General features: G+C 73.3%; 55 protein-coding genes (2 of these 55 running past the window's edge). 29 read left to right on the forward strand and 26 right to left on the reverse strand.

Going from position 1 to position 56,621, the window contains the following annotated elements; all coding sequences use genetic code 11:
• The 8 genes from WIS52_RS21415 to WIS52_RS21450 all read right to left on the reverse strand — a co-directional run.
• Window positions 1-165 carry the beginning of a phosphoribosylanthranilate isomerase gene (locus WIS52_RS21415; protein ID WP_349300104.1) on the reverse strand. 444 nt of this gene lie to the left of the window's left edge, so 165 of the gene's 609 nt are visible here — the first part of the coding sequence; it begins with the start codon at window positions 163-165; the stop codon falls past the left edge of the window.
• Window positions 166-194: 29 nt separating this feature from the next.
• Window positions 195-2,480 carry a heavy metal translocating P-type ATPase gene (locus WIS52_RS21420; protein WP_349300105.1) on the reverse strand — a complete coding sequence of 762 codons (2,286 nt, stop codon included), beginning with the start codon at window positions 2,478-2,480 and terminating at the stop codon, window positions 195-197.
• A complete protein-coding gene (locus tag WIS52_RS21425; RefSeq protein WP_349300106.1) occupies window positions 2,477-2,668 on the reverse strand; it encodes a hypothetical protein in 192 nt (63 codons plus the stop codon). Before WIS52_RS21425 ends, WIS52_RS21420 begins: the two co-directional genes overlap by 4 nt.
• Window positions 2,669-2,715: 47 nt before the next feature.
• Entirely contained in the window at window positions 2,716-2,925 is a 210-nt protein-coding gene (locus WIS52_RS21430; RefSeq protein WP_349300107.1) for a heavy-metal-associated domain-containing protein, read from the reverse strand.
• A 28-nt stretch (window positions 2,926-2,953) separates the two neighbouring features.
• On the reverse strand, window positions 2,954-3,253 hold the full coding sequence (locus WIS52_RS21435) for a metal-sensitive transcriptional regulator (RefSeq protein ID WP_349300108.1): 300 nt from the start codon (window positions 3,251-3,253) through the stop codon (window positions 2,954-2,956).
• A gap of 85 nt (window positions 3,254-3,338) precedes the next feature.
• Complete coding sequence (gene paaE / locus WIS52_RS21440) at window positions 3,339-4,523, reverse strand: 1,2-phenylacetyl-CoA epoxidase subunit PaaE (protein ID WP_349300109.1); 1,185 nt, start codon at window positions 4,521-4,523, stop codon at window positions 3,339-3,341.
• On the reverse strand, window positions 4,520-5,143 hold the full coding sequence (locus WIS52_RS21445; RefSeq protein ID WP_349300110.1) for a TetR/AcrR family transcriptional regulator: 624 nt from the start codon (window positions 5,141-5,143) through the stop codon (window positions 4,520-4,522). Before WIS52_RS21445 ends, paaE begins: the two co-directional genes overlap by 4 nt.
• A 7-nt stretch (window positions 5,144-5,150) precedes the next feature.
• Complete coding sequence (locus WIS52_RS21450) at window positions 5,151-5,972, reverse strand: enoyl-CoA hydratase/isomerase family protein (protein WP_349300111.1); 822 nt, start codon at window positions 5,970-5,972, stop codon at window positions 5,151-5,153.
• Between the two features lie 214 nt (window positions 5,973-6,186).
• On the opposite strand from WIS52_RS21450, the gene paaK reads away from it, so the two are divergent.
• Together paaK and WIS52_RS21460 are read left to right on the forward strand one after the other, a co-directional pair.
• Entirely contained in the window at window positions 6,187-7,509 is a 1,323-nt protein-coding gene (gene paaK, locus WIS52_RS21455; protein WP_349300112.1) for a phenylacetate--CoA ligase PaaK, read from the forward strand.
• A 138-nt stretch (window positions 7,510-7,647) separates the two neighbouring features.
• On the forward strand, window positions 7,648-7,932 hold the full coding sequence (locus WIS52_RS21460) for an ACT domain-containing protein (RefSeq protein ID WP_349300113.1): 285 nt from the start codon (window positions 7,648-7,650) through the stop codon (window positions 7,930-7,932).
• A gap of 16 nt (window positions 7,933-7,948) precedes the next feature.
• Here WIS52_RS21460 and WIS52_RS21465 read toward each other — a convergent pair whose 3' ends face one another.
• Window positions 7,949-8,920: a pirin family protein gene (locus WIS52_RS21465; protein WP_349300114.1), complete on the reverse strand. Its 972-nt coding sequence runs from the start codon at window positions 8,918-8,920 to the stop codon at window positions 7,949-7,951.
• A gap of 48 nt (window positions 8,921-8,968) precedes the next feature.
• The gene (locus tag WIS52_RS21470) at window positions 8,969-9,577 is read right to left on the reverse strand and encodes a TIGR03086 family metal-binding protein (RefSeq protein ID WP_349300115.1); all 609 of its coding nucleotides are present in this window, start codon (window positions 9,575-9,577) and stop codon (window positions 8,969-8,971) included.
• A 60-nt stretch (window positions 9,578-9,637) separates the two neighbouring features.
• On the opposite strand from WIS52_RS21470, the gene WIS52_RS21475 reads away from it, so the two are divergent.
• Entirely contained in the window at window positions 9,638-10,420 is a 783-nt protein-coding gene (locus WIS52_RS21475; RefSeq protein ID WP_349300116.1) for a helix-turn-helix domain-containing protein, read from the forward strand.
• Here WIS52_RS21475 and WIS52_RS21480 read toward each other — a convergent pair.
• Window positions 10,414-11,784, reverse strand: a complete 1,371-nt coding sequence (locus WIS52_RS21480; RefSeq protein ID WP_349300117.1) for a mycothione reductase — start codon at window positions 11,782-11,784, stop codon at window positions 10,414-10,416. The two genes, WIS52_RS21475 and WIS52_RS21480, sit on opposite strands and share 7 nt — an antisense overlap.
• A 168-nt stretch (window positions 11,785-11,952) precedes the next feature.
• Between WIS52_RS21480 and WIS52_RS21485 the strand changes: the two genes are divergently transcribed.
• Window positions 11,953-12,408, forward strand: coding sequence for an STAS domain-containing protein (locus tag WIS52_RS21485; RefSeq protein ID WP_349300118.1), 456 nt, complete (start codon window positions 11,953-11,955; stop codon window positions 12,406-12,408).
• Window positions 12,409-12,592: 184 nt separating this feature from the next.
• On the opposite strand, the gene WIS52_RS21490 is transcribed toward WIS52_RS21485, so the two are convergent.
• Both WIS52_RS21490 and WIS52_RS21495 read right to left on the reverse strand, forming a co-directional pair.
• A complete protein-coding gene (locus tag WIS52_RS21490; RefSeq protein ID WP_349300119.1) occupies window positions 12,593-13,732 on the reverse strand; it encodes an alpha/beta hydrolase in 1,140 nt (379 codons plus the stop codon).
• Between the two features lie 66 nt (window positions 13,733-13,798).
• Complete coding sequence (locus WIS52_RS21495) at window positions 13,799-14,374, reverse strand: maleylpyruvate isomerase N-terminal domain-containing protein (RefSeq protein WP_349300120.1); 576 nt, start codon at window positions 14,372-14,374, stop codon at window positions 13,799-13,801.
• Window positions 14,375-14,428: 54 nt separating this feature from the next.
• Between WIS52_RS21495 and WIS52_RS21500 the strand changes: the two genes are divergently transcribed.
• Window positions 14,429-15,574: an NYN domain-containing protein gene (locus tag WIS52_RS21500; protein WP_349300121.1), complete on the forward strand. Its 1,146-nt coding sequence runs from the start codon at window positions 14,429-14,431 to the stop codon at window positions 15,572-15,574.
• 44 nt (window positions 15,575-15,618) lie between these two features.
• Here the strand turns inward: WIS52_RS21500 and WIS52_RS21505 are convergent, their stop codons facing one another.
• Together WIS52_RS21505 and WIS52_RS21510 are read right to left on the reverse strand one after the other, a co-directional pair.
• Entirely contained in the window at window positions 15,619-16,518 is a 900-nt protein-coding gene (locus tag WIS52_RS21505; protein ID WP_349300122.1) for a DUF2188 domain-containing protein, read from the reverse strand.
• Between the two features lie 98 nt (window positions 16,519-16,616).
• Complete coding sequence (locus tag WIS52_RS21510; RefSeq protein WP_349300123.1) at window positions 16,617-17,021, reverse strand: DoxX family protein; 405 nt, start codon at window positions 17,019-17,021, stop codon at window positions 16,617-16,619.
• Window positions 17,022-17,189: 168 nt separating this feature from the next.
• On the opposite strand from WIS52_RS21510, the gene WIS52_RS21515 reads away from it, so the two are divergent.
• Together WIS52_RS21515 and WIS52_RS21520 are read left to right on the forward strand one after the other, a co-directional pair.
• Window positions 17,190-17,816, forward strand: coding sequence for a DedA family protein (locus WIS52_RS21515; RefSeq protein ID WP_349300124.1), 627 nt, complete (start codon window positions 17,190-17,192; stop codon window positions 17,814-17,816).
• Between the two features lie 283 nt (window positions 17,817-18,099).
• Entirely contained in the window at window positions 18,100-18,354 is a 255-nt protein-coding gene (locus tag WIS52_RS21520) for a hypothetical protein (protein ID WP_349300125.1), read from the forward strand.
• A 50-nt stretch (window positions 18,355-18,404) separates the two neighbouring features.
• Here WIS52_RS21520 and WIS52_RS21525 read toward each other — a convergent pair whose 3' ends face one another.
• Together WIS52_RS21525 and gltB are read right to left on the reverse strand one after the other, a co-directional pair.
• Window positions 18,405-19,856, reverse strand: coding sequence for a glutamate synthase subunit beta (locus tag WIS52_RS21525; protein ID WP_349300126.1), 1,452 nt, complete (start codon window positions 19,854-19,856; stop codon window positions 18,405-18,407).
• Window positions 19,849-24,333, reverse strand: a complete 4,485-nt coding sequence (gene gltB / locus WIS52_RS21530) for a glutamate synthase large subunit (RefSeq protein WP_379611370.1) — start codon at window positions 24,331-24,333, stop codon at window positions 19,849-19,851. Before gltB ends, WIS52_RS21525 begins: the two co-directional genes overlap by 8 nt.
• 936 nt (window positions 24,334-25,269) lie before the next feature.
• Here gltB and WIS52_RS21535 point away from each other — a divergent pair.
• A complete protein-coding gene (locus tag WIS52_RS21535) occupies window positions 25,270-26,274 on the forward strand; it encodes a (2Fe-2S)-binding protein (protein WP_349300128.1) in 1,005 nt (334 codons plus the stop codon).
• 185 nt (window positions 26,275-26,459) lie between these two features.
• Here the strand turns inward: WIS52_RS21535 and WIS52_RS21540 are convergent, their stop codons facing one another.
• From WIS52_RS21540 to WIS52_RS21550, 3 genes are read right to left on the reverse strand one after another with little or no spacing between them, the layout of a single operon-like run.
• Window positions 26,460-26,837 (reverse strand): Asp23/Gls24 family envelope stress response protein, encoded by a 378-nt coding sequence (locus WIS52_RS21540; RefSeq protein WP_349300129.1) that lies wholly within the window; start codon window positions 26,835-26,837, stop codon window positions 26,460-26,462.
• Window positions 26,834-27,394, reverse strand: a complete 561-nt coding sequence (locus WIS52_RS21545; protein ID WP_349300130.1) for an Asp23/Gls24 family envelope stress response protein — start codon at window positions 27,392-27,394, stop codon at window positions 26,834-26,836. The genes WIS52_RS21540 and WIS52_RS21545 overlap by 4 nt, the downstream gene beginning before the upstream one ends.
• Window positions 27,385-28,086, reverse strand: coding sequence for an RNA polymerase sigma factor (locus tag WIS52_RS21550; RefSeq protein WP_349300131.1), 702 nt, complete (start codon window positions 28,084-28,086; stop codon window positions 27,385-27,387). Before WIS52_RS21550 ends, WIS52_RS21545 begins: the two co-directional genes overlap by 10 nt.
• A 165-nt stretch (window positions 28,087-28,251) precedes the next feature.
• On the opposite strand from WIS52_RS21550, the gene WIS52_RS21555 reads away from it, so the two are divergent.
• The 8 genes from WIS52_RS21555 to WIS52_RS21590 all read left to right on the forward strand — a co-directional run bounded on the left by WIS52_RS21555 (window position 28,252) and on the right by WIS52_RS21590 (window position 35,371).
• Complete coding sequence (locus WIS52_RS21555; RefSeq protein WP_432422479.1) at window positions 28,252-28,419, forward strand: CsbD family protein; 168 nt, start codon at window positions 28,252-28,254, stop codon at window positions 28,417-28,419.
• Window positions 28,420-28,538: 119 nt separating this feature from the next.
• Entirely contained in the window at window positions 28,539-28,850 is a 312-nt protein-coding gene (locus WIS52_RS21560; RefSeq protein ID WP_349300133.1) for a hypothetical protein, read from the forward strand.
• Window positions 28,851-29,071: 221 nt separating this feature from the next.
• The gene (tig, locus tag WIS52_RS21565) at window positions 29,072-30,517 is read left to right on the forward strand and encodes a trigger factor (RefSeq protein WP_349300134.1); all 1,446 of its coding nucleotides are present in this window, start codon (window positions 29,072-29,074) and stop codon (window positions 30,515-30,517) included.
• 301 nt (window positions 30,518-30,818) lie between these two features.
• A complete protein-coding gene (locus WIS52_RS21570; protein WP_349300272.1) occupies window positions 30,819-31,415 on the forward strand; it encodes a ClpP family protease in 597 nt (198 codons plus the stop codon).
• Entirely contained in the window at window positions 31,415-32,110 is a 696-nt protein-coding gene (locus WIS52_RS21575) for an ATP-dependent Clp protease proteolytic subunit (RefSeq protein ID WP_379611373.1), read from the forward strand. The genes WIS52_RS21570 and WIS52_RS21575 overlap by 1 nt, the downstream gene beginning before the upstream one ends.
• Window positions 32,111-32,380: 270 nt before the next feature.
• Window positions 32,381-33,670, forward strand: coding sequence for an ATP-dependent Clp protease ATP-binding subunit ClpX (gene clpX / locus WIS52_RS21580; RefSeq protein WP_349300135.1), 1,290 nt, complete (start codon window positions 32,381-32,383; stop codon window positions 33,668-33,670).
• 157 nt (window positions 33,671-33,827) lie between these two features.
• A complete protein-coding gene (locus tag WIS52_RS21585) occupies window positions 33,828-35,228 on the forward strand; it encodes an OFA family MFS transporter (RefSeq protein WP_349300136.1) in 1,401 nt (466 codons plus the stop codon).
• Window positions 35,225-35,371, forward strand: a complete 147-nt coding sequence (locus tag WIS52_RS21590; RefSeq protein ID WP_349300137.1) for an MFS transporter small subunit — start codon at window positions 35,225-35,227, stop codon at window positions 35,369-35,371. The genes WIS52_RS21585 and WIS52_RS21590 overlap by 4 nt, the downstream gene beginning before the upstream one ends.
• Before the next feature lie 75 nt (window positions 35,372-35,446).
• Here the strand turns inward: WIS52_RS21590 and WIS52_RS21595 are convergent, their stop codons facing one another.
• From WIS52_RS21595 to WIS52_RS21605, 3 genes are read right to left on the reverse strand one after another with little or no spacing between them, the layout of a single operon-like run.
• Window positions 35,447-36,079, reverse strand: coding sequence for a class II aldolase/adducin family protein (locus tag WIS52_RS21595; protein ID WP_349300138.1), 633 nt, complete (start codon window positions 36,077-36,079; stop codon window positions 35,447-35,449).
• Window positions 36,080-36,083: 4 nt separating this feature from the next.
• Window positions 36,084-37,040: a sugar-binding transcriptional regulator gene (locus WIS52_RS21600; protein WP_349300139.1), complete on the reverse strand. Its 957-nt coding sequence runs from the start codon at window positions 37,038-37,040 to the stop codon at window positions 36,084-36,086.
• 19 nt (window positions 37,041-37,059) lie between these two features.
• Window positions 37,060-38,352 (reverse strand): MFS transporter, encoded by a 1,293-nt coding sequence (locus tag WIS52_RS21605; RefSeq protein ID WP_349300140.1) that lies wholly within the window; start codon window positions 38,350-38,352, stop codon window positions 37,060-37,062.
• Between the two features lie 181 nt (window positions 38,353-38,533).
• Between WIS52_RS21605 and WIS52_RS21610 the strand changes: the two genes are divergently transcribed.
• From WIS52_RS21610 to WIS52_RS21620, 3 genes are all read left to right on the forward strand, one after another.
• Complete coding sequence (locus tag WIS52_RS21610; RefSeq protein WP_349300141.1) at window positions 38,534-40,060, forward strand: FGGY family carbohydrate kinase; 1,527 nt, start codon at window positions 38,534-38,536, stop codon at window positions 40,058-40,060.
• 14 nt (window positions 40,061-40,074) lie between these two features.
• A complete protein-coding gene (locus WIS52_RS21615; protein WP_349300142.1) occupies window positions 40,075-41,073 on the forward strand; it encodes an NAD(P)-dependent oxidoreductase in 999 nt (332 codons plus the stop codon).
• 80 nt (window positions 41,074-41,153) lie between these two features.
• Window positions 41,154-42,716, forward strand: a complete 1,563-nt coding sequence (locus WIS52_RS21620) for an alkaline phosphatase D family protein (RefSeq protein WP_349300143.1) — start codon at window positions 41,154-41,156, stop codon at window positions 42,714-42,716.
• Between the two features lie 90 nt (window positions 42,717-42,806).
• Here the strand turns inward: WIS52_RS21620 and WIS52_RS21625 are convergent, their stop codons facing one another.
• The 3 genes from WIS52_RS21625 to WIS52_RS21635 form a co-directional block, all read right to left on the reverse strand.
• A complete protein-coding gene (locus WIS52_RS21625) occupies window positions 42,807-43,817 on the reverse strand; it encodes a family 43 glycosylhydrolase (RefSeq protein WP_349300144.1) in 1,011 nt (336 codons plus the stop codon).
• Window positions 43,818-43,961: 144 nt separating this feature from the next.
• Window positions 43,962-45,365: an MFS transporter gene (locus tag WIS52_RS21630; RefSeq protein WP_349300145.1), complete on the reverse strand. Its 1,404-nt coding sequence runs from the start codon at window positions 45,363-45,365 to the stop codon at window positions 43,962-43,964.
• A 115-nt stretch (window positions 45,366-45,480) separates the two neighbouring features.
• The gene (locus WIS52_RS21635) at window positions 45,481-45,909 is read right to left on the reverse strand and encodes a PPOX class F420-dependent oxidoreductase (RefSeq protein ID WP_349300146.1); all 429 of its coding nucleotides are present in this window, start codon (window positions 45,907-45,909) and stop codon (window positions 45,481-45,483) included.
• 100 nt (window positions 45,910-46,009) lie between these two features.
• Between WIS52_RS21635 and WIS52_RS21640 the strand changes: the two genes are divergently transcribed.
• The 10 genes from WIS52_RS21640 to dapA form a co-directional block, all read left to right on the forward strand.
• Window positions 46,010-47,215: an MFS transporter gene (locus WIS52_RS21640; RefSeq protein ID WP_349300147.1), complete on the forward strand. Its 1,206-nt coding sequence runs from the start codon at window positions 46,010-46,012 to the stop codon at window positions 47,213-47,215.
• Complete coding sequence (locus WIS52_RS21645; protein WP_349300148.1) at window positions 47,212-47,880, forward strand: hypothetical protein; 669 nt, start codon at window positions 47,212-47,214, stop codon at window positions 47,878-47,880. Before WIS52_RS21640 ends, WIS52_RS21645 begins: the two co-directional genes overlap by 4 nt.
• Window positions 47,881-48,056: 176 nt before the next feature.
• The gene (locus WIS52_RS21650; RefSeq protein ID WP_349300149.1) at window positions 48,057-49,415 is read left to right on the forward strand and encodes an acetamidase/formamidase family protein; all 1,359 of its coding nucleotides are present in this window, start codon (window positions 48,057-48,059) and stop codon (window positions 49,413-49,415) included.
• Between the two features lie 42 nt (window positions 49,416-49,457).
• Window positions 49,458-52,127, forward strand: a complete 2,670-nt coding sequence (locus tag WIS52_RS21655; protein ID WP_349300150.1) for a valine--tRNA ligase — start codon at window positions 49,458-49,460, stop codon at window positions 52,125-52,127.
• 7 nt (window positions 52,128-52,134) lie between these two features.
• Window positions 52,135-53,883 (forward strand): bifunctional folylpolyglutamate synthase/dihydrofolate synthase, encoded by a 1,749-nt coding sequence (locus tag WIS52_RS21660; protein ID WP_349300151.1) that lies wholly within the window; start codon window positions 52,135-52,137, stop codon window positions 53,881-53,883.
• Window positions 53,880-54,296 (forward strand): DUF4233 domain-containing protein, encoded by a 417-nt coding sequence (locus WIS52_RS21665; protein ID WP_379611381.1) that lies wholly within the window; start codon window positions 53,880-53,882, stop codon window positions 54,294-54,296. Before WIS52_RS21660 ends, WIS52_RS21665 begins: the two co-directional genes overlap by 4 nt.
• Before the next feature lie 49 nt (window positions 54,297-54,345).
• Window positions 54,346-54,756 carry a nucleoside-diphosphate kinase gene (gene ndk / locus WIS52_RS21670; protein WP_349300152.1) on the forward strand — a complete coding sequence of 137 codons (411 nt, stop codon included), beginning with the start codon at window positions 54,346-54,348 and terminating at the stop codon, window positions 54,754-54,756.
• Complete coding sequence (locus tag WIS52_RS21675) at window positions 54,753-55,316, forward strand: GNAT family N-acetyltransferase (RefSeq protein ID WP_349300153.1); 564 nt, start codon at window positions 54,753-54,755, stop codon at window positions 55,314-55,316. Before ndk ends, WIS52_RS21675 begins: the two co-directional genes overlap by 4 nt.
• 58 nt (window positions 55,317-55,374) lie before the next feature.
• On the forward strand, window positions 55,375-56,151 hold the full coding sequence (locus tag WIS52_RS21680) for a hypothetical protein (protein ID WP_349300154.1): 777 nt from the start codon (window positions 55,375-55,377) through the stop codon (window positions 56,149-56,151).
• 71 nt (window positions 56,152-56,222) lie between these two features.
• Window positions 56,223-56,621 carry the beginning of a 4-hydroxy-tetrahydrodipicolinate synthase gene (gene dapA, locus WIS52_RS21685; protein ID WP_349300155.1) on the forward strand. 480 nt of this gene lie beyond the right edge of the window, so the window shows 399 of its 879 coding nt (coding positions 1-399); the start codon lies at window positions 56,223-56,225; its stop codon lies off the right edge, out of view.

The raw sequence follows: 56,621 nt of genomic DNA on the forward strand, positions 1-56,621 counted from the left end.
GGTCGTCATCGCCCCGCCGGCGGCCGCGACGAGCTCGGCGGCGTGCGACGGCTCGACGTGCCGGACGCTGCTCGGGCTGATCACGAACCCGACCGCGTCGGCACCGGCCTCCTCCGCGGCCCGCACGTCGTCGGGGGTGCGCAGGCCGCAGACCTTCACGAACATGGGCGTGACGGTACGCCGATGATGATCGCTCAGCCGCCGTGCCCGCGGAACCGGCGCAGCCGCAGGCTGTTGCCGACCACGCACACCGAGCTGAACGCCATCGCCGCCCCCGCGATCATCGGGTTGAGCAGTCCCGCCGCGGCCAGCGGGATCGCGGCGGTGTTGTAGGCGAACGCCCAGAACAGGTTGCCCTGGATCGTGCCGAGCGTCTGCCGGGACAGCCGTACCGCGTCCGCGGCCGCCCGCAGATCACCCCGGACCAGCGTGATGTCGGAGGCCTCGATCGCGACGTCGGTGCCGGTGCCCATGGCCAGGCCCAGGTCGGCGCGGGCGAGCGCGGCGGCGTCGTTCACGCCGTCGCCGACCATCGCCACCACCCGGCCGTGCTGCTGCAGCCGCTCGATGACGGCGAGCTTGTCGGCGGGCATGACCTCGGCGGCCAGGGTGTCCGGGCCGGTCCCGATGCCGACCTCGGTCGCGACCGCCTCGGCGACGGCCTGGTTGTCCCCGGTGAGCAGCACCGGCACCAGTCCGAGCCGCCGGAACTCGGCGACCGCCTCGGCGGAGGTCGGCTTCACCGTGTCGGCGACGACGAGCACCGCGCGGGCCTCGCCGTCCCAGGCCACCGCGATGGTCGTCCGGCCGAGGGCGGCCTCGGACTCGGCGGTCCCGGCCAGCGCGTCGGTCAGCGGCATCCCGCGCTCGGCGACCAGTCGCGGCCGCCCCACGACGACGGTGTGCCCGTCGACCACGCCGGAGACGCCGAGGCCCTCGTGGTTGGTGAAGTCGGTGACGGCGGGCAGGTCGCCTGCCTTCTCCGCGGCGGCGTCGGCGATCGCGGTGGCGATCGGGTGCTCGGACGCCTTCTCGAGGGCACCGGCCAGCCGCAGCGCGGTGTCGTCCTCGACGTCGTCGGCGGTGTGCACCCCGACCAGGCTCATCTTCCCGGTGGTGACGGTGCCGGTCTTGTCGAGCACGACGGTGTCGACGAGCCGGGTCGACTCGAGCACCTCCGGGCCCTTGATCAGGATGCCCAGCTGCGCGCCGCGCCCGGTCCCGACCAGCAGCGCGGTCGGCGTCGCGAGGCCCAGCGCGCACGGGCAGGCGATGATCAGCACGGCCACCGCGGCGGTGAAGGCGGCGGACACCCCGGCACTCGCGCCGAGCCAGAACATCAGGGTCACGATCGCGACGACGATCACGATCGGCACGAACACGCCGGAGATCCGGTCGGCGAGCCGCTGGACCGCGGCCTTGCCGTTCTGGGCCTCCTCGACGAGCGTCGCCATCTGGGCGAGCTGGGTGTCGTTGCCGATCCGGGTGGCCTCGACGACCAGCCGGCCGCCGGCGTTGACCGTCGCGCCGACGACGGTGTCGCCGGTCTCGACCTCGACCGGCACGGACTCGCCGGTGAGCATCGAGGCGTCGACCGCGGACCGCCCCTCGACGACGACGCCGTCGGTGGCGATCTTCTCGCCCGGCCGGACGACGAACCGGTCCCCGACGCCGAGCTCGGCGACCGGCACGCGCACCTCGGCGCCGTCGCGCAGCACCGTGACGTCCTTGGCCCCGAGCTCCAGCAGCGCGCGCAGCGCGGCCCCGGCCCGGCGCTTGGCCCGGACCTCGAAGTAGCGCCCGGCCAGCACGAACGTGGTGACGCCGGCGACGACCTCGAGGTAGATGTGGCTCGCGCCGTCGGTGGGGGAGACGGTCAGCGTGAACGGGTGCGTCATGCCGGGGATGCCGGCGGTGCCCCAGAACAGCGCGTAGACCGACCAGGCCATCGCGGCCGTGGTGCCCATCGAGATGAGCGTGTCCATCGTGGCCGCGCCGTGGCGCAGGTTCGTCCAGGCGGCCCGGTGGAACGGTGCGCCGCCCCACACCCAGACCGGGGCGGCGAGCACCAGCGAGAGCCACTGCCAGTTGACGAACTGCAGCGCGGGAGCCATCGCCATCGCGACGACGGGCAGCGACAGCAGCGCCGAGACGAGCAACCGGTGCCGGTGGTCGCGCAGCGTCGCGTCCTCGGGGGCGTCCTCCTCCGTGGAGGGGGCGTCCCCCGATCCGGCGGGCGGCGCGGGGAGGGTCGCGGTGTAGCCGGCGGACTCGACCACCGCCACCAGCCGGTCGGCGTCGACCCCGCCGGTGGCGGTGACCTTCGCCTTCTCGGTGGCGTAGTTGACCGTCGCGGTGACGCCGTCGACCTTGTTGAGCTTGCGCTCGATCCGGTTCGCGCACGACGCGCAGGTCATCCCGCCGATGGCGAGCTCGACCTCGAGCACGTCGCCGCCGTCGGCTCGGACCGTGCTGGTCATCCGTGGTCCTCCTCGATGGATCCGTGGACCGGGGCGGGGGCCGTCCCGCCGGGCGCCGGGGCGGGGTGCTCGGCCGTGGGGCGCAGGTGGTCGGTGGGAACCTCGATCACGCCGCCGGCCAGGTAGGCCCCCGCGCCGAGCACGACGACGGCGGCACCGTAGGCGGCGGTCCGCGCGACTCTGCTCATGCTGCTGCCCTCCTCGCTCCGCCCGGAGCCGATGACGCCGGCCGGACTCAGGACGCGGTGACCTCGTAGCCCGCTTCCTCGACGGCGGCGCGGATCGCGTCGTCGGAGAGGACCTCGGTGCTGGTGACGGTCACGGCGCCGGTGGGCAGGTCGACGTCGACGCCGGTGACGCCGGCGATCTCGCCGATCTCCTCGGTCACCGAGCTGACGCAGTGCTGGCAGGTCATGCCGGTGACGGTGTAGGTGGCGGTGTTCATGGGGATGTCCTTCTCACGTGTCCGGGGGTCAGGAGCGGACCAGGCGCGCGATCGCGGCGCTGGCCTCCTGGATCTTCTCGTCGGCGACCGGCCCGCCCTCGGCGGCCGCGTCGGCGACACAGTGCTTGAGGTGCTCGTCGAGCAGCCCCAGCGCGACGGCCTCGAGCGCCTTGTTGACGGCGGAGACCTGGGTGAGGATGTCGATGCAGTACTTGTCCGACTCGATCATCTTGCTGATCCCGCGGACCTGCCCCTCGATCCGGCGCATGCGTCGGACGTGCGCGTCCTTGGTGTCGGCGTAACCGGGGCTGTCGGTGTGACCCTGCATCGCGTTCCCCTCCTCGGTTCCGAACCGTGACGGTACCCCTAGGGGGTACCCGTATCAACCGGTGGGTGGGGCAGCGGGCCCGGTGTCAGGCGTCGTAGTCCACGGTCGCACGGTCCGAGACCGGGCGGGCCTGGCAGGTCAGGACGAAGCCGGCCGCCACCTCGTCGTCCTCGAGCGCGAAGTTGCGGCGCATCTCCATCTCGCCGTCGACGACCTTCGCCCGGCAGGTCCCGCAGACCCCGCCCTTGCAGGCGAACGGCAGATCGCGGCGCACCTTCTGGGCGGCGTCGAGGACGACCTCGTCGCGGGGCAGGGTCAGGGTCGTGGCGCGGCCGTCGAGGATCACGGTGACCTCGCTGCCGGTTCCGTCGGGCCGGTCCGCGGTGTCCTCCGCGCGGCGCACCTCGGGCGGCGGCTCGTCGACGTGGAACAGCTCGCGGTGCACCCGCTCGCGGCCGACGCCGAACTCGCCCAGCACCTCGCGCGCCGCCTCGGTCATGCCGAGCGGGCCGCAGAGCCACCAGTCGTCGACGCCCGCGGTGTCGACCAGGGAGGTCAGCAGGGTGCGCAGCCGGCCGGCGTCGAGCCGGCCGCTGACGATCTCGGCCTCGGTGGGTTCGCGGGACAGCACGTGCAGCAGGTGCAGCCGGGGTCCGTGGGCGTTCTTGAGGTCGGCGAGCTCTTCGGTGAACATCACGGTGTCGGTGCGGCGGTTGCCGTAGACGAGGGTGACGCGGGTGTCGTCGTGCGCGGCCAGCAGCGACGACGTGATCGACAGCACCGGCGTGATGCCCGATCCCGCGGCGATCAGCGCGTGGTGGGTGCCCGCGGTCAGCTCCGGGGTGAAGGTCCCCGAGGGCGGCCCGACCTCGACGACGTCGCCGGGGACGACCTCGTCGACCAGCCAGGCCGAGAACAGGCCGCCGTCGACCCGGCGCACGCCGACCCGCGGGGCGGTGCCGGCGGGGGAGCAGATCGAGTACGACCGGCGCTCCTCGCCGTCCGGGGTGTCGCGGCGCAGGGTGAGGTACTGGCCGGGGCGGAAGGCGTAGTGGTCGCGCAGGTCGTCGGGGACGTCGAAGGTGACGGCGACGGCGTCGTCGCAGAGCCGGTCCACATCGGACACGACGAGGCGGTGGAAGCCGGCCGGGAGCGCGTCCCCGGTGTCGGCGAGCAGCGCGTCGATCTCGTCGGTCAGGCCGAGGGAGGTGCGGCCGTACGCCTGGTTGGCCCGGGCCTGCCAGGCCGCCGCGCGACGCTGCGAGGTCATGCCGGTTCTCCCTGGTGGTCCGGAGGGGCCGGGACGATCCCGGTGAAGGCGGCGCGGACGACGTCGTCGGGCAGGGAGGCGGTGCCGGGGCGCCCCGGCCGGTACCACTCGACGATCGAGTTGACCAGGCCGGACAGCAGCCGCGCCGCCAGGGCCGGGTCGACGTCGGCGCGGACCTCACCGGCGTCGCGGGCCTCCCGGACCAGCGCGCTGATCGACGCGTCGAAGGCGCGGCGGCGCTCGAGGGCCCACCGCTCGGTCTCGGTGTTGCCCCGCACCCGCAGCAGCAGGGTCACGTAGGGCAGCTCGGTCATCAGTACCCGGACCTGGGCGGCGACGATGGCCCGCAGCCGCTGCGAGGGAGACCCCTCCTGCGCGGCCGGGGCGGACAGGACGCCGAACAGGCCGTCCACCGCCCGCTCCAGCGCCGCCCGCAGCAAGGCCTCCTTGCCCGCGAAGTGGTGGTAGAACGACGACTTGGTGATGCCCGCGGCGCGGGAGAGGTCCTCCATCGACGTCGCGTCGTAGCCGCGCGCGATGAACTCCGTGACCGCGGTCTCGAGGAGCTGGTCCCGGCCGCCGCTGGGCCGGCGCAACCGCCGAACCGGGGCCTGGCTCACTACCGGGTCACCACCCTTCGAAGGCCGGTGTGGACTTGGACAGGAACGCCGCGACCGCGCGCTGGTGGTCGGGCGAGGTCGCCAGGCGGGCCTGGGCGTCGGCCTCGTGGTCGAGCACCGCGGGCATCTCGTTGACCGCGCCGAACCGGAGTGCGCCCTTCACCTCGGCGTAGGCCCGGGTGGGTCCGGAAGCCAGGCGCCGGGCGAGCACGAGCGCGGCCTCGGACACCTCACCGGCCGGGACCACCTCGCGCACCAGGCCCCAGTTCAGCGCGTCCTCGGCGGTGAACTGCTCGTTCAGCAGGAGCAGCTCGGTCGCCCGGGAGACGCCGACGGCGTGCGAGAGGGTGGCCGACAGGCCGGTGTCGGCGGTCAGGCCGATCCCGGTGAAGGCGGTGGTGAACGTCAGCCCGGCCGCCGCGATCCGCAGGTCCGCGGCCAGGGCCAGGCCGAGTCCGGCGCCGGCGCACGGCCCGTTGATCGCCGCGACGACCGGCTTCGCCATCCCGGTGATCGCCAGCACCAGCGGGTTGTAGTGGTCGCGGACGGTGTCGAACGAGGTGGCCGCGTCCTGCTCCAGCGCGGTCGCGTGCTCGGCGAGGTCCTGTCCCACGCAGAACGCCCGGCCGGCGCCGGTGAGCACCACGGCCCGGACGTCGGCGTCCCCGCCGACCCCCGCCAGCGCCGTGAGCAGCGCCTCCTTGAGGTCGACGGTGAGCGCGTTGTACTTCGCCGGGCGGTTGAGCGTGACCACGGCGACCGACGGATCGGTCTCGTCGTGCTCGACGAGCACGACGGGCTCGGCTGCGTCGCTGTCGGATTCGGCCATGGACCCAGCCTAGCCCCGACCGAACGATCGGTATATAGCCTGCGGACGGGTCCCGAACGGGCGCCCGGGGTGCTAGCGTTCCGGGGCGAACGAACGGTCGGTCCAACGTCGGGCAACGAGGTTCGGAGGCGTCATCGATGACCCCGCTCCACAGCGATCACGCAGGCCACCCGGCCCGTCGGCAGGTCAGCGTAGCCGGGCGGGAGGGCCTGCGATGACCGTCGCGGGACGGCTCGGTGCCGCGCCGGCGGACGACCTGCTGGACCCGGCCGAGCGCATGTCGGTCGACGAGCTCCGCGCCCTGCAGCTCCAGCGTCTGCAGTGGACACTGCGGCACGCCTACGAGAACGTCCCGCACTACCGGGCGACGTTCGACGCGCACGGCGTGCACCCCGACGACTGCCGCGAGCTCGACGACATCGCGAGGTTCCCGACGACGACCAAGGCCGACCTGCGCGAGACCTACCCGTTCGGCATGTTCGCCGTGCCGCGGGAGCGGATCGCGCGGATCCACGCGTCGTCGGGTACCACCGGGACGCCGACCGTCGTCGGCTACACCGCCGGCGACATCGACAACTGGGCGACGCTGGTGGCGCGCTCGATCCGCGCGGCCGGCGGCCGGCCCGGGCACCGGGTGCACGTCGCCTACGGCTACGGCCTGTTCACCGGCGGCCTGGGCGCGCACTACGGCGCGGAGAAGCTCGGCGCGACCGCGATCCCGGTCTCCGGCGGGATGACCCCGCGGCAGGTGCAGCTGATCGTCGACTTCGCGCCCGAGATCATCATGCTCACGCCGTCGTACATGCTCACCCTGCTCGACGAGTTCGAGCGCCAGGGGGTCGACCCGCGCCGCACCAGCCTGCAGGTCGGGATCTTCGGCGCCGAACCGTGGACCGAGCGGATGCGTACCGAGATCGAGGAGCGCGCCGGCATCCACGCCGTCGACATCTACGGCCTGTCCGAGGTCATGGGGCCGGGGGTGTCGCAGGAGTGCGTGGAGACCAAGGACGGCCTGCACATCTGGGAGGACCACTTCCTGCCCGAGGTCGTCGACCCCCTCGACGGCACTCCGCTGCCCGACGGCGCGGAGGGCGAGCTGCTGTTCACCAGCCTCACCAAGGAGGGGCTGCCGATCATCCGGTACCGCACCCGGGACCTGACCACGCTGCTCCCCGGGACCGCGCGCCCGCAGATGCGGCGGATGGCCAAGATCACCGGCCGGTCCGACGACATGATCATCCTGCGCGGGGTGAACGTCTTCCCGACCCAGATCGAGGAGATCGTGCTCCGCACCCCGGGGCTGGCGCCGCACTTCCAGATCGTGCTGACGACGCACGCCCGGCTGGACGCGATGACCGTCCGGGTGGAGGCCCGGCACGACACCCCGGCCGAGCGCCGCGATCCGGCGGCGGCCGAGGTGGTGCGCGTGGTCAAGGAGACGGTCGGGGTGACCGTCTCCTGCGAGGTCGTCGATCCGGACACCCTGGAGCGCTCGGTCGGGAAGCTGCAGCGGCTCCAGGACCGGCGGGACCTGTGACGGCTGTTACCCTGGGCGGCGTGCGCGGGCTGATCATTATCCGGCGCGCCGGCTGAACCCAGGTCGCCGGCGCGTGGTGTCGCCGTGCCCTCCCGGACCTGGCCGGATCCTCCGACGACCCGCACCGGGAGATCCGTGATGACCACGTTGACCGAGACCACCGAATCCGAGACCGCCGTACTCGCCTCCCCCCGGGACGGCGGCCATCGCTTCACGCTGCTCGTCCACGGCGGCACCGACGCCGTCACGAAGGTCCTCGTCACGTTGCGGGCCCGCCGGTACACGGTCCGGTCACTGCAGGTGGACCTCACCGGCGACACCGGCCGGATCGACGGCTCGGTCGAGCCGGACGGGCGGGACCCGGAGCTGCTGCTCGCGCAGCTGCGGCGGGTCGTCGCCGTCGTCCGCGCCGAGCACGGGTAGCTGCCGGAGGCGACGACTACCCGCGCGGGGTCAGCCGCGCGTGCGGCAGCTCCGGCGCGGGCAACGTCGATGCCCACTGCTCGGGGAACGCCCCGAACCGGCCGCCGGCGTCGCCGCCGCGGGCCCGCTCGTCCTGCCACTGCGCCCGGTACCCGGCGATCTCGTCGTGCGTGGTGCCGATGAAGTTCCACCACATGACGATCTGCTCGCCGAGGGGCTCGCCACCGAGCAGCAGGACCCGCGCCCCGTCCGGGCCGGGTGCGTGCAGGTCGAGCCCGGTCGCGCCGCGCGGCAGGAGGACCAGGTCACCGGGCTCCGCGGTCGTGCCGCCGACCCGGACGGTCCCGGTGTCGACGAGCACGCCGTGCTCGAACCCGGGGTCGGTGCCGGCGCGGAACCGGCCGCCGGGCGGGACCACGATCTCCGCGCCGAGCAGCGGCGACCACGTCGCGACGGGTGAGGTCTCACCCTCCAGCGAGCCGAGGAACACCCGCAGCGCGGTGCCGTCGGCGTCCACCGTGGACGGCGCGTAGTGCTCGAAGCCGGCGTCGACCTGCCGGTGTGCCGACGGGAGCGCCACCCACAGCTGCGCACCGTGCAGCAGGTCGGTGCCCGGCGTGGAGTACTCGGAGTGCGCGATGCCGGACCCGGCGGTCATCAGGTTCAGCTCGCCCGGGCGGACGATCGCGTGCGCGCCGGTGGTGTCGCGGTGCTCGACCTCGCCGGAGAACAGCCAGGACACCGTCTGCAGGCCGGTGTGCGGGTGCCCGGGCACCTCCATGCCACCGGTGGCCGACACCCGGTCCGGGCCGTAGTGGTCGAGGAAGCACCAGGCCCCGATCAGCGAGCGGGCCCGGCGCGGCAGCGTGCGGCGCACCGTCATCGCCCGCGGCCCGCCCAGCGGCACGGCGCGCGGCCGGACGACCTCGACGGCCTCGGCGTCGCCGACGCAGACGACCTCCTCCGGCGCGGACTCCACGTTGCTCACCCGACCGACCTCCCCGACTCGACGCCCGCGGGCATTCTCGCGCCCCGGTCAGGAACCCCCTCCCGCAACCCCCCGTGCGGCCGGCGTCCAGGCGGGATCGCGTCCGGTGACGGCGACGATCCGGTCCAGGACCGGGACGTCCTGCGGAACTCCGACGGGGTCGGCGAAGACCCCCATCCCGCGCCCCTGTTCGGCCATCGCGGCGACGGCGTGCAGCGTGCCGTCGAGCACGTCGTCGGGCCAGGCGGGGGCGACGCCGGCCGTCCGTCCGAGGTCCCAGCCGTGCACGACGAGCTCGCCGAGCACCATCCCGCCGATCATCGCGGCGGGCAGCGGGTCGGGACCGCCCATCGTGACGGTCCCGTCCCAGGTCCCCGGGTCGGACCAGACCTCGACGAGCGCGGCCCGGTCGGCGTCCAGGCGGACTGCCCAGTCGTCGGTCACCAGGGCCGCCGCCCCGGTCCCGTCCGACGCGGCGGGTGCCTCGCGGCGGCCGACGGCGGCGAGGACCGGGGTCCAGTACCGGAGGTGCCCGAGCAGGCCGCGCAGGTCCCAGTCGGTGCACGGGGTCGGCGCGTCGAGCGGGGTCGCGGCCGCCGCCCCGACCAGGCCGGGGTACACGGCCGCGGCGGGCGCGACGAGGTGTGCGAAGGTCATGACCGCACGCTAGGACGCCGGCGCGGCGCCGGGCTTGGACGAACGCGCCATACTCCCGTCGTGGACCGGGACCCGCGCGAGCTGGACGGGGCCTGGACCCGGTCCCAGCGGCACGGCTCCGTACCCCCGCCCGCGGACCTCGCCCCGTTCGTGGAGCGGTTCTGGACCGCGGAGTGGGACTATCCCGAGCCCTACCGGCAGAAGATCGTCCCGTATCCGCACGTGCACCTCACGGTGCGTCCCGGCGCCCCGGCCGAGGTGCACGGCGTCGCGACCCGGCACGTCGTACGGGAGCTCGCCGGTCCGGGGCGGGTCGCGGGGGTGGCGTTCCGCCCCGGTGCCTTCCGCGCGTTCCTCGGACGTCCGGTCGCCGCGCTCACCGACCGGGTGGTGCCGGCGGGGGAGGTCCCGGCCCTGGCCGCGGCCACCGGCCAGCCGGAGCCCGTGGGCGCGGACGGTGTCGCGGACGACGTGGGTGTCCTGCGCGCGCGGGTCCGGGCGGCGCTGCCCGTGACGGTGTCGAGGACGGCCGGAGAGGCGACCGCGCTGGTCGCGCGGATCGCGACCGACCGCGCGCTGACCCGCGTCGACGCGCTCGCGGCGGCGACCGGCACCAGCATCCGCAGCCTGCAGCGGCTCTTCGCCGAGCACGTCGGCGTCGGTCCGAAGTGGGTGATCCGCCGGTATCGGCTGCACGAGGTCACCGAGCGGATGGCGGCGGGGGAGCCGGTGCGCTGGACCGATGTCGCGGCCGAACTCGGCTACGCCGACCAGGCGCACATGACCCGCGAGTTCACCGCCCTGTTCGGCGAGCCGCCGACGGCGTACGCCCGGCGCTACTGATCCTCCAGCGCCCGTAGCGCGTTCTCCACGACCTCCGGCAACGCCGGGTGGATCCAGTACTGCGCATCGGCCAGGCGGGGCGCGGTCGCGCCGAGCGCCATCGCCTGCACCAGCTGCTGGACCAGTGTGGACGCCTGTGGGCCCAGCAGGTGGGCGCCCAGCAGCGTCCCGTCCGGCGCGGCGAGGACCTTGCAGAAGCCGCGCCGCTCCTCCATCGCCCAGCCGTAGGCGACGTCGGAGTACTCGTGCAGGCCCACGCGGTACGCGATCCCCTCGTCACGGCACTCCTGCTCGGTGCGCCCGACGGTGCCGATCTGCGGGGTGGTGAACACCGCGGCCGGGACGAGCGCGTCGTCGAACGCGCGGAGCTCGCCGGGGTCCGACACGGTCAGGTTGTGCGCGACGACCGCGGCCTCGTGGTTGGCGACGTGCTTGAGCGGGTGTGCGGTGCTGAGGTCACCCAGCGCCCAGACCCCCTCGGCGGTGGTGCGGCCGTGGGCGTCGACCCGGACCCGGCCGTCGTCGTGCAGCTCGATCCCGGCCCGGTCGACGTCGAGCCGGTCGGAGTTGGGAGTCCGTCCGGCCGCGACCAGCAGCAGGTCGGCGCGGACCTCGGTGCCGTCGTCGAGGTGCAGCCGGACGTCCCCGGCGGTGCCGGTCACCTTCTCCACCGATCGTCCGGTGTGGACGGTGAAACGCTCCCGGGCCGCGTCGGTGAAGCGCTCGACGACCGTCTCGTCCATCCCGCCGAGCAGCGTGTCGGCGGCCTCGACGAGGGTGACCTCGCAGCCCAGCCCGCCGAAGACGTGCGCGAGCTCGGCCGCGATGTAGCCGCCGCCGAGCACCGCGAGGTGCCGGGGCAGCTCGTCGATCCGCATGATCGTGTCGGAGGTCTCGAACGGCACGCCGGAGTCCGTGACCGGGGGCGGGACCAGCGGGCGTCCGCCGCCGGCCAGCACGATCCGGTCCGCGGTGAACCCGGCGGTCCCGCCGCCGGTCAGGTCCACCGTCATGGCCCGGGGGCCGGTGAACCGGGCCCAGCCGTCGTAGACGGTGCCGTGCTCGCTGCGGTACGAGTGGCCGTCGTCGCCGATCGGGTCGAGGCGGCCGAACACCCGCTCCCGGATGTCCGGCCAGCGGATCCGGTCGACGGTCGCGTCGATCCCGTAGCGGGACGCGGAGCGCACCGTCTCGGCCACCTCGGCGGCGTAGGCGAGCATCTTGGTCGGGATGCAGCCGACGTTCAGGCAGGTCCCGCCGAACCGGGTGGCCTCCACATGGGCCACGTCCAGGCCGGCGAACCGGTCGTCGACGATCGTGTTCCCGGAGCCGGTTCCGACGACGACGAGATCGTGGTGGGTCACGACGGGGAGCCTAGGAAGACCGGGCCCGATCCGCGCGTCGACGACGGGGCCGGTCTCCGCCGGACAAGGTGCCGACCGGGTGATCATCCTGCGCTATCGGGCGATCACGCAGCGATACTGCCATCCTGACCGCGCGGAGGCGCCGCCTCCTCGAGGAGACGGTGTGTGATGACCGGACGGACCGGGGACACCGGTCAGGTCGTGCCCGGCTGGTCGGTCGGGACCGACGGCACCGGAGCACTACGGCTGGAGGCGGTACCGCACCCGTCCGGACCGGTGCTGGTGCACGCGGACGGCGAGGTCGACACGGTCACCGCGCCGTTCCTGTCCGGCCAGCTCCACGAGTGGGTCGCCGCGGCGCCCCGGGTGGTGCTCGACCTGTCCCGGGTGACCTTCCTCGGCTCGGCCGGCCTCGCGGTACTGCTGGACTCCCACCTCTGGGCCACCCGGGCCGGGGTGGCGTTCCAGGTCGTCTGCGGCGAGGCCCGCCAGGTCCGCCGGGTCCTGCAGGTCACCGGCACGCTGGAGCACCTCGACGTCCTCGACCGGATCCTTCCGGGGACGACGGCGGGGGAGCGGCCGCCGCTGTTCGCCGTACCCGAGCAGGACCCCCCGGAGGTCTGATCCGTCCGGCGCAGCAGAACCGGATCTCGGAATCGGGCGTTCGGTGGCATCACCCGGCGCAGACCGGGTACGTGGTGACCAGCCGGTCGTGGGCCGTGGCTGGGGTCGTGGCGTCCGGTGAGGTGGTCGATCGCGCCCGGCCCCGTGGTTGAGCAGCGAGCCACGGCGTACGACCACCGCATCGTCACCCGTCGGGTTCCGCCGGCGGTCCGGATACCCGTGCCGCGATCGTGGGGAACGAGTCGGTCAGCGCGGTGGCGAAGACGTCGAAGTCGTGGCCGCCACCGGGCACGATCCGCAGCGTGCTGGCGATCCCGGCCCGGGTGGCGAGCGCGGAGAGTGTCCGCGCGGCCGCGGCCGGCGCGGTGTCGTCGCCGCCGGCCTCGAACCAGCCGGTCAGCTCCGGGTACCGCCGGTGGCGCAGCAGGTCGGCGGGCTCGTGGGTGTCGAAGCGGCGGACCGAACCCGCGAAGAGACCGGCCACGGTCGCGTCCACCCCGCCGTTGTCGTCGCCGGTCCGCGGACCGATCAGCCCGCCGTAGTCGCCGAAGGTGCCGAACAGGTCCGGGTGGCGCAGCGCCAGCATCACCGCGCAGGTGCCGCCCTCGGACAGCCCGGCGACCGCCCAGTCCCGCCCGGGCGGGCGGGTGTCGAGCAGCCGGGTCACCACCCGCGGGACGTCCCGGGTCAGGTAGGTCTCGACCGCGGCGCCGGGCGCGTCGACGCACTCGGAGTCGGTCAGGTAGTCGCCGTTGATGTCGGGCATCACCAGGACCGGCGCGACGCCGTCGTGCGTGCGTGCCCAGGCGTCGGCGGTGGCGGCGGCCCCGCCGGAGTCGACCCAGTCGGCCGGACGGCCCGGGGTTCCGTGCAGGAGCATCACGACCGGGAGCTCGGGGCGGGGCCGGGTGAACCACGCGGGCGGCACCCACACCTCGGCGGGACGGGCGTCGAACCCGGACAGCGACCCCGGTATCGGGACCCGGGCCACGACCCCGTCGGCCGGCACGGAGCGGCGCAGCAGCAGCTGCGCGACCCCGATGCCCTCGACCGGGCCGGCGCCGAGCACGTCGCCGACGGTGCGCAGGTAGTCGAGCCCCGCGTTCACCCCGACCACCGCGTCGGACAGCAGGACGAGCAGCGTCACCGCGACGGCGGCGCACCGGGCCAGGACCCGCCACACCCGGCGTCGCGCGTGCCCGGCCCGCCGTACCCCGAGCACGACGAGGGCCAGGCACGCGACCCCGGCCAGCGCGTAGCCGAGGACGAACGGCCATCCGGTGACCGGGACCGCCTCGACGTCACGCAGCGCGCCCTGCAGCACGACGACGATCCTCCGCCGCCCGCCCGTGCCGTCCGTGAGAACGCGCTGAGCCGGAGCTGTGAGCGGTCAGCCGGGTACCTCGCCGTACCACCGCCACCGCGCGGGTGCCGGGGTGCCGTCCAGGGCCGCCCGGCCGGTGACGTGCAGCAGCGTCGCGGCCGGGTCGGGGCCGGGGTCGGTGTCCGGCCACAGCCGGGCCAGCGCCGCGGCGCAGGCGTCGGCGGGCGGGGTCCACGACGTACCGAGGCCGCGCGCGATGTCGTGCGTGTGCACCAGCACCTCGACCACGCCCATCGCGGCGAACCCGGCCGGGTCGGAGACGCCGAAGGGGTGCCAGCCGCGCGCGTCCGGGGACGCGGCCGCCACCGACGTCGCCAGCATCGCGCCGCCGGTGCGGATCACGAGCAGCAGACCGTCCACTGTCGCGGCGTCCCCGACGACGATCTCGAACGGTGGGTAGGAGTCGGGCGGGCCGACGGCGACCTGCGCGGCGTAGCCGAAGAGGTCGTCGGCGACGTGCACACCGGTGTCCCGGCAGGACCACTCCAACGGCCCGGCCGGCACCGACCAGTCCCGGTCGGCGAGCCCGGCCAGGAACCCGGTGGCGATCTCGACGGTGGTCGTGACGTCGTCTCCCCGCATCCGGGGATCATGCCGCGGCGGGTGGCGCGGGTGCACCGGCATTAGTCTTCCGCGGTGGCCCACGAGGACGAACGCATCGCCCTGCTGCTCGACTACGAGAACCTCGCGATCGGAGCACGCGACGGTCTGGGGGTCGTGCCGTTCGACTTCGGTCCGGTCGCCGACGCGCTGGCCGAGCGCGGCCGGGTGGTGGTGCGCCGCGCGTACGCCGACTGGTCGGCGTTCGACGAGGACCGCCGGCTGATGGCGCGCGCCCAGGTGGAGCTGATCGAGATCCCGCAGCGGATCGGCGGGTCCCGCAAGAACGCCGCCGACATCAAGCTCGCCGTCGACGCCATCGAGCTCGCCTACGAGCGGGACTTCATCACGACCTTCGCGATCGGCACCGGCGACTCCGACTTCACCCCGCTGATGCACAAGCTGCGCGAGCTGGACCGGCGGGTGATCGGGATCGGGGTGCAGTCGTCGACGTCGGCGCTGCTGCCGCCGGCGTGCGACGAGTTCCTGTTCTACGACCGGCTGCCCGGCGTCGAGCCGAGCCAGGAGCCGGCGAAGCCCCGCCGCCGTCGTGGATCCCGCCCGCCGGCCGCCGCGGCCGCCGAGCCCGCCCCCGTGGCCGCCGTGCCCGAGCCGGCACCCGCGCCGGCGCCGTTCGACATCTCCTTCCGCGACGCCGCCGCCGAGGCGGAGGAGACCGCGACGACCGGCGCCGAGGAGCGCGACGTCGACGGTCTCGTGGTCAGCACGCTGACCGGGCTGATGCGGCAGGCCGACGGCCCGGTCTCGGCGTCCCGGCTCAAGCGCGCGATCCTGCGCAAGGACCCGACGTTCGACGAGTCCGACCACGGCTTCCGCGGGTTCGGCGAGCTGCTGCGCCACCTGGAGGGCCAGGGCGTGGTCACCCTGGCCCAGGGCACCGCGCAGGGCGACCCGGAGATCTCCGTGCCGGAGGACCCGGACGCCGACCACGACGCGTTCGCGCTGCTCGTCGACGTGGTGCGGGAGCTGTCGGCGGCCGCTGGGCCGCCGCAGCTGAGCGGGCTGAAGGACCAGCTCCGCAAGCGGGTGCCGGACTTCTCGGAGAAGCGCTACGGGTTCGGCAGCTTCCTGTCGTTCGCCAAGGCGGCCCGGGCGCGGAACCTGGTCGGTATGGAGTGGAGCGACGACAGCGGCGACTACGTGCTCAGCCTGCGGTCCTGAGACCCACCGGCCCCGCCCACGACCGGGCGGGGCCGATGATCGGCTCAGTAACGGCGGCCGGTGGCCTTGCGGGTGCCCTTCTGGGCAGCTTTGCCGAAGCGGGAGGCCACGGCGCCGGACACACCGAAGGCGGTCGCGACGACCCCGGCGGCGACCCGGCTGCCGAGCCGGATCGGGTTCAGCGGCCGGTAGACCTTGACCACGAGCTCGTCCAGGCGGGTCGCGGCGCGCTCGCCGTTCTCGTGCAGCCGGCGGGCGAGTTCCGCGCCGGTGTCGTCGAGCTCGTCCTCGACGCGCTCGCCGACCTTCGCCGCCCGGTCCGCAGCGCGGACCGCGGAGGTCGCGCCCTGGTCCGCGGCCGCCCGCACGGTCCCGGCCGACCGCTCGGCCGACGCGGCGACCTCGCCGGCGACCTGGCGTCCGGTCCGTGCCGCGGTGCCGGCCAGCTGCTCGCCGGTGGCCTTCGCCGCGGCGGCGGCCGCCTTCCCCGCCTCGCCGGCGTCCTTGCCGTTCTCGGCGACCCGGCGGGCCTGGGTGGCGACCTCGTCCGCGCCGGAGCGGGTCGTGTCAGCGGCCTTCCCGGCGGCGTCGCGGGTCTCGCCGGCGACCTTCCTCCCGGTGGTCCGGGTGTCGTCGCCGACCGCCTGGGCGGTCTTCCCTGCCGAGTCCGCGGCCTTCGAGGCGGTGTCGCGGGCCGCCGTCGCGGTCGCCGAGGCGGCGGCGGCGGTACCGGCGGTCTCGGCGCCGGATTCGACGGTACGGCGCTCGCGCACCGACCCGTCCGTGCCGTGCACGACGAGGCTCCCGCCGCCGTCGTTGGCGATGATCTCCGTCGCCCGGGTGATCGCCTCGGCCTGGGTGGCGACCTTGGCGCTCGGTCGCTTGGCGTTGTTCTTCTCGACGGTCCAGCCGTCGTCGGCCGGCCTCACATGGCGATCGGCCATGGTGGGTTCCTCCCTGTACACCGATCCGGGGGGACGCCGACACTGCCGGCGTCGTCGTCGGGGCCGGATTCCCGGTGATCGCGCTGCGTAAACGCAGGTCAGCCCCCGGTGAACGTCCGAAGCGTGTCCCGGCGCCCGACGGCGACCACGGCGAACAGCACACCCAGTACGACGGGCGTCAGCACGAGCAGCCCGCCGTGCAGCACGAACGCCTGGGTCAGCGCCGCCCCGATCATCAGCAGGACCAGCCCGGCGGCCGCCGGACCGGAGAACCGCCTGGTCAGCAGGCCGATGCCGCCCGCGATCTCCAGGACGCCGACGACGTAGCGCAGCCACTGCCCGACGCCGATGCCGTCGAAGATCGCGATGGCGAACGGGTCACCGTAGAGCTTCGGCACGCCCGAGCCGATCGCGATGAACAGCCCGAGCAGGATCTGCAGCACCCACAGCGCGCGGTGCGCGGTCGGTGACAGTGCGGGGCGGACTGCGGGACGTGTGTTCACTGTGGACCTCCGGTGGCCGGCGCGCGGATCTTCCGTGCTGCTCGCCGATATGACCGGGCCCTCCCGCCGGACTCATCGGTGACGGGGGCATCCCCCCGTTCCCCGACGGCGGCGGTGTGCCACCGTGCAACGGGAAGTGCAACCGAACCCCGTGCGGAGGTCGACCGGGTGGAGCCGTTCGCGCTGTTGGCCGCGGTGCTGTCGAGCCCGTGGCTGGTACCCGCGATGGTGCTCATGGTGGCCGTCGACGGGCCGCTGCCGATGCTGCCGAGCGAGACCGTCCTGCTGTCGGCGACGGCGTCCGCGGTGGTGACCCGCGACCTGGCGCTGCTGTCCGCGCTGTTCCTGGCCGCCGCGTCCGGATCGGTGCTCGGCGACCTCGCGACCCACGCCCTGGGCCGCGGCTCGCACCGGTTGCTGCCGCGCACGGCGCACGCCGACGGCGGGATCGCCCGCTGGGTGCGCGCCAACCTGTTCCGCCGACCGGTCGCCGCGCTGGTCGCAGCCCGGTTCCTGCCGGGCGGGCGGCTGCTCAGCTGCGCGGCCGCAGGTCGGATGGGGCTACCGCGCCAGGTGTTCCTGCGCGCCTCGGCCGTCAGCGCGCTGGCCTGGTCGCTCTACATGTTCGCCATCGGCGCCGCGCTGGGCCCGGTCACCGGCGGCAACCCACTGCTCTGTGTCGTGGCCGGGGGGATGCTCGCGGTGCTGACGACGGGCGCCTTCGCCGTGGCGCAGCGGGTGCGTTCCACCATCCGCCGGACCGGCCCCGCTCCGCTGCCGCAGCCGGCCGGCTAGGACGTACCCACCGGGCACCGGGTCCGTGACCAGCGGTCACGGGGCCCGGTGCCCGAGATGGTGCCGACACCGACAGGGGCTCCCGGTTCTGCAGGTGCCGGCCGCAGGGTTCAACGCGCGAGAGCGCCGCGAGTTGTGGGGTCGGCCCGACTTCGATCACGTGTGATGGCGAGCGGCGCCGTGCCGGCGACGGGCGGTGGCCGATGTGGCCACGGAGCGTGCGTTGGCGATCACCGGTAGCGCGGTGTCGGCGGGCGGAGTGATCTGCCTCATACTGAGCGGCGTGCGCGACGAACGCTGGCGGGTCGACGTCGGCCCGGACAACGCCGCCTGGCTGGCCACCGAGTGCCGGACCGCCCGGCTGGCGCGGGAGTACCGCCCGGTCGACGTCGGCGGGGGAGTGGTCGAGTTCGGCCGGCCCGCGCTCGGTGCGATCCGGGAGCTCGGCGAGGAGGAGGACGGCTACGTCACCGACGACGGCGACGGGCTGCGGATCTGGATCGGCGAGGACGCCTACGACCTCGAACACCACTCGTGAGTGGATGTCGTGGTCAGGACCACGACAACCACTCACGAGCAGCCTGCTGCCTACCCGATCTGGCGGTCCGTCGGGTTGATCGGCCGGGGCAGCACGGTCCGGCCGGTCAGGTAGGTGTCCACCCCGGCGGCCGCGGCGCGGCCCTCGGCGATGGCCCACACGATCAGCGACTGCCCGCGGCCCATGTCGCCGGCGACGAACACGCCGTCGGTCGAGGACATGTAGCTGTCGTCGCGCGCGACGTTGCCGCGGTCGTCGAGGTCGACCTCCAGGTCGCCCAGCAGCGTGCCCTTCTCCGGGCCGACGAAGCCCATCGCCAGCAGCACCAGCTGGGCCGGGAGCTCCTGCTCGGTGCCCTCGACCGCCTCGAAGCCGTTGTCCCCGCGCTTGACCTCGCAGATCCGGATGCCGGCGAGCTTGCCGTCGGCGTCGGACACGAACTCGGTCGTGTTGCACGAGAACAGCCGCTCGCCGCCCTCCTCGTGCGCCGAGGACACCCGGTAGACCATCGGGTAGGTCGGCCAGGGCATGCCCTCGGTGCGGTGCTCCGGCGGCGTCGGCATGATCTCCAGCTGGGTCACCGACCGCGCATTCTGGCGGTGCGAGGTACCCAGGCAGTCGGCGCCGGTGTCACCGCCGCCGATGATCACGACGTCCTTGCCCTCGGCGGAGATCGGCGGGGCGTCCATGTCGCCCTGCTGCACGTGGTTGGCCCACGGCAGGAACTCCATCGCCTGGTAGACGCCCTCGGCATCGCGGCCGTCGGCCGGGATGTCCCGCCAGGCCGTGGCCCCGCCGGCCAGCACGACGGCGTCGAAGTCGGCCCGCAGTTGCTCGACGGTGACGTCGGTGCCGACGTCGACCGAGGCCCGGAAGTGGGTGCCCTCGGCGACCATCTGCTCCAGCCGCCGGTCGAGCCGGGACTTCTCCATCTTGAACTCGGGGATGCCGTAGCGCAGCAGGCCGCCGATGCGGTCGGCCCGCTCGAACACGACGACGTCGTGCCCGACCCGGGTCAGCTGCTGCGCGGCGGCGAGCCCGGCCGGCCCGGACCCGACGACGGCGACCTTCTTGCCGGTCTTGACCTTCGGGGCCTGCGGGGCGACCCAGCCCTCGTCCCAGGCCCGGTCGATGATCTCGATCTCGACCTGCTTGATGGTCACCGCGTCGTCGTTGATCGCCAGCACGCACGCCGCCTCGCACGGGGCGGGGCACAGCGTCCCGGTGAACTCCGGGAAGTTGTTCGTGGCGTGCAGCCGCTCGGTCGCCTCGCGCCAGTCCTTGCGGTAGACGAGGTCGTTCCACTCCGGGATCAGGTTCCCGAGCGGGCAGCCCTGGTGGCAGAACGGGATGCCGCAGTTCATGCAGCGGCCGGCCTGCTTCTCCAGCGCCGGGCGCGGGAAGTCCTCGTAGACCTCGCGCCAGTCCATCAGCCGAAGGTCGACCGGGCGCCGCTTCGGCGTCTCCCGGGTGGTGGTCATGAAACCCTTGGGGTCACCCATGAGCGGCCTCCATGATCGCGGCGTTCACGTCGCGGCCTTCGCGCTCGGCGTTCTCGGTCGCGAGCAGCACGCGCTTGTAGTCCTTGGGCATGACCTTGCCGAACCGCTCCACCGCCGCGTCCCAGTCGGCGAGCAGCGCGTGCGCCACCGCCGAACCGGTCTCGGCGTGGTGCCGCTCCACCAGGTCGCGGATGATCGACCGGTCCTCGTCGGTCAGCGGGTCCAGGTCCACCATCTCGGGGTTGACCCGCTTCGCGTCCAGATCCAGCAGGTAGGCGACCCCGCCGGACATGCCGGCCGCGAAGTTGCGCCCGGTCCGGCCCAGCACGACGACCTGGCCACCGGTCATGTACTCGCAGCCGTGGTCACCGACACCCTCGACGACGGCCACCGCGCCGGAGTTCCGCACGCAGAAACGCTCGCCGACCACGCCGCGGACGAACATCTCGCCCGAGGTGGCGCCGTAGCCGATCACGTTGCCGGCGATGACGTTCTCCTCGGCGGTGAACGGCGCCGACGGGTCCGGCCGCAGCGTCAGCCGGCCCCCGGACAGCCCCTTGCCGAAGTAGTCGTTGGTGTCGCCGACCAGCCGGAGGGTGATGCCCTTGGGCACGAACGCGCCGAAGCTCTGCCCGGCCGCGCCGGTGAGCGTGACGTCGATCGTGTCGTCGGGCAGGCCCTTGCCGCCGTGCACCCGGGTCAGCTCGGAGCCGAGCATGGTGCCGACGGTCCGGTTCACGTTGCGCACCGGCAGGTCCAGGGTCACCTGGTCGCCGTTGCGCAGCGCGCCCTCGGCCAGCTGGATCATGGTGTTGTCCAGCGCCTTGTCCAGGCCGTGGTCCTGCTCGCGGGTCCGGCGGCGCGGGACGTCGTCGCCGTAGTCGCCGACCTGGAAGATCGGGGACAGGTCCAGGTGCGCGGACTTCCAGTGCTGCGCGGCGGCGTCGACGTCGAGCGTGTCGGCCCGGCCGATCGCCTCCTCGAGCGAGCGGAAGCCCAGCTGCGCGAGGTACTCGCGGACCTCCTGCGCGATGAACTGCATGAAGTTGACGACGTACTCGGCCTTGCCGTCGAACTTCTTGCGCAGCTCGGGGTTCTGCGTCGCGACCCCGACCGGGCAGGTGTCGAGGTGGCAGACCCGCATCATGATGCAGCCCGAGACGACCAGCGGTGCGGTCGCGAAGCCGTACTCCTCGGCGCCCAGCAGGGCGGCGATGACGACGTCGCGGCCGGTCTTGAGCTGCCCGTCGGCCTGCACGACGATCCGGTCGCGCAGGTTGTTGGCCATCAGCGTCTGCTGGGTCTCGGCCAGGCCGAGCTCCCAGGGGCCGCCCGCGTGCTTGATCGAGCTCAGCGGCGAGGCGCCGGTGCCGCCGTCGTGCCCGGAGATGAGCACGACGTCGGAGTGCGCCTTGGACACCCCGGCCGCCACGGTCCCGACGCCGACCTGGGACACCAGCTTCACGTGGATGCGGGCCCGCGGGTTGGCGTTCTTCAGGTCGTGGATGAGCTGCTTGATGTCCTCGATCGAGTAGATGTCGTGGTGCGGCGGCGGCGAGATCAGGCCGACGCCCGGCGTCGAGTACCGGGTGGTCGCGATCCACGGGTAGACCTTGCCGCCGGGCAGCTGGCCGCCCTCGCCGGGCTTGGCGCCCTGCGCGATCTTGATCTGGATGTCGTCCGCGTTGACCAGGTACTCGCTCGTGACGCCGAAGCGCCCCGAGGCGGCCTGCTTCACGGCGCTGCGCCGCGAGTCGCCGTTCGGGTCCGGGGTGAACCGGTCCGGGTCCTCGCCGCCCTCACCGGTGTTCGAGCGCCCGCCGATCCGGTTCATCGCGATCGCCAGGGTCTCGTGCATCTCCTGGGAGATGGAGCCGTAGGAGATCGCGCCGGTGGCGAACCGGGTCATGATCGACTCGATCGACTCGACCTCGTCGATCGGGACCGGCTCGCGCACGCCCTCCTTGAAGGCGAACAGCCCGCGCAGCGTCATCAGCTTGCGCGCCTGGTCGTCGACCGCCTTCGTGTACTCCTTGAAGACGTCGTACTTCCCGGCGCGCGTCGAGTGCTGGAGCTTGAACACCGTCTGAGGGTTGAACAGGTGCAGCTCGCCCTCGCGGCGCCACTGGTACTCGCCACCGACGACCAGCGCCCGGTGCGACGCCCGGACCTCGTCCGAGGGGTAGGCGCGACGGTGGTGCGCCAGCACCTCCTCGGCCAGCACCTCGAACCCGACGCCGCCCAGCCGGGACGTGGTGCCGGTGAACGCGGCGTCCATGACCTCCCGGCCCAGACCGACGGCCTCGAAGATCTGCGCGCCGGTGTAGGAGGCGACGGTCGAGACGCCCATCTTCGACATGGTCTTGCGGACACCCTTGCCGAGCGCCTTGACCAGGTTCTTCGCCGCCGTCGGACCGTCGACGCCGGGGATGTCGCCCCGCTCGGCGAGGTCCTCGACGGTGGCCATCGCCAGGTACGGGTTCACCGCGGAGGCGCCGTAGCCGAGCAGCAGCGCGATGTGGTGCACCTCGCGGGCGTCGGCGGACTCCACGACCAGCCCGACCCGGGTGCGCGAACGCTCCCGGACCAGGTGCTGGTGGACGACGCCGGTGAGCAGCAGCGACGGGATCTGCGCGTACTCGGCGTCCACCCCGCGCTGGGACAGCACGATCAGCCGGGCGCCGGACTCGATCGCCCGGGAGACCTCCTGCTTGATCTCGGCGAGCCGGGACAACATGCCCTTGCCGCCGTCGCGGGCGAGGAAGGTCCCGGTGACGACGTGCGAGGCGAAGCCCGGGTACTCCTTGTCCTCGTTGATCCCGACGATCCGTGCGAGGTCGTCGTTGGTGAGCACCGGGAACGGCACGACGATCGTGCGGCAGTGCGCCGGCGTCGCGTCGAGCAGGTTGTGCTCCGGGCCCAGCTGGCTGAACAGCGAGGTGACGAGCTCCTCGCGGATCGCGTCCAGCGGCGGGTTGGTGACCTGCGCGAACAGCTGGATGAAGTAGTCGTAGAGCTGGCGCGGGCGCTCCGAGATCGCGGCGAGCGGCGCGTCGTTGCCCATCGAGCCGATCGGCTCCGCACCCGCGACGGCCATCGGGCGGAGCAGGACGTTCAGCTCCTCCTCGGTGTAGCCGGACGCCTGCTGACGCAGCGTCAGCGCCTGGTGGGTGGGGGTGTGCCGGTCCCGGGCGGGCAGGTCCGCCAGCCGGATCAGGCCGGCGTGCAGCCACTCGGCGTACGGGTGCAGCGAGGCCAGCTCGCTCTTGATCTCGTCGTCGTCGACGATCTTGCCGCGCTCGGTGTCGATCAGGAACATCCGGCCCGGCTCCAGGCGGCCCTTGCGGACGACCTTGTCCGGCTCGACGTCGAGCACGCCGACCTCGGAGGCCAGCACGACCAGGCCGTCCTCGGTGACCCAGTAGCGGGCCGGCCGCAGGCCGTTGCGGTCGAGCACCGCGCCGATCTGGGTGCCGTCGGTGAAGGCGACCAGCGCCGGGCCGTCCCACGGCTCCATCAGCGCGGAGTGGTACTCGTAGAACGCGCGCCGCGCCGGGTCCATCTCGGCGTGGTTCTCCCACGCCTCCGGGATCATCATCAGCACCGCGTGCGGCAGGCTGCGCCCGCCCAGGTGCAGGAGCTCGAGGACCTCGTCGAAGGTGGCCGAGTCCGAGGCGTCCGGGGTGATGACCGGGGTGAGCCGCTGCAGGTCGCCCGGCAGGTGCGCGGACTCCAGCATCGCCTCGCGGGCGGCCATCCAGTTCCGGTTGCCGCGCAACGTGTTGATCTCGCCGTTGTGCGCGACGTAGCGGAACGGGTGGGCCAGCGGCCAGGACGGGAACGTGTTCGTCGAGAACCGCGAGTGCACGATGGCCAGCGCGGAGACGACCCGCTCGTCGTTCAGGTCCGGGTAGAACGCCGCGACCTGCGGTTCGGCGAGCATCCCCTTGTAGACGATGGTGCGCGGGGACAGCGAGGGGAAGTAGGCCTCGGTGTCGTGCTCGATCCGCTTGCGCAGACAGAACGTGCGGCGCTCCAGCTCGATGTCCGACGGCGCGCTCCCGGCGTTCTCGCCGGTCAGCTCGGCACCGCCGACGAACAGCTGCCGGAAGGTCGGCATCGCCGCGAGCGCGGTCGGGCCGAGGTCGGCGGCGTCCGGGTCGGTGGGCAGGTCGCGCCAGCCCAGGACCGTCAGGTTCTCCTCGGCGGCGAGCTCGTCCACCCGTGCGACGGCCGCGTCGGCCTCGGCCGGGTCCTGCGGGAGCATGGCGATGCCGACCGCGTAGGCGCCCTCGGCGGGGAGCTCGAAGTCGGTGACCTCGCGGTAGAAGGCGTCCGGGACCTGGATCAGGATCCCTGCGCCGTCGCCGGTGTTGTGCTCGGAACCACGCGCGCCACGGTGTTCCAGCCGGAGAAGGGCCTCGATGGCCTTCTGCACGATGGCGTGGTCGCGCTTGCCGGTGACATCGGCCAACATGGCCACACCGCAGGCGTCGTGCTCGTGATCGGCGGCATACAGCCCACCGGGCGAGGGGCGACGCGTCTGGTCACTGATCGCGGCCAACTGCTCCTCCTGTCGTCTCGGTGCACCTCTGACACCCGTCTCGGACGACCGTGAACCGGCAGGTCGCTGCGGTCGAGAAAGGGCTTCAGAGTACAGCGCCTCCCCGTGATGGGGGCGTCCGAAGTGGGTCGTTCGGGTGCACCGTGCCGCGTCGGTCGCCATGACCGGATCGTCGTCCGGGCACGGCTCTCGGCCGGGCGCTCGGTTGACGAACCCGGCCGGACTCACCGTGGCACGGTTCGGCCGCACACCCCGGCGAGTGCGGCCTGTCGAGTGCACAGAGTCGCACGGGGTCGCCCGGCTCCGCTACAGATGATCGCGGCGTCGTCCCGTGATGTGGATCGCTGCCGATCCAAACAGGCCGATGTGTCCGTCCTGTGTCCGGACGGTGAGGAGAGCGTGACCGTGTGGTCGTCTCGCCCTGTGGGATCGCTGCGGCGGGGTGGACCGTTACACCGCGACCGCGCCTCCCGCCGCTGTGCCACCGCGCCGACGGCCTCCGCCGCGCCGCCGTCTCGGCGGCGGCCGTGCCGCCGGATGCGGCCGTTCTCCGCCTCGGCGGCGGGTGTCGTGCCGCCGCGACCCGCACGCGGTCGTTCGCCGCCTGCCGCTACCCGCTGCCGCTACCCGCTGCCGCTACCCGCTGCCGCTACCCGCTGCCGCTACCCGCTGCCGCTACCCGCTGCCGCTACCCGCTGCCGCTACCCGCTGCCACTGGCGCGACCTGTCGTCGGGTGCCGCGACCTCTGCGGCGGTCGCGGCGACCGGCGCCGGGTCGCGGCGGTCGGTGTCGGGTCGCGGCGGCGAGCCGGGTGGACCGGGAGGGACGGCGGGGGAGACTGGGCGGCGATGAGATCCGATCGAGGTTCCGCCGAGCCGGCTCCCGTTGCGGGGCCGGACGAGGTCCGTGCCGCGCTGTCGGACGTGGGCCGGATCGGACCGTGGTTCGTCGTGGCCGTGCCGCCGGCGCCCGGTGCCCGTCGCTGGGACGAGCTGTACGCGCCGCCCGGCACCAAAGGCGGCGACCCGCTCGCGGCGCGGATCGCGCAGGTCGCGGCGGCGCTGGGGGCATCCGACCGGGTCGCTGCGTCGATCGCGGTGCAGGGCATGGCGGCCCGCCTGGTCTCCGCGCCGTTCGCGACGGTCGCGTTGCACGGGGTGTTGCCGCGGCTCGCGGACCTGCACCGCGACCCTGCGGCGGACGACCCGTGGGCGCCGTCGCTGCCGAAGGCCGAGGAGGCCGGCGGCCCCGCCACGACGGGCGGCTCCGCTACGACGGGCGGCTCCGCCACGACCGGCGGCCCCGCCGTGTCCGGCGCTTCCGCCACGTCCGGCGCCCGGGCCCTGTCGGGCGCCCCGGCTCCGTCCGGCGTCCCGGCCACGCCGGCGGATCGCTCCGGTCCCGCGGGCGTCCGGACCCCGGACCCGCGCACCGATCCCGCGGGCGCCGCCGACCTGCTGGCCCGGGAGCTGGCCGCGTCCCACCTGGAACCGCTCCACGCCGCGGTCGCCGCGCGGGTCGCGGTGTCCGAGCGGGTGCTGCGCGGCAACGTCGTCTCGGCGATCGGCGGGGCCGCCCGGGTGATGGAGGCCGTGCGGCGCCCGGACCGGCCGGCGTTCCTGGCGCTGCTCGGCGCGCTGGCCGATCACCCGGCGCTGCGCGGTCCGCTGCCGTCGGGCGCGACCGGCCGGGTGCTGCGCCTCGACGACGCGGACCCGGACACCGAGTGGGCGTTCCGGCGCCGCTCCTGCTGCCTCTACGTGCACGTACCGGGCGGGGGGACCTGCGGCGACTGCGTCCTCCGGGCGCTGACCCGGCGCCCGGCGACCCACCGGTCCGCACGGCGCTCGTGATCGACGACCGGGTTCCGGCAGGTGCCGCCGCCGGCATCGATCGGTGCCGGGACAGTGATCAGCTGCCGTGGGTCCCGGGCCGCACCGGCCGGGCGCGGCGCCCGGTCCTCACGCGCCCGCATCCCGAGCCGTGGCCGGCTCCCAGCCGCGCGTTCGATCGGGCGGGCTCGTGGAGTGGCGGGGCGTCAGGCGGGGAGGGCTATGTCGGCGACCGTCACCCGGACGCGGGCGGACAGGCCGGTGACGGTGGTGATCTCCTCGGCGACCTCGCGTTGCACCCGGGCCGCGAGATCGGCACACGGTGTGCCGAGCCGTACGCCGACCGTCACCCTGACCTCGGCGACGTCGCCCTGCACGCTCGCCACGACGCCGTCGGCGCGCAGCTCGTCGGGCACCGGATCGTGCGGCAGCCAGTCCGCCGCGAGCCCGAGCAGCGTCTGCGCCACGTCGCCGACCAGCATCGTCACCCCGGGGACCGTGCGGGCCCGGCGCGCCGCGACCCGGGCCACGGCCAGATCGGAGACGAGGCAGCGGGTCCGCCGCGTACCGCCCGAGCCGTTCACTCCCACAGGTCCTCCACGTGGATGTCCACCCCGGTCACCGGCACCCCGATCGCCCGCTCGCCGACGGTGACGATCATCTGCCGGACCCGGGCGGTGACCGAGGCGAGGTCGACGCCGAACCGGGCGGCCACGGTCACCCGGACCCACACCGGCCGCGGGCCGACGCCCGTGCCGTCCGGTTCACCGGTCTCCTGCTCGACCCGGCAGCGCAGCGCGCGCAACCCGCCCATCGTGTCCACCGCGTGCCGCAGCGCGGCCTCGGCGGCCGGCCGGGACAGCCAGGCGTCGGGGCCGATCTCCAGCAGCTCGTGCGGGCGCAGGTCCGCGACGACCGCGCCCATCACCTGGGCGAGCACCGACGGTGGTGGACGCAGCGATTCCCGTGACTCCTCGGCCATCCGGGTCACCAGTACCCCGAGACGGTCGTGGTCGGCCCACGCCGAGCGGCAGTGCGGGCAGGTCCGCTCGTGGTCGTCGAGGGCGCCGGCGTCGGCGTGCTCCCAGACGTCGGCGGCGTCCCGGCCGCAGGCCAGGGGCTCCAGCTGCTCTACCGCCATGCCCGCATCCTCTCCGCCAGCGCGGTGCGGGCCCGGTGGATCCGGCCCCGCACGGCCGTGCCGGACGCGCCGGTGATCTCGGAGATCTCGGCGTAGCCCAGCCCTTCGAGCTCGCGCAGCACCCAGCAGGTCCGCTGGTCGGCGGGCAGCGTCTCGAGCGCCCGGGACAGCGCGGCCAGCTCGGCGTCGACCTCGGCGGCCCGCTCCGGGGAGCCGCCGCGGTCGGCGATGCCGGGCGCGTCGTCGTCGGGCAGCGGGACGGTGCGCTTCGCCCGTCGCAGCTGCGCGGTGCAGCGGTGGGTGACGATCCGGTACATCCAGGTGGAGAACGCGGCCTCGCCGCGGAAGGTCCCGATCCGCCGCCAGGCGTCGAGCAGTGCCTCCTGCAGCGCGTCCTCGGCGTCCGCGCGGTGTCCGAGCACCCGGACCGCCACCCGGTAGAGCGCGTCCTGGTGGCGGCGGGCGAGTTCGGCGAAGGCGTGCCGGTCGCCGTCCTGGGCGCGGGCGATCAGGGTCGGTTCGTCGTGCGCGGCGACCGACGGCCGCGCCCCGCCGGTGCCGGTCGCCCCGCCGGCGCGGGTCGCCTTGCCGGTGCCCGTGGTCCCGCCGGAGTCCGCGGACCGCTCGGGCCGGCCGGGGCCGGACGCGGTCCGGCGCGGCTCGTCCTGCGCCCTCGACAAGGTGACCTGCACGTCCGTCCGTCTCGGTGGTGGGGGCCCGGGCCCGCCGGTGGTGATCGGACCGTCACGGTGTGGAGGGCCGCCGGAGCGGGTACCTCCTCCCCGGCAGCGACGGTAGCGAGCGGCACGGCCGATCGCCCGTCGGACACGTTCGTGGAGGCAGGTGTACCCGTGGGTCTGGGCGACAAGATCGACAACAAGACCGAGCAGCTGGCCGGCAAGGCCAAGGAGAAGGCCGGCAAGGCCAACGACGACCCCGCCCTCGAGGCCGAGGGGAAGGCCGACCAGTCGAAGAGCAACCTCAAGCAGGCCGGCGAGAAGGTCAAGGACGCCTTCAAGAAGTGACGCCCGGGGCCCGGGACGGGTCCGGGACCTGACACGACGGCGGCGGTGCACCGGCACGATCGGTGCACCGCCGCCGTCGTGTGTGCCCGTCCGTCCGCCCGCGCCGATACGGTGACGCGGTGAGCGACGACGCGGGGCCGGACCCCGAGGCGGTGGCGGCGGCCGTCCTGACCCATCCGTCGGTGCTGCGGCTCGACGGCGGTCCGTTCGGCTCGATCGCCTCCTACCTGCCCGGCGCCCGCGTACAGGGGGTGCGGCTGGGCGACCCGGTCGAGATCGCTGTCGTCGTGGCCCTGGGCATGCCGTTCCCGGAGATCGCCGAGGGGATCGCCGCCCGGGTGCGCGCGGTGCTGGGTGACGAGGCGCGCGCCGTGGACGTCACCGTCGCGGACGTCGGCGCGGTGGGCACGGAGGTCGTCGCGGGCCGATGAACGCCCGGGCCGACGTGCCGTGACGGGTCTCGCCTAGACTCGCGCGAGCCCCTGCCGTCACCGAGCGCACCCGTGTGCTCGCGACCGGCCCGCCGGGACGACCGGGCGAGGTCGCCACGACTTCTCCGCCGTGTCCGGAGCCGGTCCGGCGGGGGCCCGACAGGAGTCCGGGCCGCGCGCCGCGGCCCGTTCCACAGCCCGTACCGGCAAGGAGTTCCACCGTGAAGAGCACCGTCGAGCACCTCAGCCCGACGCGCGTCCGTATCAACGTCGAGGTGCCGTTCGACGAGCTCAAGCCCGACTTCGACCGCGCGTACAAGAAGATCGCCCAGCAGGTCCGGATCCCGGGCTTCCGCCCGGGCAAGGCACCGGCCCGCATCCTGGAGGCCCGGATCGGTCGTGCCCCGGTGCTCGACGAGGTCGTCAACGCCGCGATCCCGGCGAAGTACCAGGAGGCCGTCGTCGCCTCCGACGACGTCACGCCGATCGGCCGCCCGGAGATCGAGGTCACCGAGATCGCCGACCACGAGCGGCTCACCTTCACCGCCGAGGTCGACGTCCGGCCGGAGTTCGAGCTCCCGGAGCTCGAGGGCCTGACCGTCGAGGTCGACGAGACCGAGATCGGCGAGGACGAGGTCACCGAGCAGCTCGACCAGCTGCGGGCCCGCTTCGGCACCCTGGCGGGCGTCGAGCGCGCCGCGCAGAAGGGCGACTACGTCCAGATCGACCTCTCCGCCGCCGTCGACGGCACGGCGATCGAGGAGGCCACCACCACCGGCTTCTCCTACGAGGTCGGTCAGGGCGGTCTGATCGACGGCATCGACGAGGCCCTCGAGGGCATGTCGGCCGACGAGGAGAAGACCTTCACCTCGACGCTGGTGGCCGGCGAGTACGCCGACCGCGAGGCCGAGGTCACCGTCAAGGTGACCACGGTCAAGGAGCGGCACCTGCCCGACGCCGACGACGAGTTCGCCCAGCTCGCCTCGGAGTTCGACACGCTCGACGAGCTGACCGAGAGCCTGCGTGAGCGGATCGGGCAGTCGAAGCGGATGGAGCAGGCCGGGCAGGCCCGCGACCGGCTGCTCGAGAAGCTGGTCGAGGGCACCGAGGTGCCGCTGCCGGAGAGCGTCGTCCAGGCCGAGGTCGACAGCCGCGCCCACGACGCGGTGCACGCCTTCGACCACGACGAGGACAAGTTCGCGGAGTTCCTGGCCACCCAGGACAAGACCCGCGAGCAGTTCGACGCCGAGACCCGCGAGGAGGCGGAGAAGAACGTCCGCTACCGGCTGGTGCTCGACGCGCTCGCCGACCGCGAGGAGATCTCGGTCGGCGACCAGGAGCTCACCGAGCGGATCCTCTTCCAGGCCCAGCAGTACGGCATGGCGCCGGAGCAGTTCGTCCAGCAGATCCAGCAGGCCGGCCAGCTCGGCGTCATCTACCAGGACGTCCGCCGCTCCAAGGCGCTGATCCAGGCCGTGCGCGCCGCCACGGTGACGCTGCCCGGTGGCGAGGTCGTCGACCTCTCGGACCTGCTCGGTGACGACGACGCCGACGAGACCGTCGAGGAGGTCCCGGGCGAGGTCGTCGCGGAGTCCGCCGAGGACGTCGACGGCGACGCCGCCGACGACGCGGACACGGCCGAGGACAAGGCCGACGCCAAGGCCTGACCTGGGCGTCACCGGAGTCGCCGGGCGCACCCGCACACCTGGCGGGTGCGCTCTCGGCGAACACCGGGCGTCGTTCCCTCCGCGGGCCGGTCGGTCCGCGTAGGGTCGGCCCGGACCGGTTCCCACGGGGACCGTGAACGGGTTCGCAAGACCCGACACCGGAGAACCGAGAGCGATCCAGAGGAAGACTTTCGGGACCCGCCGCCCGCGCGCCGCGCGGGGCGGGCCCGACTTCGGAAAGCAGGGTGAAGTGAGCCAGCAGGACATCGGCCCGCTCGTGGGCCGCGGTGACGGCCCGCAGATGCGGTCCGCGCCCAGCGTCATGTCGCTGTCCGACTCGGTGTACGAGCGGCTGCTCCAGCAGCGGATCATCGTGCTCGGACAGCAGGTGGACTCGGAGATCTCCAACCGGATCGCGGCGCAGATGCTGCTGCTCGCGGCCGAGGACCCCGAGTCCGACATCCAGCTCTACATCAACTCGCCGGGTGGTTCGGTCAACGACGGCATGGCCGTGTTCGACACGATGAACCTCGTCCCGTGCGACGTGTCGACCACGGTGATGGGCATGGCCGCGTCGATGGGGCAGTTCCTGCTGTCGGCCGGCACGCCCGGCAAGCGCTACGCGCTGCCGCACGCGAAGATCATGATGCACCAGCCCTCGGGCGGTATCGGCGGCACCGAAGCCGACATCACGATCCTCGCCGACCAGCTCCGCAAGACGAAGCGGGAGATGGCCGAGCTCATCGCGCAGCACACCGGGCAGTCGGTGGAGACGATCGAGCGCGACTCGGACCGGGACCGCTGGTTCTCCGCGGCGGAGGCCCAGGAGTACGGCTTCGTCGACCACGTCGTGACGCACGCCGGCCGCGTCAACGGCTCGCAGAACGGGAGCGCCTGATGAGCACCTTCGATCCGCGCCACCCGGAGTCGGTCGCCGACCTGCGTGGCCCGGGCGGCTACGCCCCGGACCCGATGCGCGCCCGGTACGTCCTGCCGTCGTACGTGGAGCGCACCAGCTACGGGGTCAAGGAGTCGAACCCGTACAACAAGCTCTTCGAGGAGCGCATCATCTTCCTCGGTGAGCAGATCAACGACACCTCGGCCAACGACACCATGGCCCAGCTGCTGGTACTCGAGTCGCTGGACCCGGACCGGGAGATCTCGCTCTACATCAACTCGCCCGGCGGGTCGTTCACGTCGCTGATGGCCATCTACGACACGATGCAGTTCATCCGGCCCGACATCCAGACCGTCTGCCTCGGGCAGGCGGCGTCGGCCGCGGCCGTGCTGCTCTGCGCGGGCACCCCGGGCCGCCGGATGGCCGTCGAGAACGCCCGGATCCTCATCCACCAGCCGGCCACCGAGGGTGTGTACGGCCAGGCGTCGGACCTGGAGATCCAGGCGAAGGAGATCTCCCGCATCCGCCGCCGGATGGAGGAGGTCATCGCCCGGCACTCCAACCGGACCGCCGAGCAGGTGCACGACGACATCGACCGGGACAAGATCCTGACGGCCGAGGAGGCCAAGGACTACGGCCTCGTCGACGAGATCGTGCAGAGCCGCAAGCTGTCGGCTCTCGGCAGCAGCAACTAGCGCTGCAGCAGGTAGGCACGCCGGGTCGCCGGACGCGCGGGCACCGCGTCCCGGCGACCGCCCGCCGACCCGCCGCCGAATCGGACTCGTCTCGGAGTCCCGGCGGCGGGTCCGGGCAGGTACCGTCATCGGCAGGAGACGGAGCCATGCCGTGCCGGGGAGAGCGAGCGGCTCGCCCCGGACGGGAACGCGAGAAGGCCGTGACACGAGAAGTGCGTGACACGGCCGCGAGACGGTAACGCGCCGGACCAGGACTGGGGATCGACACCTATGGCACGCATCGGCGACGGCGGGGACCTGCTCAAGTGCTCCTTCTGCGGGAAGAGCCAGAAGCAGGTCAAGAAGCTCATCGCCGGCCCCGGCGTCTACATCTGCGACGAGTGCATCGATCTCTGCAACGAGATCATCGAGGAAGAGCTGGCGGAGGCCGGTGAGGTCAAGCTCGACGAGCTGCCCAAGCCCGCCGAGATCCACGACTTCCTCGACCAGTACGTCGTCGGGCAGGCCACGACCAAGCGGACCCTGTCGGTGGCCGTCTACAATCACTACAAGCGGATCCAGGCCGGCGAGCGCGGCCGCGCGAGCGGTGCGGACCCCGCCGACCACATCGAGATCGCCAAGTCGAACATCCTCATGCTCGGTCCCACCGGCTGCGGCAAGACCTACCTGGCGCAGACCCTGGCGAAGCTGCTGAACGTGCCGTTCGCGATCGCCGACGCCACCGCGCTCACCGAGGCCGGCTACGTCGGCGAGGACGTCGAGAACATCCTCCTGAAGCTGATCCAGGCCGCCGACTACGACGTGAAGCGCGCCGAGACCGGCATCATCTACATCGACGAGGTCGACAAGATCGCCCGCAAGTCGGAGAACCCGTCGATCACCCGGGACGTCTCCGGCGAGGGTGTCCAGCAGGCCCTGCTGAAGATCCTCGAGGGCACCACCGCGAGCGTGCCGCCGCAGGGCGGCCGCAAGCACCCGCACCAGGAGTTCATCCAGATCGACACGACGAACGTGCTGTTCATCGTGGCCGGCGCGTTCGCCGGGCTGGAGCGGATCATCGGGGACCGGGTCGGCAAGTCCGGCATCGGGTTCGGCGCCGACATCCGCTCGAAGAAGGACATCGACCCGGCGGAGAGCTTCGCCGAGACGCTGCCCGAGGATCTGATCAAGTTCGGGCTGATCCCGGAGTTCATCGGCCGGCTGCCGATCGTGGCGTCGGTGACCTCGCTCGACAAGGACGCCCTGGTCAAGATCCTCACCGAGCCGCGCAACGCGCTGGTGAAGCAGTACCGGAAGCTGTTCGAGATGGACGGCGTGGAGCTCGACTTCGCCGAGGACGCCCTCGACGCCGTCGCCGACCAGGCGATCCTGCGCGGCACCGGCGCCCGCGGCCTGCGGGCGATCATGGAGGAAGTCCTCCTCCCGGTCATGTACGACATCCCGAGCCGGGACGACGTCGCCAAGGTCGTGGTCACCGCACAGACGGTGCGCGACAACGTCAACCCGACGATCGTCCCCCGCCAGCCGCAGCGCCGGGAGCGCCGCGACCGCTCGGCCTGACATCGCCTGTCGCACACCCTCCGCGACGCCGGTCCCACGCTCCGTGGGGCCGGCGTCGTCGTGTGAACGGACTGTGTCCGAAACGATTTCTCGACAGGTTGCTGCACCGCCCGGCGTTACTTAGCGTTGCGCCGACCGCAATACGAAGGGGAGGGCCATGGCGCCCGGTTTTCTGACGAGAGAGCGCATCGTCGCGCCGCCCGGATGGAGCCGCTGGCTCGTCCCGCCGGCCGCGCTCTCCATCCACCTGGCCATCGGCCAGGCCTACGCCTGGAGCGCGTTCAAGGCTCCGCTGGAGAACGGCCTCGACATCTCGGGTGTCGCCAGTGCGCTGCCCTTCACCCTCGCCATCATCATGCTGGGCCTGTCCTCGGCCCTGTTCGGCACCAAGGTCGACGCGAACGGCCCGCGCTGGGCGATGGTCATGTCCAGCGCGTTCTTCGTGACCGGTTTCATGATCTCCGGGGTCGGTCTGCACCTGGGCCAGTACTGGATGGTGGTGCTCGGCTACGGCTTCGTCGGCGGCATCGGCCTCGGCATCGGCTACATCTCACCGGTCTCCACGCTGATCAAGTGGTTCCCGGACCGCCCTGGCCTGGCCACCGGCCTGGCGATCATGGGCTTCGGTGGCGGTGCGCTGATCGCGTCGCCGCTGACCGCCTCGCTGCTGTCCGGGTACGGCGCGAGCGGTGACTCGCCGTCGGTCGGCGGCATCGGCAACACCTTCCTGACGATGGGCCTCATCTACCTCGTCTTCATGTCGGTCGGCTGGCTGCTCATCCGGGTGCCGGCCGAGGGCTGGGCCCCGAAGGGCTGGACGCCGGAGGGCGCCAAGAAGTCCGGGATGATCTCCACCGGGATGGTCTCGGCGCGCAACGCGATCAAGACGCCGCAGTTCTGGCTGCTCTGGGTGGTGCTGTGCTTCAACGTGACGGCCGGCATCGGCATCCTGGAGCGGGCCAACCCGATCTTCCAGGACTTCTTCGCCGAGACCGGCACGGCCGAGACGCTCGCCGCGGCCGCGGTCGGGTTCGTCGCGATCCTCTCGCTGGCCAACTCGCTCGGCCGGATCGCCTGGTCCTCGCTGTCCGACGTGCTCGGCCGCAAGAACATGTACCGGATCTACCTCGGTGTCGGCGCGCTGCTCTACCTGCTGATCACGCTGGTCCCGAACCAGAGCCGGGCGCTGTTCCTGATCGCGTCGGTGCTGATCCTCTCGTTCTACGGCGCCGGGTTCGCCACCGTGCCGGCCTACCTGCGTGACCTGTTCGGCACCTACCAGGTCGGCGCGATCCACGGCCGCCTGCTGACCGCCTGGTCGACCGCGGGCGTGCTCGGGCCGCTGATCGTCAACGCGATCGCCGACGCGCGGATCGACGCGGGTGTCGAGGGCCCGGCCCGCTACACCACCGCGTTCTCGATCATGGTCGTGCTGCTGATCATCGCGTTCGTCTGCAACGAGCTGATCAAGCCGGTGAACTCGAAGTTCCACGAGCCCGAGAAGGCGCCGGCCGAGGCCACGACGCCGGTGACCGCCGAGAAGGGGGCGCAGTCATGAGCAGTGCAGCGGAGGCCACCGGAGCCGCGACCTGGAGTCCGGTGCAGTGGATCGGCGCCGTCATGGCCTGGATCTGGGTGGGGGTTCCCTTCGCCTACGGGCTCTACCAGCTGGTGCTGAAGATCCCGGCCCTGTTCGGCTGAGGTCCGCCGGGTCGTATCACGTCCGAGCGCCACGTCCCGCCCCGCCCGGGGTCGGACGTGGCGCTCGTTCGCGTCTCAGGCGTGCAGGTCGCGCCAGGCGGTCTCGGGGAACGCCGTCGTGCTGTCGCCCAGCAGCAGCATCCGGTAGGTGGCCGTCGCCGCCTCCTCGAGGTTGAGCGCGCGCCGGAACGCCATACCGACGTCCGGGCCCACCGCCGAGCAGCCGTGGTGGGCCATGATGACGCAGTCGTGCGCCTTGGCCTCGGCCGCCGCGGTGTCGGCGAGCTCGTCGGAGCCGTTGGGGAAGTAGCCGGTCCGCCCGATCGACCGGACGTACGCGGCGTGGTCGAGGGTCAGCAACCGGACCGGGTGGCCCATCGCATCGACCAGGACGGCGTGTTGCGGGTGGATGTGGACGATCGCGTTCACGTCGCCGCGCACCAGGTAGGTGCGCTGGTGCAGCTTCCACTCGCTCGACGGCGACGGGTTCCCGCCGACGACGTCGCCGGCCGTGGTCATGACGCTGAAGTCGTCGGCGCCGAGCCGGTCCAGCCAGGTACCCGAGCCGGTCACGACGAACCGGTCGGAGCCGGGCAGCCGCGCGGACAGGTTGCCGCCGCTGGCGAGGACCAGTCCGCGTTCCACCGCCATCCGCCCGATCTCGGACAGCTGCGCCACGAGCTCGTCGGTGGTCTCGGCCTGCTTCACGTGCTCATCCACTCCTTCTCTCGTTCCCGGCGTCGGCGTCGAGCATCGCCCGGGCGGTGTCGACGTCGGTGACGACCATGTTCATGAGGCCGTGCTGCAGCGCGACGGCGAGCGGGCGCGCCTTGTGTGCCCCGTAGGAGACGGCGATCCGGTGCGGGACGCCGATCATGCGTTCCAGATCCATCCCGACGACGCGGTCGTCGAGCCCGCCGCGGACGGGCCGCCCGTCGCGGTCGAAGTAGCGCGCGCTGATGTCGCCGACGGCGGCGCCCGTGTCGAGACGGCGGCGGTCGTCCTCGCTCAGGGCGTCGATCATCATGCCGGAGCTCTGCTCGATGCCCCCGACCCCGGCGACGAGCACGTCCGCACCCGCCGCGCGCCGTTCCGCGTCCCGCACGGACGGGTCGGCGCGGAACGCGGCAGCGGCCTCCGCCGTCGCGGCCAGGATCGGGGCCGGCAGGTGATAGGTGCGGGCGCCGAACGCCGTGCCGAACCGCAACGCCAGCTCGTGCGGGTTCATACCGCGCGAGACCCCGCCCCAGCTGCCGGCCAGCGGGACGAAACCGAGCTCGGGCCGGGGTGGCACGTGGATGTGCGGGACGACGGTCGCGACGCTGGAGGACAGGCCGACCGCCACGGTCCCGGAACGGGGGACGACGGCCTCGAGGGCCTGGGCGCCGGTCGACCCGACGGCGTTGCGCTCGCGCTCGCCGTCGCGACAGCTCGGCGCCACCCACGCCTGCTGGAGCCCGAACCGGCGCACGAGCGCGGTCTCGAGCTCGTGGAATGGCCGGCTCGTGGTGTGCACACGGATCTCGACGACCCCGTTGTCCCGGGCTGCTGCGAGCAGCCTTGTGACCTTGATCCGGGACAGCCCCAGCAGGTCACCGACCTCCTGGTGGGTGAGGCCGTGCTGGTAGTGCAGCCGTGCGACCCGGCCCTGCAGCTCGCGTTCGTTCATCGGTGAGGCTCCATGGATGTCAGCTCTCCCGTGCCGGGAGTGCTCGCGAGCCGGCACGCATCTCGTCGACCGCCGGATCACGGAGCAGGACGGTGAGCGCGATGCCGACCGCGTAGGTCGCGGCGAGCAGCCACATCATGCCGCTCACTCCCAGCGGTCCGAGGAAGCCGCGCACCATCAGCGGCCCGACCGCGTTGCTGAGTCCGGCGCCGAGGTTCAGGATCGCCACCGCGGCCGCCTTCCGGCTCCCGGCGAGGATCGGCACGATCGCGCTGAGCGGGACGTAGGCAGCCATGGCCAGGCCGAGCAGGACGGCCACCGCGGTCACCGCGGCGAAGTTCGGACCGAGCCAGGCGGGGACGTAGTACATCCCCAGCACCGTCACGACGCAGCCGACGCCGCCGAACCAGGCGACCACGTTCACCGGGCCGAGCCGGTCCCCGAGATAGCCGGCCAGCAGGTTGCCGATGATGTTCGCCAGCAGCATCGTCCCCCAGATGGCCTGCCACTCCGGCAGGGTGAACCCCACGTCGTTGATCATGTGGCCGGCGAGGAAGACGGGGAACGCGTAGAAGCAGAGGGTGTTGATGATGCGGACGACACCGCCGATACCGACCTTCGGATGCGTCTTCACGATCGTGAGGCCGCGGCCCACCTTGCTGAGGTTGCCCAGCGCGCTGCCGTCGCCGCCGCGGCTGTGGGCGCGGACGCCGATGATGAGCAGCACCCCGCCGGCGAGCACGAACCCGAGCGAGATCCACATCGTGGCGAGTTCACCGACCAGCGGGATGACGGCGCCGGCGAAGTAGGCGCTGATCACGCCGAGGCCGGCGGTCGAGAAGAACCAGTACCAGCCCACGGCGCGCCCGAGGACGTGCTTGGGCGTCTCCATCGTGACCCAGACGAGGAAACCGTAGGCGAAGAAGGGGTAGCCCAGGCCGCGGATGCCGTAGGCGATCAGCATGACGTCGTAGTTGCCGGCGCCCACCCCGAACCCGAGGAAGATCACCTCGAAGACCGCCCAGATCGCGAGGCCGATCAGCATGACCCGGCGCGGGCCCCATGCCTCCGCGAGCGCGCCGGCCAGCCAGGCGGCGATGGCGACCACGATGCCGTAGACGCTGATCAGGGTCGCGACCTCGGCCGCGGTGAACCCCTCCGAGGTCAGATAGGGCGCGAGGAAGCCCAGCTCGATGCCGTCGCCGATCATGAACAGCAGCAGGGCCAGATAGCCCCAGGCCAAGGGGCGGGCGATCCCCTGCCGGTCCAGCCATCCGCCGAACCCCGACGCTCTGTCCGCGGTTTCCGTCATGCCAGAACTCCCCATTGAGCTCACTCGAACATCGGTACACACACAAGAACTTCTGATCGGAGTGTGGACAGCGGTCGGCGGGGCGTCAAGAGCGCGTCTGCCCGTTGACGAGAGGTGGTGATGCTTCCTAGCGTGCTGATCGTCTGAGCAATGTGACGTACCGGTGTTCGATGGAGAGCAGATGGTCGATGGCGCACCCGTGGTCCTGGGGATCGATGCCGGCACCACCGCGGTGAAGGCGACCGTCCTCACCGGGGAGGGCGAGGAGATCGCGACCGCCCGGACCGACATCGGCGTCCGGCGGCCGGGTCGGGATCGGGCTGAACAGGACCCCCGGGACGTGTGGGCGGCCGTCGCGCGCACGGTCCGCGAGGCCGTCGCGCGGGCGGCGCCGGCGACCGTGTCCGCCGTCGGCGTCACCGGGCAGGGGGACGGCGCCTGGCTGCTCGACTCCGGCCACGCACCGGTGGGTCCGGCCCTGCTCTGGCTGGACGGGCGGGCCGCCCGCCGGGTGCGGGACTGGCAGTCCGACGGCCGGGGCGAGCTGCTGCGCCGGGTCACCGGAGCGGCACCGTTCTCCGGTGCGCTGCCCGTGTTGCTCGACGAGCTCGCCGACACCGCCCCGGACCTGCTCGTCCGCGCGCGCCACCACGCCAACTGCAAGGACTGGATCCGGTTGCAGCTGACCGGGGTGCTCGAAACCGACAGTTCGGAGGCCTCCCGCACCTATCTCGACGTGGCGACCGGCCGGTACTCGGCGGAGCTCCTCGCCGGGCTGGGGCACGACCGGTACGCGGACCTGCTCCCCCCCGTCGTTCCGGCGGGAGCGCACCGCCCGCTGCGTCCCGGACCGGCCGGGGAGCTCGGGCTGCGTGCCGGCATCCCGGTCGTCACCGGCCTCGTCGACACCGTGGCCGCGGGCGTGGGGCTGGGGGTCCTCGATCCCGGGCAGAGCTACGCGATCATCGGGACCACCGGGTTCGTGGGCACGGTCCACCCGCACGCCGGGCACTGCCGCTCCGGGGTCGGGATCACCGTCGCCACCGGCACCGGGTCCACGGTGGTCGAGAGTCTCTGCCCGATGTCCGGGAGCCCGAACCTGGACTGGGTCCGGTCCGCGACGGGGTCCGCCCACCTGGCGTGGGACGAGGTCTCCGAGCTCGTCCTGTCGGTCGCCCCCGGCGCGGAGGGGGTGCTCTACCTGCCCTACGGCGCCGAGGCGGGGGAGCGGGCGCCGTTCGTCGACGGGGCGGCGACCGCGTCCTGGCTGGGGGTCACGACGACCACGACGCCCGCCCAGCTGATGCGCGCGGTCTACGAGGGCATCGCGCTGAGCATGCGCGAGTGCCGCGAGACCCTGGGCGGGCGGGCCTCGCTGCGGATGTGCGGGGGCGCGGCGTCGAGCGACACCGTCTGCCGGATCGTCGCCGACGTCACCGGGTGCCGCATCGAACGCCCGCGCGCGACGGAACTCGGAGCGCGCGGTGTCGCCGCCCTCGCCCTGACCGCGGTCACCGGCCATGACCTCGCCTCGGCAACCGGGGCGCTGCTGGGTGAGCTCGACGTGTTCGAGCCCGAACCCGCCCACCGGGACCTGCACGACCGCCAGTTCGCCACCTTCGTCGCCGTCCGCGATGCCGTCCGGCCGCACTGGCCGGCGCTGCGCACACTGCGCAGCGGCGCCGCCACCCCGCACCCCACCGCATGAAGGAGCCCACCCGGATGTCCCCGCGACACGACCCACCCCGCGTGGTGATCACCGCCGACTTCGACCGGAGCATCGCCGCGGAGCTCTCGGCCGACTTCGACCTGACGGTGCGGCCTCCGGACGGTACCGGCCGCTCCCTCGCCGAGGCCGATCTCGGGGACGCGCTCGCCGGGGCCGACGCCGTGGTGTGCGAGCTGGACCGGGTGGACCCCGCGACGCTCGCCGTCGCGACGAGCCTGTCGCTCGTCGTGTCCTGCCGGGCGGCGCCGGTCAACGTCGACATCGACGCCTGCTCCGCGCGCGGGGTCACCGTGGCGACCACGCCGGGGCGCAACGCCGACGTCACCGCCGACCTCGCCGTGACCCTGCTCCTCACGACGCTGCGCCGGACCTCGGCGGCGGAGGCGTGGGTGCGGTCGGGAGCCTGGTCGGACGACGACGTGTTCGAGCCCTACCGGCTCTTCCGCGGCCCCGGCCTGGCCGGTCGGACCCTGGGACTGCTCGGCGGGGGAGCGGTCGGCCGGCGCGTCGCCCGGCGGGCCCGTGCCTTCGGGATGTCGGTGCTCGTGTACGACCCGCACCTGTCCGACGGCGCGCTCGGCGACGACGCACGTCTGGTCCCGCTCGACGAGCTGCTGGCACAGTCCGACGTGGTGAGCGTGCACGTCCCGCTGGCGGAGTCGACGATCGGACTGGTCGGCGCCGCCGAGATCGCGGCGATGAGACCGGGCAGCTACCTGATCAACGCGGGGCGGGCGGCCGTGGTCCGGGAGGACGCCCTGCTCGACGCCCTGCGCAGCGGCCACCTGGCCGGAGCCGGTCTGGACGTGTTCTGGACCGAGCCCCTCGCCGCCGGCCACCCGCTGCTCGATCTCCCGTCGGTCGTGCTCACCCCGCACATCGGCGGCGCGTCCGACGACGTCGTCGTCGAGCACTCACGGCAGGCGGCGGCCGCGCTGCGGGCGTGGGCGGCGGGGGAGGTACTCACCGCGGTGGCGAACCCGGGGGCGTAGCCCCGGGCTGCACCGGCTGTTCATCCGCCGGACGCCCGGAGGGACGCTGCGGCTCACCCTTTCGGGTTAGAACGGCAGGTGTGGTTCCCGAACGACGCTCCCTGACCCGACGCTCTCTCCTCCGCACCGCGGCCGCCGGCGGTCTCGCCGGCGCCGCCGCCCTCGCGCTCCCCGCCACCGCCTCCGCCGCCCCGTCGCTCCTGCGGTCCGGCCGCCCCGTCCTCACCCACGGCGTGCAGTCCGGCGATGTGCTCCCCGGATCCGGACTGATCTGGACCCGGGCCGACCGGCCGTCCCGGATGCTGGTCGAGGTCGCCGACAACCCCGACTTCCGCCGGGCCCGCCGCATCCCGGGGCCGGTGCTCACCCCGGACACCGACCTGACCGGCAAGCTGCGCGTACCGGCCGGCAGCGGGCGGGTGCACTACCGCGTCCTTGCCGAGGACCTCGACGGCGGCGGCACCAGCGAGCCGCTGACCGGGTCGTTCCGCGCGGTCCCCGGCGGCGACGAGCCGGTGCGCATCCAGTGGTCCGGCGACGTCGTCGGGCAGGGCTGGGGCATCGACCGCGACCTCGGCGGCATGACCATCTTCTCCGCGATGGCCGACCGCGAGCCGGACCTGTTCCTGCACTGCGGCGACACCGTCTACGCCGACGGCCCGCTGGAGGAGACCGTCGCGCTGCCCGACGGCCGGATCTGGCGCAACGAGACCACGCCGGAGAAGCTCAAGGTCGCCGAGAGCCTCACCGAGTTCCGCGGCCAGTTCGCCTACAACCTGCTCGACGACCACCTGCGCCGGTACGCCGCGTCGGTCGCCCAGATCAACCAGTGGGACGACCACGAGGTCACCAACAACTGGTATCCCGGCGAGATCCTCACCGGCGAGGTGGGGGAGTCCTACGTCAACGAGAAGCGGGTCGACGTGCTCGCCGCCCGCGGCTTCCAGGCGTTCCACGAGTGGGTGCCGCTGGACCCGCGCACCGCCGTCGACGGCCGGGTGTTCCGGAAGCTCCCGTTCGGGCCGCACGTCGAGGTGTTCGTGCTCGACATGCGCACCTACCGCGGCACGAACACCGCCAACACCGGCGCCGACGAGCGGATCCTCGGCGAGAAGCAGGCCCGCTGGCTGGTCGAGTCGCTGGCGTCGTCGACGGCCACCTGGAAGATCGTCCAGTCGGACATGCCGATCGGGGTGCAGGTCCCGGACGGCGACACCGCGTGGGAGGCCGTCGCCAACGGCGAGCCCGGCCCGCCGAGCGGGCGGGAGTCCGAGATCGCCGGCGTGCTGACCGCGATCGCCCGCAAGGGCGTCCGCAACGTCGTCTGGGTGACCGCGGACGTGCACTACACCGCCGCGCACCACTACTCGCCGGACCGGGCCGCGTTCGACGGCTTCGACCCGTTCTGGGAGTTCGTCTCCGGGCCGCTGCACGCCGGCGCGTTCGGGCCGAACGACCTGGACCCGACCTTCGGGCCCCGGGTCGAGTTCGTGCGCGGCCCGTCCCGGCAGGGCGCCTCGCCGGCCGAGGGGTTCCAGCACTTCGGGGAGATCGACGTCGCGCCCGGGGGCGGGGAGCTGACCGTGCACCTGCGCGACGAGGCCGGCGCCTCGCTCTGGACCACCACCCTGACCCGCGCCTGAGCAGGTCCCTCACCCGCGCCGAGATGCAGTCCTGGGCAGTCGCGACGGCCTGTTGCGAGCCGTGGGCTGCATCTCGGCGCGGATATCCGGTCAGGGGCGGGATGGGACGGGGCGGGGAGCCGGGCCCTCCAGCGTGGGGGTGATCCGGCCGAACAGGCCGTCCGGGGTGATCGGCAGCGGGTCGATGGTCACCTCGCGGTGGTAGCCGTCGCCGCCGTCGACCGCGTGCCGGTGGTAGGCGTAGTACCAGTCGTCGGTGGTGGGGATGCGCAGCACGGAGCCGTGCCCGGTCCCGCGGATCCCCAGCTCGTCGTCGCGGGACAGCAGGAGGCCGCGGTTGGTGAAGGGACCGCTCGGGCTCGGGGCGGTGGCGTAGGCGACCCGGTAGTCGGGGCTGCGGAAGTCGCCGATCGACCAGGTGAGGTGGTAGGTCCCGTCCCGCTTGGCCACGTCCATCCCCTCGCCGAAGCCCTCCAGCCCGCCGATCACCGTGATCCGCGCGGGGTCGAACGAGGTCATGTCCGGGTTCAGCGGGACGACGTGCGCCTGCCCGTTGCCCCAGTACAGGTACGGGGTGCCGTCGTCGTCGACGAACACAGCGGGGTCGATCGGCACGCCGACCCCGCCGGGGTTCTCCGCGATCAGCGGCCGGCCGAGGTCGGTGAAGGGGCCGCCCGGGTGGTCCGCGACGGCGACGCCGATCTTCTCCTCGGCGGTGAAGTAGAGGTAGTAGCGCCCGTTCCGCTCGACGACGTCCGGGGCCCAGGCGTTGCGGTCGGCCCACGACACGTCCGGACCGAGCCGCAGGACCTCGCCGCGGTCGGTCCAGTTGACCAGGTCCGGCGAGGTCCAGACGACGAACGACCCGTTCCGGGCCGGGTTCGAGTCGGTGGTGGGGTAGATGTGGTAGAGCCCGTTGAAGTACACGATCGTCGGGTCCGCGTGGAAGCCGTCGAGCAGGTCGGCCCCCTCGGCGTGCCCGACCGGGTCGGGCGGGTCCGGGGGAGGGCCTCCGGCCGCGGCCCCGGTGCTCAGGACGAGCGCGGCGGCGATGCAGGCGGTGACGGCGGGACGCACGAGGGAGCGGGTTCGGAGCGGCACGGGCGATACCGTGTCGGCAACCGGTCACCTGCGGCTACGGAGGACACCCGGACGTGACGCGAGCGCCACACGCCCGGGCGACACTCCGTCGCGAACGGCTCCCGCCGTCCGGCGCCGCGAGTGGGCTGCCGCCGGCCGGTGCGGTCAGGCCGGGGTCGGGCAGGTGGCCTCGAGCGGCGGGGTGTCCGGGTCCTCGTCGGCTGTGATCCCGGCGGCGGCGGGCGTCGCGTCGCGGTAGGCCGCGGAGACCCGGCGGTAGGGCCGCGAGGCCAGTGCCGCCAGCGTCGCCACCAGGCCGAGCAGCCCGGCCGCCACGAACACCAGCGCGATGGCCCGGTCCGTGCCGGTGCCGAACCAGCCGCCGATCGCCCGGGCGCCGGCGCCGTCGGTCATGAACGGCACCACCCAGAGCTCGGTGACCGGGGCCAGCAGGAACGCCGTCAGCGGGGACGCGGCCTGCTCGACGCTCTGCGCGAACCCGAACACCCGGCCCTGCCGCTCGTAGGGCACCACCCGCTGGAGCACGGTCTGCTCGGCCGCCTCGGCGTAGGGCATCAGCAGCATGAACACCGCCATCCCGATCGTCAGCAGCACGATCGAGGCCTGCAGCGGGAACAGCATCGTCGCCGTCCACAGGGTCGCGTTGACCAGCAGCAGCGTCCGCACCGGGCGTGAGCCCAGGCCGGTCCGGGCCACCAGCAGGCCGCCGATGATCACGCCGGTGGACAGCGCGCCCCACAGCAGGCCCCACGCCTGTACCGACATCATGGTCAGGCCATAGGGGTCCATCAGCGCCATGAACACCCCGCCGAGCAGGTTGTTCACACACGAGAACACGATCAGCGCGGGCAGGCCGGGCACCGAGCCGACCACCCGCAGCGTGCCGCGCAGGTCGACCTTGCCGCGCCCGCCGTCGTCGTGCACGCGTGCGGGTTCGGGCACGGCGACCCGGGACAGGTGCACCAGCGACGCCGTCAGCACGACGACGCCGAGCACCAGCGTCGAGCGCATCCCGTCGTAGGCCACGAGCAGGCCGGAGATCACCGAGGTGACCAGGAACGAGACCCCGGTCGCGGTGCCGACGAGGCCGTTCGCCCGGTCCCGCACCCCGGCCGGGACGAGCAGCGTGACCAGTGTCGGCAGGGTGATCGTCCGCAGGTTCCCGGCGATCACGCCGAGCATCAGCGCCACGACGAAGCCCCACAGCAGCGGGCTCGCCGGGTCGCGGAACACCTCGGCCGGCGTCGCCAGGTAGATCCCCAGACAGGCCAGGTAGAACACCAGCGACACGGCCGCCGAGGCCTGCATGACCGCACGCTTGCCGTAGCCGTCGACGATGCTGCCGAACCAGATGCCGGTCAGGCTCGTCGCGGCCAGGAAGATCCCGGCGATCAATCCGGTCGCCATCACCGACTGCGTCTCGATGTAGACCCAGAACGTCACGGCGAACCACACCGTGAAGTTCACGACCGACACCGTCAGCGTGCTCACCAGCAGGTGCGCGAACACCCGCTGCGTGCCGTCCCGTAGATCCAGCTTCTCCGTCACCGGAGGAGTCACAGTCCTCACCCGTCCTCTCGCGGGGTCCGACCGGCCCCGCCTCCGGGACTCATCGGTCCCGGTCGGACGGTAGAGACTGAACCTGGCTTCAGGTCAAAGGAAATCAGGCGGTCATGTCGGTGTGCGCGATCACCTTCGTCGGACGGATCCGGACGACGAGCTCGCCCGGCACCCCGTTGCGGCGGCCGAACTCCTCGGCCCGGTCGGCACCCATGTACCGGCCGGCGAGCGCGGTCGCGGTGCGGAGCAGCTCGCCGGGGTCGCCGCTGGTGTCCGCGACCCCCTGGACCTGCACGAACCCGTACGGCGGCTCGGGCAGGTCGGCGGTCAGCACCACCCGCGGGTCGCGGGCGATCGCCCGCCCCTTGGCCGAGCCGGGACTGGTGTTGAACACGATCGCGCCGTCCTCGGCGAGGAACCAGACCGGGGCGACCAGCGGACGGCCGTCGCCCGCCGTGAAGCCCAGCATGCCGGTGCGGGTGCCGTGGTTGAGGAACTCGACGACCTCAGGGGTCAGTGTGACGTCGCTCATGGCGGTGAGGGTAGGCGCGGAAACGGGATGATCGTGCGCCGCGCAACTCGTTAGCGTGCCGGGCGGGGCCGTCGGAGCCCCGTCACGGTCGGGAGGTGCGATGGTCGGCGCGAGCGGTGCCGTGGTCGCCGCCCGGCGGGAGCCGGTGCCCCGGGTGGTCACCGTGCTGGCCCTGAGCATCTTCGTGCTCGGCACCAGCGAGTTCGTGATCACCGGGATGCTGCCGGAGATGGCCGTCGACCTCGGCGTCACGGTCCCGCAGGTCGGCTACCTGATCTCCGCGTTCGCCGTCGGGATGATCGTCGGGGCGCCGGCGATGGCGGTCGCGACGCTGCGCCTGCCCCGCCGCACCACCCTGGTCGTCATGCTGGTCGTGGTGGCCCTGGCGCACGTCGCCGGTGCGCTCACCGACAGCTACCCGGTGCTCGTGGCGATACGGGTCGTGTCGGCCGTCGCCACCGGCGGGTTCTGGGCGGTCGCCGCCGTCGTCACCGTCTCCTCGGTGGCCGCCGGGGACCGGGCGCGGGCGCTGTCCCGGCTGCTCGCCGGCCTGACGGTGTCCAACGTGGTCGGCATCCCGCTGGGCACGCTGATCGGCCAGCACTTCGGGTGGCGGACCACGTTCTGGCTGATCGCGGTCCTCGCTCTGGTCGGCCTCGCCGGCGTCCTGGCGATGGTGCCGCGCGGCTGGGGGACCGGCGAGCGGCGACGGCTGTCGGCCGAGGCGGCGGTCTTCCGTCGTGGACGGCTGTGGGTGGCGCTCGGGACGACGGCGTTCTACCAGGCCGGGATGATCGCGATGCTGGCGTACCTGACGCCGCTGCTGGTCGACGTCGCCGGCGTCGCCCCGGCCCGGGTACCGCTGGTGTGGTTCGCGACGGGGCTGGGGTCGCTGGCCGGGATCATGGTGGGCGGCCGGCTCGCGGACCGGTACCCGTGGCGGACGCTCTACGCCGCGCTGGCCGGGGCGGCGGTGCTGCTCGGCGTGCTCGGGCTCACCGCGCCGCTGACGGGTGCGGCCCCGGTGCTGGCGATCGGGCTCGGGTTCATCGCCTTCGTCGCCGCGGCGCCGCTGAACGCGCGGGTGTTCGCCCTCGCCGGGGCGGCGCCGACGCTGGCGAGCGCCACCAACACGTCGGCGTTCAACGTCGGCAACACCGTGGGCCCGGCGGTCGGCGGGCTCGCGATCGCCGCCGGCTGGGGGCTGACCGCGCCGTCGCTGATCGGGGTCGGGCTGATGATCGTGGCGATCGGACTGGCTACCGTGTCGTTCGTGCTGGATCGCAGGCTGGGAGCGCCGGAATGACGGGGCCGCTCCCCATCGGACCGCTCCGGACCGGCGACGGACCGGCGGTCCAGGCCGACGGCGTCTCCTGTGGACCGTCGGTGCTGGTGGTGACGGCGGCGCTCACCGGCGCCGGATGGCCGGGAGCGGTCGGGCCCCGGTTCGCCGCCGCGCAGGCGCTGGCGCACCGGCAGGCGAACCGCGTCTGGCCCCGTGCTCTGGGGACGACGCCGTGGGGGATGCGGGCCTGGCTGCGCCGGCACGCGCCGGCCGCGGGGCGATACCGGGTCCGGCGGTGGACCGGCGAGCTGCCGTCGGAGATCACGGCGGCCGTGGCCGACGGCCGGCCGGTGCCGCTGCTCGTCGGGTCGGCGTCGTTGCCCCGGCACTGGGTGCTGGTCACCGGGCTCGACGGTGCCCACGGCCCTGATCACGCGGGCGGCCGAGACGGTGCGACCGGCCCCGGCCGTGACCGCGGCGACGGTCGGGCCGGCGGCGAGGCCCCGGCGAGGGGCGACCGGAGCGGCAGTTCGACGACCGGAAGCGACGGACGTCCGGCCTGGCGGGTCTATGACCCCGCGGCCGGCCGGGTGCGCGTCCTCCGGCCGGACGACCTGCTCACCGGAAACGCGACGCGCGCCGTCTCCTGGCCACGACCGTGGGCCGCCCTGCTGCCGGTCCGGTGAGCGCCCCTCGTCGGACCGAGCCGGCCTCTCGCACCCCGGACGTCGAGGTCGCACCGGCTCCAGTCCGTGCGCGAGCCGCGCAGGGGTGCGAGAGCGAGCCGACGTGGTGGTCGCCGTAACCGGATGCGACACCGCCGGTGATCCGCACGTAACCCGGTCGGGTGAGGGTCGCGGGCATGTCCGCCCCCGACGTCCGCTCCCTGATCTCCGCACTCGGCCGCCGCGACTTCCTGCGCGCCGCCGCCGCCGTCACCGCCGGGGGCGGGCTCGCCGCCTGCACCGGCCTGGCCGCCGCGCCCCCCGCCCTGGCCACCACCGGCACCCCGGTGCCCGGCGGGCCGCTGCAGCCCGGGCAGGGCGACATCACCGGCGACCACTACCTCGACTCCACCCCGGACGCCGTCCGGTGGGGCTACGTCCCGGCGATCGGCGCCGAACCCGTGCTGACCGTCCGATCCGGACAGACCGTCACCATCGACACCGTCTCGCACGAGGGGATCCTGGAGGACCAGGGCCGGGACCCGGTCGCCTGGTTCGGTGAGCGTGGCGTGGCCGCGGACGGGGTGCTGTCGGACGCGGTGGCGATCGCCCGGGACTACCGCCGCACCCCGCGCGACTTCGACACCGACGGCCCGCACGTCATCACCGGCCCGATCTTCGTCGAGGGCGCCCGCCCCGGGGACGTCCTGAAGATCGAGACCCTGGCCGCGGTCCCGCGGGTGCCCTACGGCGTCGTCTCCAGCCGGCACGGCAAGGGCGCGCTGGCCCGCACCCGCGACGGCGGTCCGCCCGCCGGGATCACCCTCGACGAGGTGATGCCCCCGGTCGCGACCGACGGCCGGGCCCTCGGCGACCCGGTGCGGCAGGGGAATGTCTCGATCTTCACCTCGGTCCGGCCGGGCAAGGACGGCGCGCTGCACGGCGTCATGCCGTTCGGCGACGGGAACGAGGTGAGCTTCCCGCTGCGGCCCTTCATGGGGACGATGGGCGTCGCGCACCTGCCCGGCGGCGCCGAGAACGCGCCGGAGCTCAACTCGATCCCGCCCACGCTGGGCGGCGGCAACATCGACATCCGGCTGCTCGGCGAGGACTCCGCGTTCTACCTGCCGGTCCGATCCGAGGGGGCGCTGTTCTACGTCGGCGACCCGCACCTGGCGATGGGCGACGGCGAGGTGGCGCTCACCGCGCTGGAGGGGTCGCTGCGGGCCACGTTCCGGCTGACCGTCTGCCGGCCGGGGGAGGGGACGGCGCCGTCGGTCGCCTTCGGCTACCCGTTCGGTGAGACCCCCGACGCGTGGCTGCCGATCGGGCTCTCCGACCCCGACGGCGTCGTCGACGGGCAGGGCACCGACCTGAACGTGGCGATGCGTCGCGCCGTGGTCAACGCGCTGGACTTCCTGGAGGCGGACAAGGGGATGGACCGGGCCACCGGCTACGCCTACCTGTCCGCGGCCGCGGACTTCGCCGTCTCACAGGTGGTGGACCGGACCGTCGGCGTCCACGGGGTCATCCCGAAGGCGCACTTCCACGGCTGAGGGGCCCGGAAAACTGTCGGTGGCGACTCGTAGACTTGACATGTGACCGAGACCCTGCCAGCGCGTACCGCCGACCTGCCCGCCAAGTGGACCCCGGGCGAGGTAGAGGGCGACATGTACCGCCGCTGGGTCGAGCGCGGGTACTTCCAGGCCGACCCGTCGTCGGACAAGCCGCCGTTCTGCATCGTCATCCCGCCGCCGAACGTCACCGGCAGCCTGCACCTGGGCCACGCGATGGACCACACGCTGATCGACGTCCTGACCCGGCGGCGCCGGATGCAGGGCTACGACGCGCTGTGGCTCCCCGGTATGGACCACGCCGGCATCGCGACCCAGTCGGTCGTCGAGCGCCGGATGGCCGCCGCCGGTGAGCCCGACCGGCACGCGATCGGCCGTGAGGCGTTCGTCGAGAAGGTCTGGGAGTGGAAGGCCGAGTCCGGCGGCTCGATCCTGGGCCAGATGGAGCGCCTCGGCGACGGGGTCGACTGGTCCCGCGAGCGCTTCACCCTCGACGAGGGCCTGTCCCGTGCCGTCTCGACGGTCTTCAAGCGGATGTACGACGACGGGCTGATCTACCGGGCCGAGCGCCTGGTCAACTGGTCCCCGGCGCTGCGCTCGGCGATCTCGGACATCGAGGTCGACCACGCGGAGGTCGAGGGCGAGCTCGTCTCCATGCGCTACGGGGACGGGGACGCCTCGGTCGTCGTCGCCACCACCCGGGTCGAGACGATGCTGGGCGACACCGCCGTCGCGGTCCACCCCGGCGACGAGCGCTACGCCCACCTGGTCGGCACCGAGATCGAGATGCCGATCACCGGCCGGAAGATCCCGGTCGTCGCCGACGACTACGTCGACCCGGAGTTCGGCTCCGGCGCCGTCAAGATCACCCCGGCGCACGACCCGAACGACTTCGAGCTCGGGAAGCGGCACGACCTGCCGATGCCGACGATCATGGACGAGACCGGCACGATCTCCGGCTCCGGCACCCGGTTCGACGGCATGGACCGGTTCGAGGCGCGCCGCGCGATCCGTGAGGAGCTCGCCGCCGAGGGCCGGATCGTCGCCGAGAAGCGGCCCTACCTGCACTCGGTCGGGCACTGCTCGCGCACCGGCGTCCCGATCGAGCCGCGGCTGAGCCTGCAGTGGTTCGTCCGGACCGAACCGCTGGCCCGGGCCGCCGGGGACGCGGTCCGGTCCGGGGAGACCGTGCTGCACCCGAAGGAGCAGGAGAAGCGCTTCTTCGACTGGGTCGACAACATGCACGACTGGACGATCAGCCGTCAGCTGTGGTGGGGGCACCGGATCCCGGTCTGGTACGGCCCGGACGGCGAGGTCGTCTGCGTCGGGCCGGACGAGCAGCCGCCGTCCGGCGAGGGCTGGCGGCAGGACTCCGACGTCCTCGACACCTGGTTCTCCTCCGGACTGTGGCCGTTCTCCACGCTCGGCTGGCCGGACGAGACCCCGGACCTCCGGAAGTACTATCCGAACTCGGTGCTGGTCACCGGCTACGACATCCTGTTCTTCTGGGTCGTCCGGATGATGATGTTCGGGACGTACGCGATGGGGAGGTCCCCGTTCGCCGACGTCTACCTGCACGGGCTCATCCGTGACGAGCACGGCAAGAAGATGTCGAAGTCCAAGGGCAACGTCATCGACCCGCTCGACCTGATGGACACCTACGGCGCCGACGCGCTGCGGTTCACCATCGCCCGCGGTTCCAACCCGGGCACCGACATGTCGCTGTCGTCGGACTGGGTCGCGGCGTCGCGCAACTTCACCACGAAGCTGTGGAACATCACCCGGTTCGCGCTGGCCAAGGGCGCGACCGCCGACGCGCCGCTGCCCGCCGAGGCGGACCGCACCGACGCCGACCGCTGGATCCTGGGCCGGCTGGCGGAGGTCCGCTCGCAGACCGACGCGCTGCTCGACGCCTACCAGTTCGCCAAGGCCACCGAGGGGCTCTACCACTTCGCGTGGGACGAGCTGGCCGACTGGTACGTCGAGCTGGCCAAGACGCAGTTCACCGAGAGCAGCGACAGCGGAACGAGTACGGGCGCAGACCCCGCCACCGAGGCCGGGACGCAGGCGGTCCTCGGCCACGTCCTGGACGCGCTGCTGCGGATGCTGCACCCGATCACCCCGTTCGTCACCGAGGCGCTGTGGACCGCGCTGACCGGCCGGGAGACCGTCGTGACCGCGCCCTGGCCGACCGCGGACGGCACCGGCGCCCCGGTCGACCCCGCCGCGTCCGCGCGGGTCACCGACGCGCAGAAGGTGATCACCGAGGTCCGCCGGTTCCGCACCGAGCAGGGCCTGCCGGACCGCAAGTCCGTCGCGGCCCGGCTGGTCGGTCTCTCCGAGGCCGGCCTCGCCGCGCACGAGCGGTCGCTGCGGTTCCTGAACCGTCTCGACGAGGCGGGCGAGGACTTCTCGGCCACCGCCACCTTCGAGGTCGCGACCACGGGCGGGCCCGTCACGGTCGAGCTGGACACCTCCGGCGCGATCGACGTCGCCGCCGAGCGGGCCCGGCTCGGCAGGGACCTCGCGGTCGCCGAGAAGGAACGCGACCAGGCGGACAAGAAGCTGAACAACCCGAAGTTCACCGAGAAGGCGCCCGCCGAGGTCGTCGACGGGATCCGGTCCCGGCACGCCACGGCGCTGGCGGACATCGAGCGGATCGCGGCGCGGCTGGCCGCGCTGCCGGAGGCCTGAGTACCGCATGTCCAGGGAGTACGACCAGTTCGACGAGGAGGACTCGCCGACCTACGGCGGGGACCGCTGGGCCGAGGGCGGCTTCGGCGACGATTCCGGTGACGACCCCGATGCCGTCGACGGTGGTCCCGCCGGCCGGACGGGGCGCCGTCCGGCCGGAACGGACACCGACGACGAGGTCGGCGACACCGATCCCGCCGGCGACGGGGGAGCCGGTTCCGACTGGACCGGCTCCGACGGGGACGGGGACGGGGACGGGGACCGGGACGGCCCGGACCGCTCGGACGCCGCGTCCCGGGACGACGAGCCCGCCGAGCGCGACGCGCAGGAGGCCGTGATCGCGGCCGTCCTCGACGAGATCCGCGGCGGCGACACCCCGGACGTCGTACCCGCCCAGACCTCGGTGGCCGAGTACGCCGAGTTCCTCGCCGTCGAGGCGGCCCTGGACCGGCGCTGGCCCGAGTCGCGGATGGAGCCGTCGCTGGACCGGATCACCGCGCTGTGCGACGCGCTCGGCGAACCCCAGCGCGGCTACCCGGTGGTGCACCTGACCGGCACCAACGGCAAGACCTCGACCTCGCGGATGATCGACGCGCTGCTCACCGAGGTGGGCCTGCGCACCGGCCGGTACACCAGCCCGCACCTGCAGCGGGCCACCGAGCGGATCAACCTGGACAACCGGCCGATCAGCCCGGAGCGCTACGTCGCGGTGTACCGCGAGGTCGAGCCGCTGGCCGAGCTGGTCGATGCCGCGCGCGGTGACGAGCCGGCGCTGAGCAAGTTCGAGATCCTCACCGCGATGGCGTTCGCGTCGTTCGCCGACGCCCCGGTCGAGGCCGCGGTGCTGGAGGTCGGGCTCGGCGGGCGCTGGGACGCCACCAACGTCGCCGACGCGAACGTGGCCGTGATCCTCCCGATCGGTGTCGACCACGCCGACTACCTGGGCGACGACGTGCTCGGCATCGCCCGGGAGAAGGCCGGGATCATCAAGGAGGGCTCGGTCGCGGTGCTCGCCGCGCAGGACAAGAAGGTGGCCGAGGTCCTCATCGAACGCTGTGCCGAGGTCGGCGCGCAGGTGGCCCGGGAGGGCGCCGAGTTCGGTGTGCGGGAGCGCGAGATCGCGGTCGGCGGGCAGCGCCTGGAGCTGCAGGGCCTGTCCGGCCGCTACGACGAGATCTTCCTGCCGCTGCACGGCGAGCACCAGGCGTCGAACGCGGCGGTCGCGCTGGCCGCGGCCGAGGCGCTGGTCGGCGCGGGAACGGCGCAGCCGCTGGATCCCGACGCCGTGCGCGCCGCGTTCGCCGGCATCCGGTCGCCGGGCCGGCTCGAACCGGTACAGGGCGGGCCGGACACCCCGACCGTGCTGCTCGACGCCGCGCACAACCCGGCCGGGGCGAAGGCCCTGGCCACCGCGCTCACCGCCGACTTCCGGTTCACCCGGCTGGTCGGGGTGCTCGGCGTGCTGGAGGGCAAGGACGCGCGGGGCATCCTGGAGGGCCTGCAACCGGTCCTGCACGAGGTGGTCGTGACCACCAACTCCTCGCCGCGGGCGATGGACCCGGACGCCCTCGGTGCGCTGGCCGCCGAGGTCTTCGGGTCGGACCGGGTCAGCGTCGAGCCGTCGCTGCGCGAGGCCGTCGAACAGGCCGCGGAGATCGCCGAGGAGGCGGGCGGGTCCGGTGTCGGCGTCGTCGTCACCGGGTCGGTCGTGACGGCCGGCGAGGCCCGCGCCCTGTTCGGCAAGGAGCCCGAGTGAGCGACCGCATCCCCGGCGTCCCCGACGGCGTGCGCCCGCCGCCCACCGACCCGATGAAGGGTGCGCGCGGGGTGTTCGCGGCGACACTGATCCTCGAGGCGATCGTCGTCCTGCTCGCCCTGCTGGTGCTCCCGCGGTTCGGCAGCGGCTCGACCGCGCTGGGCCTCGGCGTGATCACCGGCCTGGCGGTGGCGATGATCGTCGCCTCCGGTCTGCAGCGGCGCCCGTGGGGGCTGCACGCCGCGCTGGGACTGCAGGCGCTGCTGCTGGTCGCGGCGATCGTGTTCCTGCCGTCGCTGGCGATCGTCGCGGTCACCTTCGGGATCGTGTGGGCGATCCTGGTGTGGATGCGGCGCGAGGTGGCCCGGCGGATGGCGGCCGGGACGCTGCCGTCGCAGCAGCAGGACGGCTGACCCGCACCCGCGGCGGGCCGATCACCCACCGTCTCCTACCCTGACGCCCGTGACTGAACGCACTCTCGTCCTGGTCAAGCCCGACGGTGTCCAGCGCAAGCTCGTCGGTGAGGTGATCTCCCGGATCGAGCGCAAGGGCCTCGACCTGGTCGCCCTGGAACTGCGCACGGTGGACCGCGAGCTGGCCGCCCAGCACTACGCCGAGCACGACGGCAAGCCCTTCTTCGAGAGCCTGCTGGAGTTCATCACCTCCGGCCCGGTGCTGGCCGCGGTCGTCGAGGGGCCGCGTGCGATCGCCGCGTGGCGCCAGGTCGCCGGTGGCACCGACCCGGTGGAGAAGGCCGCCCCGGGCAGCATCCGCGGCGACCTCGCCCTGGAGACCGGCTCCAACCTCGTGCACGGCTCGGACTCCCCGGAGTCGGCCGACCGGGAGATCAAGCTCTGGTTCCCCGGGCTGTGACCGCGCAGGTCGGCGTCACGGAGGGGGTCGAACTCCCGCACCGGGTCGCCGACCCGCGCCCGGACGCCGCCCGCGCGCTCGCCGAGCTCTGGATCGCGGTCACCGAGGCCGGTGGCGCCGTCGACTTCGTGCCCGGCTGGGACCCGGAGGAGATCCGGGACCTGGCCGTGGCCACCGTCGACGAGGTCCGGACCGGTGGCGCGCGGATGCTCGTGCTCGGCGACGACACCGACCCGGTGGGCACGGTGTTCGTGGTCCCGGGCACCGGGATCGCGGCGCACCGCGCCGACGTGCAACGGCTGATGGTCCACCCCGGCGCGCAGGGCCGGGGGATCGGCACGACGTTGCTGGAGGCCGCCGTCGCCGAGGCGCGGGACATGGGCGTCGAGATGGTGACGCTCGGCGCCCGCGGCGGGACACCGCTGCCCGGCTTCTACGCCGCCCGCGGCTTCGTCGAGTACGGCCGGCTCCCGGGCGGGGTCCGGCTGTCCCCGGACGACGCCCGCGACGTGCACCTGTTCCACCGCGTCCTCCGACCGTCGCCCGGTTGGGCGGGGTGATCGACGACCCCCGCCCGCCGGATGGCCCGAGCGGCCGCGGCGCGCCACCATGTGCACCATGACCGTGCTCACCCCGCACCCCACCACGGCGGACCTGATCCGGAGCGTGGTCGTGGCACTGCTGGCGATCCTCCAGGTCCTGGTCGCCGCCCTCGCCGGCTCCGCGATCGGGGAGGTCGCCCGGTCCGTGGACACCCCGCTACTGGCGGCGAGCTGGGCCTTCTCGATCTGGAGCCTGATCTACCTCGGGTTCGTCGTCTACGCGGTCTACGCGTTGTTGCCCGGCCAGCGCGGACGCGCGATCCACCGCCGGGTCGGCTGGTGGCTGGCGGCGACCGCAGTCGCGAACGCGCTGTGGATCCTGGCGTTCTCGCACCGCTGGGTGGTCACCGCGGAGCTGCTGCTGATCGCGCTCGTCGTCGCGCTCGCGGTGACCTACTCCCGGCTGTCCCGTGACCACGCCCAGGACCTGACCGAGCAGCTCGCGTTCCGGCTGCCGCTGTCGATCTACCTGGGGTGGTCGTCGGTGGCGCTGGTCCTCGGCCTGATGGCCGCCGGGGTGTCGGTCGGCCTGCCGGCCGAGGGCGTGCTGCCGCAGGTCGGGGCGATCCTGCTGCTGGTGATCCTGACCGCCGTCGTGCTGTCGGTGATCGGCTCGTCCGCCGGGTTCGCCGGGTTCGCCGCCGCCGTCGTGTGGGCGCTGGTCGGGATCGTCGCGAACGACCGGCCGATCGCGGTCACCGCCGTCGCCGCCATCGCGGCCGCCGTGGTCGCGGTGCAGGCTGCGCGGCGGATCGGGCGGTCGGTGCAGCCGCTGCGGCTCGCCCTGGGCTGACCCTCACCGACCCCGCTCGGGGCCTTGCTACCGTCGGCCCGCACCACCGGGTCGAACCAGGGAGGCCAGCCGTGATCACCGGAAGCATCGTCGCGATCGTGACCCCGATGCGGGAGGACGGCGAGGTCGAGCACAAGGCACTCGGCGAGCTGGTGGAGCGCCAGATCGACGCGGGGACCTCCGCGATCGTCTCGGTCGGCACCACGGGGGAGTCGTCCACCCTGTCGGTGCTCGAGCACACCGAGGTGATGCGCCGGACCATCGAGGTCGCCAACGGCCGGGTCCCGGTGATCGCCGGGACCGGCGCGAACTCCACCGATGAGGCGATCCACCTCACCCGGGCCGCCCGCGCGGCCGGTGCCGACGGCGCGCTGCTGGTCACGCCGTACTACAACAAGCCGCCGCAGGAAGGCCTCTACCAGCACTTCAAGCGGGTCGCCGAGGCCGTCGACATCCCGCAGTACCTCTAC

Source organism: Pseudonocardia nematodicida (assembly GCF_040105385.1).
GTDB lineage: Bacteria > Actinomycetota > Actinomycetes > Mycobacteriales > Pseudonocardiaceae > Pseudonocardia > Pseudonocardia nematodicida.

Excerpts from the sequence above, each read along its gene's own strand:
- WIS52_RS21650 (WP_349300149.1), top strand. The coding sequence starts at position 48,057 with ATGTCCGCCCCCGACGTCCGCTCCCTGATCTCCGCACTCGGCCGCCGC.
- WIS52_RS21430 (WP_349300107.1), bottom strand. The coding sequence starts at position 2,925 with ATGAACACCGCCACCTACACCGTCACCGGCATGACCTGCCAGCACTGC.
- WIS52_RS21615 (WP_349300142.1), top strand. The coding sequence starts at position 40,075 with ATGTCCCCGCGACACGACCCACCCCGCGTGGTGATCACCGCCGACTTC.
- WIS52_RS21420 (WP_349300105.1), bottom strand. The coding sequence starts at position 2,480 with ATGACCAGCACGGTCCGAGCCGACGGCGGCGACGTGCTCGAGGTCGAG.
- WIS52_RS21485 (WP_349300118.1), top strand. The coding sequence starts at position 11,953 with ATGACCGGACGGACCGGGGACACCGGTCAGGTCGTGCCCGGCTGGTCG.
- WIS52_RS21600 (WP_349300139.1), bottom strand. The coding sequence starts at position 37,040 with ATGAACGAACGCGAGCTGCAGGGCCGGGTCGCACGGCTGCACTACCAG.
- WIS52_RS21635 (WP_349300146.1), bottom strand. The coding sequence starts at position 45,909 with ATGAGCGACGTCACACTGACCCCTGAGGTCGTCGAGTTCCTCAACCAC.
- WIS52_RS21535 (WP_349300128.1), top strand. The coding sequence starts at position 25,270 with ATGAGATCCGATCGAGGTTCCGCCGAGCCGGCTCCCGTTGCGGGGCCG.
- clpX (WP_349300135.1), top strand. The coding sequence starts at position 32,381 with ATGGCACGCATCGGCGACGGCGGGGACCTGCTCAAGTGCTCCTTCTGC.
- WIS52_RS21525 (WP_349300126.1), bottom strand. The coding sequence starts at position 19,856 with ATGGGTGACCCCAAGGGTTTCATGACCACCACCCGGGAGACGCCGAAG.
- WIS52_RS21585 (WP_349300136.1), top strand. The coding sequence starts at position 33,828 with ATGGCGCCCGGTTTTCTGACGAGAGAGCGCATCGTCGCGCCGCCCGGA.
- WIS52_RS21450 (WP_349300111.1), bottom strand. The coding sequence starts at position 5,972 with ATGGCCGAATCCGACAGCGACGCAGCCGAGCCCGTCGTGCTCGTCGAG.
- WIS52_RS21680 (WP_349300154.1), top strand. The coding sequence starts at position 55,375 with ATGACCGTGCTCACCCCGCACCCCACCACGGCGGACCTGATCCGGAGC.
- gltB (WP_379611370.1), bottom strand. The coding sequence starts at position 24,333 with ATGTTGGCCGATGTCACCGGCAAGCGCGACCACGCCATCGTGCAGAAG.
- WIS52_RS21570 (WP_349300272.1), top strand. The coding sequence starts at position 30,819 with ATGCGGTCCGCGCCCAGCGTCATGTCGCTGTCCGACTCGGTGTACGAG.
- WIS52_RS21545 (WP_349300130.1), bottom strand. The coding sequence starts at position 27,394 with ATGGCGGTAGAGCAGCTGGAGCCCCTGGCCTGCGGCCGGGACGCCGCC.
- WIS52_RS21660 (WP_349300151.1), top strand. The coding sequence starts at position 52,135 with ATGTCCAGGGAGTACGACCAGTTCGACGAGGAGGACTCGCCGACCTAC.
- WIS52_RS21590 (WP_349300137.1), top strand. The coding sequence starts at position 35,225 with ATGAGCAGTGCAGCGGAGGCCACCGGAGCCGCGACCTGGAGTCCGGTG.
- WIS52_RS21470 (WP_349300115.1), bottom strand. The coding sequence starts at position 9,577 with ATGACCTTCGCACACCTCGTCGCGCCCGCCGCGGCCGTGTACCCCGGC.
- WIS52_RS21610 (WP_349300141.1), top strand. The coding sequence starts at position 38,534 with ATGGTCGATGGCGCACCCGTGGTCCTGGGGATCGATGCCGGCACCACC.
- WIS52_RS21435 (WP_349300108.1), bottom strand. The coding sequence starts at position 3,253 with ATGCAGGGTCACACCGACAGCCCCGGTTACGCCGACACCAAGGACGCG.
- WIS52_RS21505 (WP_349300122.1), bottom strand. The coding sequence starts at position 16,518 with ATGGCCGATCGCCATGTGAGGCCGGCCGACGACGGCTGGACCGTCGAG.
- WIS52_RS21575 (WP_379611373.1), top strand. The coding sequence starts at position 31,415 with ATGAGCACCTTCGATCCGCGCCACCCGGAGTCGGTCGCCGACCTGCGT.
- paaK (WP_349300112.1), top strand. The coding sequence starts at position 6,187 with ATGACCGTCGCGGGACGGCTCGGTGCCGCGCCGGCGGACGACCTGCTG.
- WIS52_RS21605 (WP_349300140.1), bottom strand. The coding sequence starts at position 38,352 with ATGACGGAAACCGCGGACAGAGCGTCGGGGTTCGGCGGATGGCTGGAC.
- WIS52_RS21495 (WP_349300120.1), bottom strand. The coding sequence starts at position 14,374 with ATGCGGGGAGACGACGTCACGACCACCGTCGAGATCGCCACCGGGTTC.
- paaE (WP_349300109.1), bottom strand. The coding sequence starts at position 4,523 with ATGACCTCGCAGCGTCGCGCGGCGGCCTGGCAGGCCCGGGCCAACCAG.
- WIS52_RS21640 (WP_349300147.1), top strand. The coding sequence starts at position 46,010 with ATGGTCGGCGCGAGCGGTGCCGTGGTCGCCGCCCGGCGGGAGCCGGTG.
- WIS52_RS21425 (WP_349300106.1), bottom strand. The coding sequence starts at position 2,668 with ATGAGCAGAGTCGCGCGGACCGCCGCCTACGGTGCCGCCGTCGTCGTG.
- WIS52_RS21645 (WP_349300148.1), top strand. The coding sequence starts at position 47,212 with ATGACGGGGCCGCTCCCCATCGGACCGCTCCGGACCGGCGACGGACCG.
- WIS52_RS21460 (WP_349300113.1), top strand. The coding sequence starts at position 7,648 with ATGACCACGTTGACCGAGACCACCGAATCCGAGACCGCCGTACTCGCC.